Annotated in this window: 36 protein-coding genes, 1 pseudogene and 1 CRISPR repeat array (1 of these 38 running past the window's edge); of the genes and pseudogenes, 31 read left to right on the forward strand and 6 right to left on the reverse strand. The window is 48.3% G+C overall.

All coding sequences use genetic code 11. The features are described 5' to 3' along the window. Positions 1-233: 233 nt before the first annotated feature. The 5 genes from EDM58_RS05530 (at position 234) to EDM58_RS05550 (ending at position 6,439) form a co-directional block, all read left to right on the forward strand. Positions 234-1,211, forward strand: coding sequence for a LacI family DNA-binding transcriptional regulator (locus tag EDM58_RS05530; protein WP_122912476.1), 978 nt, complete (start codon positions 234-236; stop codon positions 1,209-1,211). A 144-nt stretch (positions 1,212-1,355) separates the two neighbouring features. Continuing rightward, positions 1,356-3,083 (forward strand): amidohydrolase family protein, encoded by a 1,728-nt coding sequence (locus tag EDM58_RS05535; protein ID WP_122912477.1) that lies wholly within the window; start codon positions 1,356-1,358, stop codon positions 3,081-3,083. A gap of 143 nt (positions 3,084-3,226) precedes the next feature. Then, the gene (locus tag EDM58_RS05540; protein ID WP_221175402.1) at positions 3,227-3,928 is read left to right on the forward strand and encodes a YczE/YyaS/YitT family protein; all 702 of its coding nucleotides are present in this window, start codon (positions 3,227-3,229) and stop codon (positions 3,926-3,928) included. A gap of 345 nt (positions 3,929-4,273) precedes the next feature. Further along, positions 4,274-5,776, forward strand: a complete 1,503-nt coding sequence (locus tag EDM58_RS05545) for a malate:quinone oxidoreductase (protein ID WP_122912478.1) — start codon at positions 4,274-4,276, stop codon at positions 5,774-5,776. A gap of 156 nt (positions 5,777-5,932) precedes the next feature. After that, positions 5,933-6,439, forward strand: coding sequence for a GNAT family N-acetyltransferase (locus tag EDM58_RS05550; RefSeq protein ID WP_122912549.1), 507 nt, complete (start codon positions 5,933-5,935; stop codon positions 6,437-6,439). 9 nt (positions 6,440-6,448) lie between these two features. Here EDM58_RS05550 and EDM58_RS05555 read toward each other — a convergent pair whose 3' ends face one another. Continuing rightward, complete coding sequence (locus tag EDM58_RS05555) at positions 6,449-7,363, reverse strand: LysR family transcriptional regulator (protein WP_122912479.1); 915 nt, start codon at positions 7,361-7,363, stop codon at positions 6,449-6,451. Between the two features lie 189 nt (positions 7,364-7,552). Between EDM58_RS05555 and EDM58_RS05560 the strand changes: the two genes are divergently transcribed. The 16 genes from EDM58_RS05560 (at position 7,553) to cas2 (ending at position 31,444) form a co-directional block, all read left to right on the forward strand. Then, complete coding sequence (locus tag EDM58_RS05560) at positions 7,553-8,539, forward strand: ABC transporter ATP-binding protein (RefSeq protein WP_122912480.1); 987 nt, start codon at positions 7,553-7,555, stop codon at positions 8,537-8,539. Continuing rightward, positions 8,536-9,663 (forward strand): ABC transporter substrate-binding protein, encoded by a 1,128-nt coding sequence (locus EDM58_RS05565; protein WP_122912481.1) that lies wholly within the window; start codon positions 8,536-8,538, stop codon positions 9,661-9,663. Before EDM58_RS05560 ends, EDM58_RS05565 begins: the two co-directional genes overlap by 4 nt. A gap of 15 nt (positions 9,664-9,678) precedes the next feature. After that, entirely contained in the window at positions 9,679-11,346 is a 1,668-nt protein-coding gene (locus tag EDM58_RS05570; protein ID WP_122912482.1) for an ABC transporter permease, read from the forward strand. Between the two features lie 8 nt (positions 11,347-11,354). Continuing rightward, positions 11,355-12,626: an MBL fold metallo-hydrolase gene (locus EDM58_RS05575; protein ID WP_122912483.1), complete on the forward strand. Its 1,272-nt coding sequence runs from the start codon at positions 11,355-11,357 to the stop codon at positions 12,624-12,626. A 344-nt stretch (positions 12,627-12,970) separates the two neighbouring features. Beyond that, positions 12,971-14,194 carry a Fic family protein gene (locus tag EDM58_RS05580; RefSeq protein ID WP_023559124.1) on the forward strand — a complete coding sequence of 408 codons (1,224 nt, stop codon included), beginning with the start codon at positions 12,971-12,973 and terminating at the stop codon, positions 14,192-14,194. A 114-nt stretch (positions 14,195-14,308) separates the two neighbouring features. After that, positions 14,309-15,874: a TIGR02677 family protein gene (locus EDM58_RS05585; protein WP_122912484.1), complete on the forward strand. Its 1,566-nt coding sequence runs from the start codon at positions 14,309-14,311 to the stop codon at positions 15,872-15,874. Further along, positions 15,871-17,094, forward strand: coding sequence for a TIGR02678 family protein (locus EDM58_RS05590; RefSeq protein ID WP_122912485.1), 1,224 nt, complete (start codon positions 15,871-15,873; stop codon positions 17,092-17,094). Before EDM58_RS05585 ends, EDM58_RS05590 begins: the two co-directional genes overlap by 4 nt. After that, positions 17,078-21,343 (forward strand): TIGR02680 family protein, encoded by a 4,266-nt coding sequence (locus EDM58_RS05595; RefSeq protein WP_183187430.1) that lies wholly within the window; start codon positions 17,078-17,080, stop codon positions 21,341-21,343. Before EDM58_RS05590 ends, EDM58_RS05595 begins: the two co-directional genes overlap by 17 nt. Beyond that, complete coding sequence (locus EDM58_RS05600; RefSeq protein ID WP_023559128.1) at positions 21,330-22,718, forward strand: TIGR02679 domain-containing protein; 1,389 nt, start codon at positions 21,330-21,332, stop codon at positions 22,716-22,718. Before EDM58_RS05595 ends, EDM58_RS05600 begins: the two co-directional genes overlap by 14 nt. Positions 22,719-22,889: 171 nt before the next feature. Further along, positions 22,890-25,310, forward strand: a complete 2,421-nt coding sequence (gene cas3, locus EDM58_RS05605; protein WP_122912487.1) for a CRISPR-associated helicase Cas3' — start codon at positions 22,890-22,892, stop codon at positions 25,308-25,310. Positions 25,311-26,000: 690 nt separating this feature from the next. After that, entirely contained in the window at positions 26,001-26,723 is a 723-nt protein-coding gene (gene cas5c / locus EDM58_RS05615; protein WP_023559131.1) for a type I-C CRISPR-associated protein Cas5c, read from the forward strand. Then, positions 26,720-28,591 carry a type I-C CRISPR-associated protein Cas8c/Csd1 gene (gene cas8c, locus EDM58_RS05620; protein ID WP_122912489.1) on the forward strand — a complete coding sequence of 624 codons (1,872 nt, stop codon included), beginning with the start codon at positions 26,720-26,722 and terminating at the stop codon, positions 28,589-28,591. Before cas5c ends, cas8c begins: the two co-directional genes overlap by 4 nt. A gap of 15 nt (positions 28,592-28,606) precedes the next feature. Next, a complete protein-coding gene (gene cas7c / locus EDM58_RS05625; RefSeq protein ID WP_122912490.1) occupies positions 28,607-29,464 on the forward strand; it encodes a type I-C CRISPR-associated protein Cas7/Csd2 in 858 nt (285 codons plus the stop codon). Continuing rightward, positions 29,454-30,113: a CRISPR-associated protein Cas4 gene (cas4, locus tag EDM58_RS05630; RefSeq protein WP_023559134.1), complete on the forward strand. Its 660-nt coding sequence runs from the start codon at positions 29,454-29,456 to the stop codon at positions 30,111-30,113. The genes cas7c and cas4 overlap by 11 nt, the downstream gene beginning before the upstream one ends. Next, positions 30,110-31,141: a type I-C CRISPR-associated endonuclease Cas1c gene (gene cas1c / locus EDM58_RS05635; RefSeq protein WP_122912491.1), complete on the forward strand. Its 1,032-nt coding sequence runs from the start codon at positions 30,110-30,112 to the stop codon at positions 31,139-31,141. The genes cas4 and cas1c overlap by 4 nt, the downstream gene beginning before the upstream one ends. A gap of 12 nt (positions 31,142-31,153) precedes the next feature. After that, on the forward strand, positions 31,154-31,444 hold the full coding sequence (gene cas2, locus EDM58_RS05640; protein ID WP_023559136.1) for a CRISPR-associated endonuclease Cas2: 291 nt from the start codon (positions 31,154-31,156) through the stop codon (positions 31,442-31,444). Between the two features lie 181 nt (positions 31,445-31,625). Continuing rightward, positions 31,626-34,497: a CRISPR direct-repeat array (repeat unit 32 nt; unit sequence GTCGCATCCTACGCGGATGCGTGGATTGAAAT). A 186-nt stretch (positions 34,498-34,683) separates the two neighbouring features. Here cas2 and EDM58_RS05645 read toward each other — a convergent pair. From EDM58_RS05645 to EDM58_RS05655, 3 genes and pseudogenes are all read right to left on the reverse strand, one after another. After that, positions 34,684-37,786: pseudogene (locus EDM58_RS05645) on the reverse strand (hybrid sensor histidine kinase/response regulator). Positions 37,787-37,843: 57 nt separating this feature from the next. Further along, positions 37,844-38,584 carry a LytR/AlgR family response regulator transcription factor gene (locus EDM58_RS05650; protein ID WP_122912492.1) on the reverse strand — a complete coding sequence of 247 codons (741 nt, stop codon included), beginning with the start codon at positions 38,582-38,584 and terminating at the stop codon, positions 37,844-37,846. 16 nt (positions 38,585-38,600) lie between these two features. After that, positions 38,601-40,271 carry a LytS/YhcK type 5TM receptor domain-containing protein gene (locus EDM58_RS05655; RefSeq protein WP_122912493.1) on the reverse strand — a complete coding sequence of 557 codons (1,671 nt, stop codon included), beginning with the start codon at positions 40,269-40,271 and terminating at the stop codon, positions 38,601-38,603. Positions 40,272-40,530: 259 nt separating this feature from the next. On the opposite strand from EDM58_RS05655, the gene EDM58_RS05660 reads away from it, so the two are divergent. From EDM58_RS05660 to EDM58_RS05695, 8 genes are all read left to right on the forward strand, one after another. Next, on the forward strand, positions 40,531-41,844 hold the full coding sequence (locus EDM58_RS05660) for an MFS transporter (protein WP_122912494.1): 1,314 nt from the start codon (positions 40,531-40,533) through the stop codon (positions 41,842-41,844). Between the two features lie 223 nt (positions 41,845-42,067). Continuing rightward, positions 42,068-43,117, forward strand: coding sequence for an LLM class flavin-dependent oxidoreductase (locus EDM58_RS05665; protein WP_023559139.1), 1,050 nt, complete (start codon positions 42,068-42,070; stop codon positions 43,115-43,117). Positions 43,118-43,297: 180 nt separating this feature from the next. Further along, positions 43,298-43,984, forward strand: coding sequence for a FadR/GntR family transcriptional regulator (locus tag EDM58_RS05670; RefSeq protein ID WP_122912495.1), 687 nt, complete (start codon positions 43,298-43,300; stop codon positions 43,982-43,984). 40 nt (positions 43,985-44,024) lie between these two features. Continuing rightward, complete coding sequence (locus EDM58_RS05675) at positions 44,025-45,257, forward strand: CynX/NimT family MFS transporter (RefSeq protein WP_122912496.1); 1,233 nt, start codon at positions 44,025-44,027, stop codon at positions 45,255-45,257. Between the two features lie 105 nt (positions 45,258-45,362). Beyond that, on the forward strand, positions 45,363-45,866 hold the full coding sequence (locus EDM58_RS05680) for an SRPBCC family protein (protein WP_122912497.1): 504 nt from the start codon (positions 45,363-45,365) through the stop codon (positions 45,864-45,866). A gap of 44 nt (positions 45,867-45,910) precedes the next feature. Further along, positions 45,911-47,605: a methyl-accepting chemotaxis protein gene (locus tag EDM58_RS05685; RefSeq protein WP_023559143.1), complete on the forward strand. Its 1,695-nt coding sequence runs from the start codon at positions 45,911-45,913 to the stop codon at positions 47,603-47,605. Between the two features lie 132 nt (positions 47,606-47,737). After that, complete coding sequence (locus tag EDM58_RS05690) at positions 47,738-48,079, forward strand: zinc ribbon domain-containing protein YjdM (protein ID WP_122912498.1); 342 nt, start codon at positions 47,738-47,740, stop codon at positions 48,077-48,079. 140 nt (positions 48,080-48,219) lie between these two features. Further along, positions 48,220-50,421: a DNA topoisomerase III gene (locus tag EDM58_RS05695; RefSeq protein ID WP_122912499.1), complete on the forward strand. Its 2,202-nt coding sequence runs from the start codon at positions 48,220-48,222 to the stop codon at positions 50,419-50,421. Between the two features lie 60 nt (positions 50,422-50,481). Here the strand turns inward: EDM58_RS05695 and EDM58_RS05700 are convergent, their stop codons facing one another. Further along, positions 50,482-52,404, reverse strand: a complete 1,923-nt coding sequence (locus EDM58_RS05700) for an FUSC family protein (protein WP_122912500.1) — start codon at positions 52,402-52,404, stop codon at positions 50,482-50,484. A 102-nt stretch (positions 52,405-52,506) separates the two neighbouring features. On the opposite strand from EDM58_RS05700, the gene EDM58_RS05705 reads away from it, so the two are divergent. Then, positions 52,507-53,184, forward strand: a complete 678-nt coding sequence (locus EDM58_RS05705; RefSeq protein ID WP_183187431.1) for a YdeI/OmpD-associated family protein — start codon at positions 52,507-52,509, stop codon at positions 53,182-53,184. A 68-nt stretch (positions 53,185-53,252) separates the two neighbouring features. Here the strand turns inward: EDM58_RS05705 and EDM58_RS05710 are convergent, their stop codons facing one another. Further along, positions 53,253-55,001, reverse strand: a complete 1,749-nt coding sequence (locus EDM58_RS05710) for a sulfatase family protein (RefSeq protein WP_122912501.1) — start codon at positions 54,999-55,001, stop codon at positions 53,253-53,255. 259 nt (positions 55,002-55,260) lie between these two features. Between EDM58_RS05710 and EDM58_RS05715 the strand changes: the two genes are divergently transcribed. Next, positions 55,261-57,671, forward strand: the 5' portion of a protein-coding gene (locus EDM58_RS05715; protein WP_122912502.1) for a right-handed parallel beta-helix repeat-containing protein. 229 nt of this gene lie beyond the right edge of the window; 2,411 of the gene's 2,640 nt are visible here — the first part of the coding sequence; its start codon is at positions 55,261-55,263; its stop codon lies beyond the right edge, outside the window.

The following is a 57,671-nucleotide window of genomic DNA, read 5'->3' on the forward strand; positions in this document are numbered from 1 at the left end:
ATTTTTGACTTGCGAAAAACAACCCACCCTGTATTCTGACAGGGCGGGTCCTTTTTTTGTCTCACCAGACTGAAGAACGCTCCGTAAAAAGGTGCATATCGTTTTCTACTGAAGGAGAAGATATGTTTAGAATTTTCTTGCAACTAATTCAATCTGCGTGATATGATATTTTTAGCAAAAAGGTTAAACGATTAACTTATACGTTTAACCTGTCGTTAGCAGGGAGGTTTCAAATGGTTACTTTAAAGGATATCGCCAAACACGCCAATGTCAGCGTTTGTACGGTGTCTCGATATTTAAGCTCCAATATGGCGGTCAAAAAGGATACAGAGGAAAGAATTCGATTTGCCATTAAAGAGCTGGGATATGTACCAAATGTTGTCGCAAAAGCGCTAAAACGCAAGGAAACCTCTAATGTGGCTGTAATCCTGCCAAAGATTAATAATCTCTATTATTCTGAGATCACTTCTGGCATCAGCCAAACCTTGGGGGAACACCATTATAATCTTTATATCTATGAAGTGGACAATCTCCATGCAAATGAAGATGAAATACTTCAGCTCATGCGTGAAAACATGATAGCTGGCATTATCTTCATTGGCTTATTTTCTGACAAGACTTTTAAAGAAAGCATCCACAATGTTATAGAATGGAACATTCCCGTTGTGTATGCCAATCGATATATTCCGTACGACGGCTTTCCTTTGGTGTACCCGGATTTAATCAAGGCAAGCAAACTCGGTACAGAATATCTGTCCTCCAGAGGCAGAACTCGAATGGCTTTCATTCATAAGCATCTGCCTGACTATCTGCTTGATTATTTTATAGAGGGCTTTCGTGAAGCGAGCCAGGATCAACAACAGCCGATGGTTATAGCAATCCAGGATGACATGGATCTGTCAAAAGATTGCATCCCGCATCTTCTTCAAAATGATATAGATGGCGTATTTGTCCTCAATGAATTGAGTGCTGCATATCTGACCAAGGCATTGATCAAAGCCAATATTCGTGTACCTGAGGATATTTCTGTATTGAGTTTGGGAAATTCTCTGATGTCACAGATTTCTACACCGGAGCTTACTTGTGTAGATCTGCAAAACCGTGAATTGGGAATAAGAAGTGCTGAAATTATCCTAAGCCAAATTCGAAAGCAAGAATTTGAACCAGTCAATGTTCTGGAGCCGTTTATCGTTGAACGTAATTCTGCCTGATTTTTAGTCTAACTAGACTAAAAGTCAGGTGACTTTTAAACCTCTAAAAGTTAAACGTTTAACTAAAGTTTTTGGATAATTCCGATAAGTGAAGAGCATAGCTCTCCTTATAAAAAAGTGAAGAAAGAAAGGGAGAAACAGTTCATGAAACAAACAGAAACCAATCATCTCGAAAAAGTCCGTGCTATTTTTGATGTTTTGCATGGCAGAAAAGAAGCGGACCTTCTCATGAAAAACTTGAACATCTTGGATGTACATGGGGAAACCGTCTATCAAGGCTCGCTGTTAATTTACGATAAGCGAATTGTTGCCCTTAATCCAGATGAGTCGATGATCAAAGTGAAGGAGGTATTCGATGGCCAGGGGCTTTATGCCATACCGGGTTTGATTGACGCCCACTTGCATTTTGAATCGCAGTTAGCCCATCCGACAGCGCTGGCTGAGGCCATGGTTCCATGCGGGACAACCACGATCTTTGCGGAGTGCCTCGACCTGTTAAGTGCGGCTGGCGAGGATGGTGTACGAGCTGCTCAACACTTGTTCCGCGATTATGACAAGCTGCCGTACAGATTATATGCTTTTGCCCCAGGCAAAAAAACGGCAGCCTGGGTAACAAAAGAAATATTAGATATGGAGCCGGTAATCGGTTTAGGAGAATTCGAGCATTTTACATACAGCAAGGGGGATGAAGACGACTTCCGCAAAGCCGCTTGGGTAAGAGAGAAAGGTGGCTTTATGAATGGACACTGGGGCCTGACTGCTCTGCCTGATATGGTGCTGAATTATTTGCCCGCAATCGGTGTATCCAATAATCATGATGTCTGGAATGGCGACGATATTGAAAAAAGTATTCGCTACGGTTTCCCCACACAAATAAAGTTTGGTGTAGGCAGCAGTGAAGTGATCAAAACATTGCTTCGTGCAATTGTAGACCGCAAGTTCCCTACAGAAAATTTCATGCTGTGCACGGACAACATCTCGATTGAACGTCTTCTGAAAATGGGGCATATGGATTGGATCATCTCGCTATGCGCTGAGATGGGGATCAATCCGATTAAGGCAATCAAGATGGCTACCTACAATACAGCCAGATCCTATCATATGGATGACCAGATTGGCTCTTTGACACCAGGCCGTTTCGCAGACATCGTGCTGACTGACAGTCTATCAAAAATAAACCCTCTCTATGTCTTTAAAGATGGAGAATTGATTGCCAAAGACAGAAAAATGCTTAAGAACGCGGAAATCGACTACTCAGGCATGTGTACCCAAGGAGTAACCGGTCTAGATGACCTAACTCCGGAGCAACTGGATATTGTACCGTTGGAAATTTCTGAAGACGGCTCAAAAGCGAAAGTCTATTTGTTTGATGTATATGGTCGCGGGCATGCGAAGTTTTACCAGGAAGTCTGGGTGCCGATGCAAGATGGAAAGATCGTTCCGGAATATGAAGGAGAAAAAGTAAGTCGCCTGTCTGTGATTCGCCGTTATGCGGAAGGCAAAAGACATGTGGTGAATGGCTTATTCAAGGGCGTATATGTGGAGAACGGTGCCGTAGCAACCTCCTGGCCTGCTCCAATCCCATACTTTGTAGTAGTTGGACAGGAAAGCGAGGAAATGTGCTACTGCGCAAAAGAGGTTGATCAATACTCAGGCGCCTGCATTGTCACTGATGGCAAAACGAATAAGAGTGTTATGCCTATTGAAATCTACGGCATGATGACCAATATGACAGTGCAAGAATTAACCTCTAGTGCTAGGGCAATTGATGCTGCTTTGGAGGAATTAGGCAACCACAACGAAGGTGAACCAGTAGTAAACAAGCTTTTAAGCCTGTTTATTTCTCTGCACCGTTTCCGTTTTATGGAGTAATCCCCCCGAATATAGGAAAGGTGCTCCAAGTCTTTGCTGGAGCACACTTCCTGAAGTCTATTGCATACAAGTCTCAGCATGATCTACAGATCGGTGGTTTTCTCGGTTGGCCCATACATTTTATTGAGAAAGAGGGACGGTATATGCAACATAGCGGCGAGGCAATGGAACTGCAAAGCAATAGCAGTTTAACCAAGAGGTGGATCATTTATATTATCGGCATTTATATACTTACTCTTGGTATTAGCTTGGCAATCAGGGCTGGAATTGGAATATCGCCCCAGAGCAGTCTTACTCGGACGATGACTGTGATCTATCCCGAATTAACGCAAGGAACCTACTCCTTCTTGTTGGAACTCATCATGTTATTTTTAGCATACCTGGTCCTGCCAAAAGATTTTAAATGGAAGTATTTCGCCGGATTAATCCCGGCCTTAGTGTTAAGCGTGTTTTTGGACCTGAATCTACTGCTTACCAGTTTCATTAAACTGGAATTGTATTATACAAAAGTCATGCTTCTCGTTGTCGCGGATGCCGCTCTAGCCTACGGTTTATTTCTCATGATTCGAGCCAACCTCGTTCTGATCCCGGTTGATTTGTTTGTGAATACGGTGTTTAAAAGAACAAAAAGAAAATGGGGGAATATTAAAACGGTTTTCGATTGCTCCTTGCTTGTGATAGCAGCGTGCATCGGTCTGATTTTCTTGAGTGAGATCATGTTTATTCGTGAAGGCACCATTATTAATGCGATATTGGTTGGTCAATATATTAAATTGTATTCCTACCTATATAAGAAAGCACAGACTCGAAAAATCGGCGGGGATCCGACTATCATCAATCGGTAATGTTACCCTGTAGATGTCGAATTTGGTTACCATACATGGTATTTCGTTCGTCTTCAGCACCAAGTTGTTCCTATGGAACGGCTTGGTGTGCCGTTTTTTCACCCCTTAATTCAATCCCCCTATCATTCCTCTCATTTACCGTCTCTTCAATCGCAAATTACTATCAGTAATCGTTTTAATTAGCAAATAATAGTGATACACTATAGTTGTAATAGTGATACACTATAGTCAAGTTACAATTTATCAAGAAAAGGTGTGTACTACAGGTCGCACCTTGGCTTGTTATGGAGCCAAGCAGGAGCGCCTACATCTTTTCTTCAAATATGAGCGAGGTAGGACGGTAAAATGAGTGACAGACAAACCGAAACAGACGTTATTTTGATTGGTGCCGGAATCATGAGTGCGACTTTGGGTACGCTGCTGAAGGAGTTAGTACCGGACTGGAACATTACAGTCTTTGAGAAACTCGCAACCGCAGGGGAAGAAAGTTCCAACGAATGGAATAATGCGGGTACGGGACATTCAGCACTGTGCGAGCTAAACTACACCGTCGAAAAACCGGACGGATCCGTAGATATTAGCAAAGCTATTAAAATCAATGAAGAGTTTCAGGTTTCAAAGCAATTTTGGTCTTATCTTGTAAACAGCAATCTCATACGTAATCCGCAGGACTTTATCAGACCATTGCCTCATTTGAGTCTCGTGCAAGGTGAAAAGAATGTAACGTTTTTGAAAAATCGTTACAAAGCGCTGTCCAACAATCCTCTGTTTCAAGGGATGGAATTCTCCGATGACCCGAAAAAACTGATGGAATGGATTCCGCTCATCATGAATGGCCGCAACTCGAATGAACCGATCGCGGCAACAAGAATCGAATCCGGAACAGATGTCAACTTCGGTGCTTTGACACGCATGCTGTTTGACCACTTGAAGGAAAAGAACGTCGATGTAAAATACAAGCACAGTGTGGAAGATATCAAACGCACCAGCGACGGCTTGTGGGAATTGAAAGTGTGGAACATGGATACGGGCAACATCGAACGCCATACGGCGAAATTCGTCTTTATCGGCGGCGGTGGAGGAAGCTTGCCTTTGCTGCAAAAGTCCGGTATTCCAGAAGGAAAGCATATCGGAGGATTCCCGGTAAGTGGACTGTTCATGGTATGTACGAATCCGGAAGTGATCGAGCAGCATCATGCGAAAGTATACGGCAAAGCCAAGGTTGGCGCTCCGCCGATGTCTGTTCCGCATCTAGACACTAGATTTATCGACAATAAAAAAACATTGCTCTTTGGACCGTTTGCGGGCTTCTCTCCGAAGTTCTTGAAAACCGGTTCTATGTTTGATTTGCTCGGCTCCGTAAAGCCGGATAATGTCTTTACGATGCTGGCCGCAGGCGCAAAAAACGTTCCATTGACAAAATACCTGATCCAGCAAGTAATGCTTTCGAAAGAGCAACGCATGGAAGAGCTGCGCGAGTTTATCCCGAACGCCAAAAGCGAGGATTGGGATATCGTGGTTGCCGGCCAACGTGTGCAGGTAATCAAAGATACGGAGGCAGGCGGCAAAGGGACGCTTCAATTCGGTACGGAAGTCATTAGCGCTGCAGATGGCTCGATCGCTGCATTGCTTGGCGCTTCCCCGGGTGCTTCTACAGCCGTTTCCGTCATGCTTGAGTTGATCAAAAAATGTTTCCCAGAGCAAATCCAAGAGTGGGAACCGAAAATCAAAGAAATGATTCCTTCTTATGGCGTGTCTTTATTGAAAAGCCCAGAGCTTATCGAGGAAATTCATACGTCAACTGGGCGGGCGCTTGGTCTATCCAGTCCAGAATTGGCCCTCGTCTAGCAGGTACAACAAATGAGCGGTCTTCGTCCCGAATTACAGGGGCGAAGGCCGTTTTGTTTTCAACGAAAGGTTTCTTATTCCAAGATGAAGAATATCATTTCAAACACGATTTCTAGGACTGGATCATGGTGATAAGAAAGGGTGATGAACATGGAAATGGAAAATGTAATAAAGATAGAACAAGTAGAGAAAATGGATGCCCACCTAGAGGAGTTCTCAGAATTACTCAAACAGGTGGTTGATAGTGGTGCATCCATGGGGTTTTTGAGGCCATTGGATCTGTCCGTGTCGAAAAGCTTCTGGGAGAACGTACTTGCTCCAAACGTTATTTTATTCGCGGCGAAAATAAACCATCGTATCGTTGGCACAGCACAGCTGCACCTATGCGCCAAAGAGAATGGGAAGCATAGAGCTGAAGTCGCGAAAGTAATGACACATCCTTCTTATCAGAAAAAAGGAATTGGCAGAGCGCTCATGCAGGTGGTAGAGCAAAGAGCCAAGCAAGAGGGCAGGTCGTTGCTGATACTTGATACTAGAGAAGGAGACCCTTCCAATCATCTCTATACTTCATTGGGCTTCATTCGAGCAGGGCGGATTCCCGGCTACGTAAAATCGGAAAAAGGCGAATTAGAAGCAACCATTTTGTATTACAAAGAACTATAAGATCCGCGTTCAACAGTTCCTATCTCCATCGTCACGGTTCCCCATATTCTCCCGCGCCATTTGCAAAAACTGCTGCAACCCTTTGGACAGCCATCTTTCCCTGTGATAGCAGGCATAAATAAAGCGTTCTGGTTCCGGTGGAGGAAGAGGTGCACAAGCAAGTATGTGATTGTTCACTTCTTCTGTTACGGCTTGTCTGGACAGGAACGAGATGCTGTTGCCGAGCATTAACGCCCGTTTGATCGACTCCAGCGAATCCAGCTCCATACAGGTTCGCAGCTTGATCTTGTGGGCAGCAGCCCATTGTGTAGTCATTTGGCTAGTCGTGGAATGCGTGCCGTGAAAAATGAACGGTTCTTGCGCAAGATCGAGAGCATCGATGCTGCTCATAGCGGCAAATCGATGAGCAGCCGAGAACACGATCACCAGCTCATCTTCGCCCATCAGGTGGATGTGGAGCTTGGGCTCATCGAACGGCTGAGAAGAAATAAAGCCGAGATCAATTTGGTGCTCCAGGAGCAATTGTTGAATGACAGGAGCGGGTTTGATCATCAGCTTGACGGACATGCCGGGATACTCCCGACTGAATTGGCTGATCACTTGGGGCAGCAGATACGTTCCTGGAACATAGCTGGCTCCGATGGTGATCGTTCCTCGCTCCACATCTCGGAATTCCAATAGCACCCGCTCCGTTTCTTTCGACAGAGCTGTAATTTTGGACGCATAATGCAAGAGGGCGTTGCCAGCCTCGGTCAGTAATATCACGCCTCCGCGCTGCTCAAACAAGCGAACCCCATAGTACTCCTCCAAACTCTTCATATGAAACGTCACCGTAGGTTGTTTGATCCCCATCACTTCAGCGACAGAAGATACCTTTTTATATTTGGACAAGTGCATGACAATTTCCAGCTTCGTAATATTCACTTCGCGCTCCCCCTCGTATGAACCCTTCTGGCATTTCCGGACGTTTTGCACCCCTATTATAGAGAAAATCTATACGAACCAATAGATCATAATAGAAAATTTAACGATGACGATACGAAAGGTTAACACTAGCAAAAAACAACTGCCGTACACTCAAAGTAGATTCGTAAAACAGGAAGGAAAACGGCAATGGATCTAATCGTAAAGCAACTAACCAAGTCCTTTGGAGCCGTACAAGCGCTCCAGCCACTTGATCTGCATATTCGATCCGGGGAGTTTACGACATTGCTCGGTCCGTCGGGCTGCGGCAAGACCACGCTGCTGCGGATGATTGCCGGCTTGGAAACGCCCGATAGCGGTGAAATCTGGCTCGACGACGAGTGCGTGTTTTCCTCAGAGAAAGGGGTGTTCAAGCCTGTCCATAAACGAAAGCTCGGGATGGTTTTTCAGGACTTCGCTCTTTGGCCGCATCTGACGGTGTACGAGAATGTCGCCTTTGGTTTAAAAGCGACGAAGCAAACCAACGGGATGAAAGAGCGAGTCATGGACGCGATTGGAGCCGTTCGTCTGAGTGGCTTGGAACAACGCTACCCTAGCCAGCTTTCAGGTGGTCAGCAGCAGCGGGTCGCTTTTGCCAGAGCGATTGCAGTCGAGCCAAAGCTGATATTGTTCGATGAACCGTTGAGTGCGCTGGACGCGCTTTTACGAGATGAGATGCGGGCGGAGCTGTTGCACCTGGTGCAGTCGAGAGGACTTACTGCGATCTACGTGACCCATGATCAGCTGGAGGCGATGTCGATGTCTGACCAGATCTTGGTCATGCAGGGAGGCAAGGTGCTGCAAAAAGGAGCACCGGAGGAGATCTACCACCGCCCGACAGAGCCATTCGTAGCGAAGTTCGTGGGAAAATCAAACTGGATTGACCCGGACAAGCAAATGATCCGACCGGAAAAGCTGCGTTGGAGGGGGCGTCCTGGAGATTTGACCTGGTCTGCTGTCGTGAAACGGGTGAGCTACCTGGGAGATCGGTATGAGATCATGCTGGAGCTGGAGGATGGGACCGTATGGGCAGCCTATCATGATCATCGCTTACAGGCAGGGGACCGTGTCCTCGTATACGCATCACCGCATGACATTCATTCGATTCATCCAATAAAGGAGGAAATATACGTATGAAAGCGTCAAAAATGGTCGGCCGTGCAGGGAAAGCAGCATTTCTGACAATGACAATGAGTCTGGCATTTCTCGTAACAGCTTGTGGGAGCAATTCCGCAGCGGGTACACCGAGCAGCAACCAAACTGCAAGTACGACGGCTCCGACACAGACTGCAAGTACAGAATCAGCTCCGACACAGACTGCAAGTACAGAATCAGCTCCGACACCGAAATCAGATAAGCTGACTGTCTATGTGGCGGGTCCGGGCAAGATGGCTGCCCAGATCAAAGAAGGCTTTGAAGCGAAATCAGGCATCAAAATCGAGCAATTCGATGGAACCACAGGCAAAATCCTGGCACGCCTGGAAGCGGAGAAAAGCAATCCAGTTGCAGACGTCGTAATACTGGCGTCTTGGCCGTCGGGACTGTCTTTGAAGGAACAGGGCTTGACCCAAAGCTACGCGGATGCCCAGCATGCTGACAAGCTTTATGACACCTGGGTCGATCAGGATAAACACCTGTTTGGCTACAGTGCATCTGCTCTGGGAATCACCTACAATACCAAGCTGGTAAGCAATCCGCCCGCTGATTGGGCAGATTTGACCAAACCGGAATGGAAGGGTGCTGTCAACATCCCCGATCCGTCCTTGTCCGGCTCTGCATTGGATTTTATCTCCGGGTATCTGAATGAGAATGGAGATGGCGGATGGACGCTGTTCAAATCGTTGAAAGCGAACGATGTAGCGTTGGCGGGTGCCAATAAAGAAGCGCTTGATCCTGTCATTACCGGTGCAAAAAGCGTCGTGATGGCTGGTGTGGATTACATGGCTTATGAGGCGATGGCCAAAGGCGAGCATATCGATATTACATACCCGGCGAGCGGCACGGTGATCAATCCGCGCCCGGCGATGATTATGAAGGATGCGAAAAATCTGGAGAACGCGAAGCTGTTTATGGACTACCTGCTTTCAGATGAAGCGCAAAAAATCGTAGCGGACAGCTACCTGTTGCCTGGACGTACCGATATTCCCGCACATGAAAGCCGTACGCAAGTGAAGGAAATCAAAGAGTTGAAATATGACTGGAACTGGATGACGGAAAAGGGTCCTGCGATCACTTCTGAGTTTTTGGGAATTTTTAAATAAAACAACGAGGTTATGATGAAGCCTTCAACTTCTGCAAGAATAAACAGGTCGTGGGGTGTGGCGCTGGCGCTTGTGCTGATGACATTGCTTGTCGTCACGCCCCTTCTTTTCATTTTGCATACGAGCGTCACTCCGAATGATCAGTGGAACGTGCTGGCACCGCTGCAGGTCATTATGGATGCTGAATTGAGCGTGGTGCTGACGAATTCCATCATTCTTGGCTTTTGGGTTGTGGCAGGGGCCTCCATTTTGGCTTTGCCGATGTCGTTCCTGACCGCCAAGACAAGTCTGGCCAGGCATAAATGGCTGGATGTCGTGCTGATCATTCCGTTTATGACACCGCCTTACATCGGATCGATGGGCTGGATGCTCTTTATGCAGCGGCGCGGATTTTTGGAGCAGATGGCGCCTTTTACCGAAGAGCTGACACCCTATTTCTTCTCTTTATTCGGAATGGTTGCGATTATGAGTCTGCATCTGTTCCCGTTTCTCTATCTGATTCTGCGCAATGCGTTGCGTCGGATCGGGGCAGGCTACGAGGAAGCCGGGGCTGTCTATGGGGGCGGGTTCGTGTACCGCTTCCGCAGAATTTTCGTGCCGCTGCTGCTTGGCAGCTATGCGATGGGGGCTTTGCTGGTTTTTGTGAAGACGATTGCGGAGTTCGGTACGCCAGCTACTTTTGGCCGCAAGATCGGGTACCATGTGCTGACCAGTGAAATTCACAGATTTACGTCCAGCTGGCCGATCGATTTTAGCAAAGCGACCGCGCTCGCTTCCGTCTTGTTGGCTACCTGTCTCATCTTTTGGTATGGGCAAAATCTGATCTCCCGCCGTTATGACTATCAAACGCTGGGGGGCAAAGGCTCCAAGGTAAAGCTGATTCATCTGAAAGGGTGGGGGCGCTTTACGGCCTGGGGCTACATCGTTTTTTTGTTAGCCACCGCTATTGGAATCCCGTACTTTTCGATCCTTGTCGCCTCCCTGCAAAAGCTGCGCGGGGACGGGCTGAGATGGGGGAACTTCACGCTGGAGCATTATCAAAGGCTGCTGACGTGGGGATCTCCGGGCATGGAAGCACTCCTGAACAGTCTGGGTCTGGCCTTGATTACGGCTACCATCGCGGTTGTGATCGGCACGTTCCTTGCCATGCAGATCAAGCATGCCAGCAGGGTGTCGGAGCGTGTAACCGATGTGTTTAGTCTGTTGCCCAACACAGTGCCAGGAATTGTAACCGTAGTCGGGCTGATATTGTTATGGAACGCTCCGTGGATGCCGATCAAAATTTACAATACGTACGGGATGGTCGTCCTCACCTATGTTGTGCTTTTCCTGCCATATACGGTCCAATACGTAAAATCCGGCTATCAGCAGATCGATGCATCGTTGACCAATGCGGGACGAGTGTTTGGCGGAACGCCCTGGTATACCTTTCGCAGAGTCGTACTGCCTTTGCTTGTTCCGGGCATGATGGCGGGCTGGATGATGACGTTTACGATCTCGATCCGGGAGCTGGTCGCATCGTTGATGATTTTGCCTCCTTCGATGAAGGTATCGGCCACCTATATTTATGCACAGTTTGAGCAAGGAGAGGTTTCGCTTGGGATGGCGATGGCTGTCATTTCTGTTGGATTGACAACCATTGTGCTGGCTGTAATGAACTACCGAGGCGCTGACAGGACGTGATGTGATTGATGCAAGTAGAGGTATGGGGCGGTGCAGGCGAGCATGGCCGCTCCTGTTATTACGTCCAGTTTGGACAACGATCGGTCCTGCTGGATTGCGGGGTAAAAAAGGGACAGGAAGACATGTATCCCCTGCTGGATGCAGCCAAAGTCCGCACGCTGACGACCGTTTTTTTGTCCCATGCGCATGAAGACCACTCCATGGCGATACCGCTATTGTATCGTCATGGGTATAACGGGGTCGTTTGGACCACGCGCTCGACAGCGCATATGTTGGAAAGCTATTATGCAAGCTGGCAAAGGTACGTGAGCGATGCCGGGAAAGAGATGCCCTATACAGCGGAACATATCGAGCAAGTGCGGTATCGTTTTTTGGAAGACGTGTCCGCACCGGGACAATGGTTTTCGGTGGAGCCTGGAATCGAGGCCTGCTGGGGCCCAAGTGGACATTTGGCTGGCTCCGTCTGGTTTCTGCTCAAAGCAGAGGGGCATACGCTTTTCTATTCGGGTGATTACAGTCCGGACTCAAGGCTGCTTTCAGCAAATTTGCCTGCCCCAGAGTATGTGAAGGATCTCTCACTCGCGATTATAGATGCAGCCTATGCGGATGATGAGACAGAACAGGAGATCCTGATCGAAACATTGGTTGAGACATGCAGACAGGTGTTGAATCGAGGAGGTCATGTTTGGCTACCAGTGCCGATGTGTGGCAGAGGTCATGAAATGATCGAAATTCTGGCCGAGGCGTTCCCCGACACTCAGATGCTATGTGATGAGCAGCTGGAGAAGGGCTTTCAGGCATTATGCGGGGACGAGTTTTGGTTTCAAGCGGACAAATGGCACGCATACAAGCAGATGTGGAGCAACCGCGTCCAGGTATTGAACGAGGAACAGGTGATGCGAAGAAGCACTTTGCCCGAGAGAACGATCTTCCTGTCAGCGGACCCGATGCTGCAATCGAGAGCTTCGGGGATTGTGCTGGAAGCCTGCCGAGCCCGCCAGGAAAACGCAATCCTTTTGACGGGACATGTCTATCCGGGGACGCGTGCTGCCCAATTGTTAGCCGAAGAAAAACCAGGTTTTGAAGTGACCCGATGCCGATACAAAATTCACCAGGGTCTTCCAGATGTGAGACGAATGCTTGATCAACTAAGGCCGAAATCAACCTTGCTCGTGCATGCTCCCAAAGTCAAGACGGATCGGTTGCAAACGAAGCTGATCGCTTCGGGCTATGACGGCATTTTCTCTTGTGTGCCGGGGGATACGATCATCATGGGATAGAGCAGTCAAAAATGACTGCTCTTTAAATTTTTTTGCCTTGAAAATTCCTGACTTCCATAATGAGATTGAATAATGTGGAATTTCCAAGTCTAGAATAGTAACACCTGTAAACAAGGGGGTGTTACCATTATATGTATGTAAAATGTCCGTCCTGCAACAGAGAAGTAAAGATCAAAAAAAATGGCAATGGGAGATGTGTATGTGGGGCAAATATTAAGGTGATCAATTGAATGATACCCAAATCCTATTTGTAAAAAAGTGCGATATTTTACACATAAGTATGGACATTAACACCCTCTATGTGTAAATATCTTTATATAATAGGTCAAGGGGTGTGCAGGAAAATGAGATATCTTTATAAAATCTATCATGAAATACCCGTTACAGATTTCCACGAAATACACCAAAAGAGATTCAAATTTGATACAACGATTCGTTTAGGTCTGTCGATAAAGCCGATGAAACAGCCGCATTCATATGAATTATATTACGTTCCTACAAATAAAATGTTAGAGATGGTAAGCAAAATCCATCTCATTTCCAATTCCTTTTTGCAGACATTTCAGATACTTCCTACGGTTGCACAGAAACAATTCATTAATGAGTGTCTGGTCGAAGAATTATATAATACGAATCAATTAGAAGGAATTAGAAGCACGAGAGAGGAGATTGCCAGAAGCGCAAAAGAGGTCAAACTAAATAAGAAAACAAAAACTAGATTTGCGAGTATGATTAAGTCCTATTTACGTCTGCTAAATAATGATATCGAGTTGCCGGAGTCCGCGAAAGATATTAGAGCGATCTATGACGAGATTACCAATGGAGAAATCGAACAACAGGAGTTACCAGATGGAGAAGTTTTTCGAAAGGAAATCACCTATATTTTAAAAAAATCAGGTACTGGCAAGGTCATTCATCAGGGGATAACCCCAGAAAAGGAAATCATCCATAAGACCGAACAGTTACTGAGGTTTATGAATGATAATGACGAAATCCCTGCTCTTATAAGGGTCGCTATTGGACATTATTATTTTGGGTATATTCACCCTTTCTATGATGGGAATGGACGAACTTCAAGGTTTATCAGCAGTATATATTTATCAAAGGTGTTGGGAAATATCGCCTCTCTATCATTGTCCAGAGGATCAAATAAATATAAAAATAAGTATCTAGATATTTTCGAGATTACCAATAGCATCAAGAGCAGAGGAGAAATGAATTGTTTTATTGAGACTTTTTTAAGGATTATCATAGATACTCTGGTCCAAATGAACGCGGAGTTAAAAGAAAAAAGCGAGTTGTTGAGTATCGCTGCACAAAAAATAGATGTTGAACCCAAGTTGGCAAATAAGGAAGAACTTCATAAAGATATTATGTTGATATTAGCGCAAAACCATTTCTTTGATTCAAGTATGGGACTTACAATTAAGGAGTTGGCGGCCATTGTCAGCAAATCAGAAGCAACGATTAGGAAGATTGTAAGGGACTTAATTGCTATGTCTCTCATCGAGCAAAAAGGTGAACGACCGGCATATTACTGTATGAAACAAGAGTATTTTGAAATCTAGCATGCTTACATAGACAGTCACAAACGGCTGTCTTTCTTTGCATAATAGTGAGAGAAATAAAGGACGAACATGATGATAAACTTTTAGAAACTAGCGGATAAGAGGTGATCTTTCATGGAGAAAACAAGATCGATTCGTACCTATAAAGCCGTCACAGAAGCCAAGTACCTGTCCGTAGAAAACGCACACCGTTATCGGGCCATCTTGCGCTATTTCTATGAAGAACAACAGAGACTGCGTTACTGGTTAAGACCGGAAGAAATCCTTCAAGCGGTCAAAGAAAGAATAGAGCCCAGCGATGCTTCTTCTTACAACGAAGATTTACTACAGCTGGATTTGCAACAATTGCATGATTGGGGCAATTTGCAACGGAAGCAGTCCGGAAAGGTGAATAAAATCGAGGATTTTAAGAAAAAGCGGTATCGTTATCAGGCGACCCCTTACACGATCAAGTTTGAGCGTTTGATTGAGGATTTGGAGGAGATGGGGGATGCGTACGGCGGCTCCCTGGAGGTCACCCAATTTGAAAAGCTGGTAGAAACGCTTCGCTGGCTGACAAGACTGGCCCGTGTCTCTTTCCATCGACCAGGTGAGCGCCCAAGGTACGAGATGGAAGATTGGAGCAACGAAAAGCTTTATGATTGGTGGACGGAATTGTATGAGCAGTTTCGTAAGGTGACCAACAATGCAAGAGATTATATGGCGAGCCTAGACAGCGTACAGGTAGAAGATGCGATGATGACCGAACAATTCCTCCTGTACAAGGACAAGGTGACAGACTATTTGAGGCGGTTCATGATGGGGCTGCAGCGCAGTTCATATCAGATTGAAGGGCTGCTGGTACAGGTAGACCGCAGACTGTTGCAAGATCTCTTGCACCGGGTAGCAAGCTACGAGGTTTCGATCCCTCGCTTCGAACAGACGGCTTGGACTAAGGAAGACTATACAGCACGTTTTTTTGAGCAGTGGGAAGGGATTTGGCACTGGTTCTTGGGAGACGGAAGCGGTCGGGGCAGTGATCTAGAAGATCTGCAGCGCGAAACAAACGAGGCGATACGCAGAATAGCGCGCTATGCGCAGCGAATGGGAGAGCGGCAATCCAGTATGCGAAGCCGCAGAGCGGACTATCTGTATCTCGCCAAATGGTTTGCATCCCATGAAGAAGTGGAGCCGGCCCATTGTTTGTCCGCAGCCGTATTCGGGATCACGGAGATGCACCATTTCTGGGTGGAAGGACCGAAGTCAACGGAGGACATTTACTGCGAAATTTGGGACATGTCAGCATCTGACTATGACGTGAAGCCGCGCATCAATGGTTATCGGGAGAGGACAAGACCGAGCAAGATTGATACAAAAGATGAGCAGAAAGAAGCCATGCTCGCCGCCTACTTGCAACAGAAAGCACAGCGGCAGAGCAGATTGAACGAATTATTTGCCGCAGATCGGGTAAGTTTGCGGGATTTGCCAATCGTGGAGCCCTTTGTGCGGCAAACCTTGCTCGGATGGATCGGAAAAAGCATGGCGTCACCAGCACGAGAAGGAAAAACAGATGACGGCAGAAGATTTAGGCTGACGGAGACGGGGACTGGGGAGCGAATCAGACTGCAGTGTACCGATGGTGTATTGGAATTGCCGGATTTCGTGTTGTACTTTCTGGATGAAAGCAAGGTGAAGAGATGAGTGAACAGCAGGCTACTGATACCAGGTATACATCCCGATTTGATGATTTGGCAAGACAAGCGGCCTGGGAACTGCTAAGAAGGCTATGGATCCCGAGAAGCGATATTCTTGTTTACCAGGCAGTTCGCGACCGTGAGATGGTGCTGCGTTCCTTTTTCAATGAAAAACTGGGCTTTCGCCTTTTAATCCACTACGAATTTGTCAAGCTGGAGAAGTTTGTAAGCAGAGGAATCCGCCCGTGGATGGGGTTGCCTGGCTTGCTGGAAGTGCGCGACTACGTGTTTTTTTGCTTGTTGATGGCGTTTTTAGAGACGAAGAGCGTAGATGATCAATTCCTGCTCTCAGACATATGTGAGGAGGTCAAAGTATCCTATCCGGGGCAAGTTGTTGTCGACTGGACAAGCTACGAACAACGTAAATCGCTGGTTCGGGTCTTGCAGCTCGCTCGGGAATGGGAGCTACTCGTAGTCGTAGACGGTGACGATTTAGGGTTTACAGCTTCAGAGCAAGCGGATGTGCTTTATGAAGCCACCCCGTTGGTCAAATACTTTTTGCGAGCGTATCCGCGCGATCTGATGCAGTTTGAGACAGCTGAGGATTTCATGCGGATAGTGGAGTCAGAAAACGAAACGCTGGCCCGCAGGCACCGCGTGTACAGGCAACTTCTGCTTACCCCGGGAGTTCGGGAGGAAGAGCTGGACGACGGAGATTGGACGTATCTGCGAAATCAGCGAAACGTGATTGCCCGTGACTTTGATGAGACAGTATCCATGTCGTTGGAACTCTACGGACATGATGCCATGCTGGTGCACTATGGAAGAAGCCAAAGCTTAACCTTGTATCCAGATGCGAGAGCGATTAGCGATGTCGTCTACTTTTTTGCCAGAGCAGTACGCGGTCAAATCGATATGGGAGAACTGCAGCGTCAAAAGGACGGCTGTCTTCTGCTCACGCCCGTCGATTTCGGGAACCTTCTCGTTCAATGTCGTACCGACTTTGGGGATGGTTGGGGGAAAGCGTTGCGGGACCTGTCTGACAAACAGCTGGCCAAACTCTTACTGGAAGAGATGGAGGCGTGGGGATTGGTGCAGCGTCATGAACAGGAGGAACTCATTCGGGTCATGCCGCGACTGGGTAGAATCATGGCCCGTTACCCGAAGGATTACGAGAAAAAGTTGAAAAATGAAGGCGGTGGTGGAACAGATGGAGACACAGAATAAGATCAATAGATGGCAGTTGTCCAGAGCGGGTCTGGTCAATTTCTGGTACTACGGCGATGAAAGCTTTGATTTTGCGGACGGGAAACTGTTGCTTCGCGGAACGAACGGTTCCGGAAAATCGGTTACGATGCAAAGCTTGCTTCCTGTCGTACTGGATGGGAAGAAAAGCCCGGATCGGCTGGATCCCTTTGGCTCCAAGGCGCGGCGCATGGAAGATTACCTTTTGGGAGAAAAAGAGGTCACTGGTCGGGATGAACGCACCGGTTATCTTTATCTGGAATTTTGCAAACCGTACACCGCGCAATTTCTGACCATAGGCATCGGCCTGCGGGCAAAACGCAACGCACAAATGGACTTCTGGGGATTTTCCATCCAGGACAACCGAAGGATCGGGAAGGATTTCTATCTGTACCGGAATGTGTATAATGCCGAGACGCAGGAGCAGGAGCGAATCCCTTTAGCGAAGAGAGAATTAGAGCGCGAGATCAGTCAGGGAGGCAGAGTGGTGTTTTCCCAGAGCGATTACGCGGAGATGGTGAACAAGTTGCTGTTCGGATTCTCTTCGGCAGACAGCTATGAAGATTTGATCAAATTGCTGATTCAACTGCGCAGTCCCAAATTGTCCAAGGATTTCAAACCGACAGTCATCTACAACATCCTGGAAAATTCTCTGCCTGGCTTGTCTGATGAAGAGCTGAGGCCGTTGTCAGATGCGATTGAGTCCATGGATCGCACCAAGCTCCAGCTGGAACAATTGGAGCGAGATCACAAGTCATTGGCGCGGATTGCCAAGGACTACACCGAGTATAACCGCTTTATCTGGTTTGACAAGGCGAAGGGACTGGCAGATACTGTACAGGCTGCACGTTCCGCACAAAGGAAAGCCCAGGAGTATCGCCAGCTTCTCGTGCGTGAAGAAGAAGAACTGACCAGGCTGCAATCCGAACAAGAAGCACTTGCGTTGGAGCAGTTGACTCTGACAGCGGAACACGATCGTCTGAAAGAGAATGATTTTGCCAAAGCTGAAGCGGAACGGGTCGAAGTGGATGGCCAGCTGAAGAGGGAAGAATCACGGCTGACTGCCAAAAGGAAAGAGTCCGATGTCAAGCGGGAAAAGGTCAGCCAGCTCCACCGGACAATAGATGACATCCAGCTGAAAATGAAGCAGGCCGATGCCGATATGGCTGATTTGCTGGAGAGTATGGAGGATGCTGTCGGGGAGAACGAATTTCCGGTACATGAAGTAGCTCGCGGCGAGTTTGAACGGGCGCAAGCGGGCTACTCGATGGAACTTTGGCAAAAAGAGTCCCGGCAGTATCGCGATCAGCTGCAGCAAACGCTGGATCAGGCTGTCAAAACGGCAGAAGCGGAACGAAATCGTCTGGAAGCGGAACGCGCGCTGGGAGACGCCCAAAAAATGGTGGATGAGTTGCAGCGTGAACAAGATAAGTGGGAACGTGTCGTAGAAGAAGAAAAGGATGGGCTCATTGCCAACTTACATCAGTGGCAAGGTGAGGCGCAGGAGTTAAAGCTGTCTGTTGAGGCTGTTAGAGAAACCATTCGGCGCATTACCAAGTTTGAAGCTTCGGATCGTTACGAAATAGTCAGGGAACCGCTGAACCAATCCTATCAGCTTTTCCGGCAAAAGATTCGGGATCAGCTCGCGGATCTGGGAAGGAAAGTCGAGGATACAAAGCTGGACCGTCAAAAGGCAGAGGCTGAACTCCACATCTGGCTGGCGAAAAAAGAGCCTGAACCGCCGCGTCATGAACAGACAGAGGTGGCGAGAACGTGGCTGACAAACCAAGGCATCCCCTATGTGCCTTTGTACGAAGCGGTCGAATACCGTCCGGAGGTGCCTGAAGAAACGAGGGCCGCGATTGAGTCCGCCTTGAAGGAAGCGGGGCTCCTGGATGCGCTGATCATTCCGCATACCTATCTGGATCGTCTTGATGTGTGGGCGGATCAGATCAAAGACAGGGTGATTGTACCTGAGCCGCAACTGTTTGCCCACACCATCAGCGAATGGTTGACGCCTTCTCCAGTGGAGGGGCTGGGTGTAGGCAAAGAAGATATCGAAGCAGTCCTGCAGACTGTAATGACAGAAAAAGCAGGCGGGTCATCCGTAGCTGCTTATGTCACTGCGAGCGGGACTTATGGTATGAGTGTATTGAGCGGTAATGCTCCTGTTATCGAAAAATCAGTGTTTGTAGGAAGGGAGGCACGGCGCAGATATCGCGACGAACAGCTGGCATTCTGGAGGAAAAAGATAGAAGAATTTGATCTGGAGCTGGAACGTCTGGGAAAAGATGTGCAAGGAATGGAGAACCGCTTGGACCTCCTTGGGCAGGAATATCAGCAGTTCCCGTCGGGCCATGACCTTCTATCGGCTTTGCAGGCTGTCGAACAGATCCGGCAGCGTCTGGTGATCTGGCAAGAAGAAGTGCAGAACCGCAATCGAAAAGTTCGTGCTGCCGTGGAAACGCTGTACCGGGAGCGGGAAAAGCTGAAGCAAGGCGCAGACGGATTGACCATTCCGCTGGACGAAGATATACTTCGTCAGGCACTTCGCTCCATGCAGGATTATCTGGAAGACCTGCGTCAATTGGAGACGGCTTACCGCGAGAAACTGAATTTGACTGATCGGCTTCGTGTCACGGAAGGGCTGCATGAAGATGCGATCTATGACTGGGATCGGCTGCGCGGCGAAGAAAATGAACTGCAAATGGGTGTAGAACAGCTGAACCAGCGCCTTCAGTCGATCGATCGGATGCTAGCTTCTCAGGGAGCAGAGGAGATTCGTGCAAGAATTCGTTACTGCAAGGAAAGGTTGAGAGAACTTCCTGAATTGATGACAGCCACGGCTGGAGCGATAGGAAACGCCAGGGCGAAATGTGAGCAATACAAGGAGAATCAAGTGGAGGCCGACAAAATGGCCGAGGTTCGTCAACAATTGCAGACGGCCTGGTGGAAAGTATTTTCCGATGAATACGCCTTAGGCCTTTGGCGTTACCTGGATTTATTCCAGGAGGAAGCTGCCGCAGAAGGCGTGCAGCACCAGCTCGATGATTTCGCGATTCGCGTGGTAAAAAAGCTTCAGCCGGCGATGGCGGAACGGGAGAGGGAGTATTATAACAATCAACTGCAGAGAACGTTTGAAAATGAACGACAGATTCATTTGCTGGAGTATCAGCCGACACTTGATTACGTGCATGAATACAAGGGAGAAGCGGCTGGGGAGCAACATGCCGAAGTATACCAGTTGACACATCTCTGGAAAGAGCTGAAGACCAGATCAAGACGGAGAACGATTTTGCTGGAGTACGAAGGCAAGCGATGCCATCCCTATGATTTGCAGGAAAAACTGGAACACGAGATTCAGATGCATCGCCTGTATCTGACAGCAGAGGATCGCAAAATTTTCGAGGAAGTGATCCTGCAAAGCGTTGGACGTGTGATTAAACATCGCATCCATCGGGCGGAAAAATGGGTCGAGCGGATGAATGAATTGATGTCCCAGCGTAATAGTTCGAGCGGACTTACCTTCTCATTGAAGTGGCTTCCTCGGGCAGCGGAAAATGAGTTGCAAATGGATACCGCCGATTTGGTGGAATTCCTACGCAAGGACCCTGCCTTGATGAGGGAGCAGGATATCGAGCGCATCACCAACCATTTCCGCTCCCATATCGACAGGGCCAAGCGGGATATCAGCGGGGCCGCAGAGGGCAGCGGAGAAACCCTGCATCAGATTATGAAAAGAATCCTGGACTACCGTCATTGGTTTACGTTTAAACTTTTCCACAAACGCGAAGGAGAGCCGAACAAAGAGCTCACAGACCGCCTTTTCTTTACCTTTAGTGGTGGCGAGAAAGCGATGGCAATGTATATACCGCTCCTGTCTGCAGCGTACTCTCGATACTTGGAAGCAGATTCGCTTGCACCGCGGATCATCTCTCTCGATGAGGCCTTTGCGGGAGTGGATGAGAATAACATCCGGGACATGTTTGAGCTTGTGGAACAATTGGGTTTCAACTACATCATGAATTCACAGGCTTTGTGGGGAGATTACGACACGGTCTCTCGCCTGGCCATCTGTGAATTGATTCGTCCCAAAAATGCGGACGTCGTCGCAGTCGCCCGATATTTGTGGGAGGGCGGCACGTTGCATGTGATGAACGAAGAATGGACGGATTGGGGAGATTCCGTGGTTGCAGTCAGCCTGGAGGAAGATACTGATGACGAAGAATGAGGACCGGCAGCTTCGTCATCAGGCAGACAGCTATTTTCGCTCCCGATCGCAAGGCTATGACCGCCTGTTCAAGGGATTGCTTCGGAAGTATCGCAGTCTCGGTCATTTTGGCGGGAAGCTGACGTTGCCCCGACTGTCACTGGAAGAAGCGGATGTTTTGACAGGTCTGCTGAACAAGCGTTTTGATCCGGGATCAGACGGAATCATACGGGTCTCAGATGTGGAAAGCGGATTTGCGAAAACAAAATATGCGCAGCTTGACTTGCTTTCCATCCTAGAGGGATATTTCGGGGAACCGATTGTCAGCAAAAAAGAGGAGCAGCTTTTGCAGGAACGTGAGTGGGACCTGTTTTGGGCAGACTTGCTGGAGACCGTCGCAGAAGAGCCTTGTTCAAAGGCGCAAGGCTGGATACAGGCGCTAGCCAAACATCAGGGCACGGGCGCTCTGGCAGTCAGCCAGTGGTGGAGTGCATCTGCGGAAGAACTTCGGGAAGCTTTGCTGACAGTCGTACGAGCTGTCCGCCATCTTGATCGGATGGCGGACGGCGAATATATCCGTCTGGCTGTGTTGGCGACACAAGTGACGGGTAATCCGCACGGTTTCGATATGCAAACACAGTTAGGAAAATTGCTGCTTTATGCAATTTGTTATATATTGGAAAAGGTTGGCCCATCCAATGCGGAAGAAATGACGCAAATTTTGTACGAATGTCAGATTCTCAGAGATGATCTGTCTTCACAGGTCGCTATTAGCGGAATTGTGGGGCAAAACACGAGGGGGCGTGGGTATCTCGGAAGCGAAAAGGAGGTCTACGGCCTGCCACTTCGCACGGTAGTCAAATATGCAGGATTTGAACCGTATTTGATGGAGGGTGGGGTGAAGCGGGTTTGGATTGTAGAAAATCCCGCTGTGTTCTCCTCGATTTTGGATCGTTGGGAGCATGATTATCCGGAAGAGGCTCTGCCGCCATTGGTCTGTTCCTCGGGCCAGTTTTCCCTGGCGGTGCTCGCCTTGTGTGACCGCCTGGCAGCAGCTGGATGCCAGATGTTCTACTCTGGCGATTATGACCCCGAGGGTTTTCAAATGGCTATACGCTTGTGGCGCCGTTATGGAGACGAACATGTGGCGTTCTGGCGATACCAGGAAGAGGATTATACATCGAAGGTGCAAGAAATCCCGATCGAAGAGAGAAGATGGAATCAGCTGCGGAAGCTTGTCGAGGACGAAGGGAGCAGGGACTTGCCTGCCGATCTGGTAAAAACCATGCAAACGGCACTGCGGGAGTATAAACCAGTATATCAGGAGGCGTTGCTGGATAATCTCTACCTGGACATCAAGACGGCGTTGGTGACGAGAATAGTTGAGAGAGCGTAGGTTTTTGGACCTAGCTCTCTATTTATTTTTGCGGTATACACGATTTTCCAGAAATGATATATGATTAGAAGTGACATCATGCGACAAAAAACAAGGGTTTCTGGCAATGGATTCATACGAGACTAACGTCACAAGCTGAACATGTACTTCACGAGGATTGGAGGGGTAAATATGGTATTCATCGCACATATTCGTGAAAGTGATAAGCAAATTCAAAGCGTGGAAGAGCATTTGCTCGGGGTCAAGGCATTGGCAGAAACGATTGGGGACAAGATTGGAGTCAAGCATATAGCGGGTCTGGCAGGCATGCTTCATGATATGGGCAAATTTACGCATCAGTTTAAAAACTACATCATTGAAGCTGTACAAAATCCGGAAAATCCGCCGAAACGGGGAAGTGTTGATCATTCTACTTCGGGCGGACGGTTATTGTACCAGAAGTATCATACGGGAGTTCCGTCCAGAGGAGGGTGGATTTTGGCGGAGGTGGTAGGAAACGCCGTTATTTCCCATCACTCTTATCTCCATGATTTTCTCAACTCTGATCAGGAGTCCCCTTACCTTCGTCGTGTAGAGGAGCGGGAATTACCAGAATATGAGCGGTCGATGGAGAATTTTTTTACTTATGTCATTTGTGAAGAAAAATTTCAGCAGTATGTATCACGAGCAGTAGAAGAACTGGAGGAATTTCTAAGCAAACCCTTTGCCGCAAATGGCGAGAGCAAGCTGATGCTCCTGACCAAGTATATTTTTAGTGCCTTGATTGATGCAGATCGGACGAATACCAGATTATTTGAAGAAAACAGAAGTGAAGAACCGGAGCAGTGCCGCAAAGATTTATTTGAAACCTACTATAAAAAGCTGATGGACAAGATACGTGCCTTTCAAGAAGAGTCAGATGCCGACACACCAATCAATATACTAAGAAGAAAAATGTCAGATGAGTGTGACAAATTTGCTGAAAAACCTTCAGGCATTTATACGCTTTCAATCCCTACCGGCGGGGGAAAGACGTTGGCAAGTCTGCGTTACGCCCTCAAGCATGCCAGCCGAGAAGGGAAGAAACACGTCATTTATGTTGTCCCGTTTACAACCATCATTGAGCAAAACGCCGCAGAAGTGCGCAACATCTTGAAGGACGATGGAAACATTCTCGAGCATCACTCCAATGTGATTGATGATGAGCAGGATGACGATGAAGATCAGTCCGGGATGATCAATACCCGCCAAAAGTTAAAGCTGGCTAAGGATAACTGGGATTCTCCAATTATTTTCACAACCATGGTGCAGTTTTTGAATGTGTTCTATGCCAGAGGAAGCAGGAATATTCGTAGGCTTCATAATCTGTGTGAATCGGTGATTATTTTTGATGAGGTGCAAAAGGTTCCTGTCTCATGTGTATCGTTATTTAACCATGCGCTTAATTTCCTGAAAACATACGGTCGTTCCAGTCTGATTCTTTGCACAGCGACTCAGCCAGCTTTGTCTCGAGTGAAACATCAGTTAGATATCAATCCGGATGCGGAAATTATTCAAGACCTGAGTCAGGTCATAGATGCGTTTAAAAGGGTGGAAATTGTAGACAAGGCAACGGATGAGCTGTTTGATAATGAAAAACTGACTCAATTTATTCGTGAAAAGCTGGATGAGGTCCAAAGTATACTGGTTGTTTTGAATACGAAAACAGTTGTCAAAAATTTATATTGCGAATGGGAATCGAGTGAAGTGCCGCTCTACCATCTGAGCACTTCCATGTGCGCTTCCCATCGGAATGCCATTTTGAAAAAGGTACGGAATCATCTGAAACATGGAGAGAAAGTGATTTGCTTCAGCACGCAATTGATTGAAGCGGGGGTAGATGTCAGTTTTGATTGCGTGATTCGCTCCTTGGCTGGACTTGATTCGATTGCGCAGGCTGCCGGTCGATGCAACCGGCACGGGAAGAGAGAAATTCAACAAGTGTATGTGATTGATCACGTCGAGGAGAATCTGGATCATTTACCGGAAATCAAGGTAGGAAAAAAAATCTCCAAGAAAATCCTTATTGATCTGAAAGCCAATCCGAAGCATCATGGCGGTAATCTTTTGTCTGTTCGGGCTATGGATCGCTATTTTCAGGAGTTTTATGGAGACCTGGATAAGAGTTTAAACTATTTCATCCCGAAATTGAAAAAAGAGATGATTGAGTTGTTGATGTCGGACAAGACTATTAACTCATACTATTTGGCTTACAAGGACCGTTGGAAGAAACACCTCCCTTTGTATATTGCGAACAGTTACAGAACCGCTGCAGATTATTTTCAAGTGATTGACGATCATACCACAGCAGTGATTGTTCCTTACGAGGAGGGGAAAGAGATAATCGCCCAGTTAAATGGCAGTGGAACAATCGAGAATCTTTCTGGCTTATTGAGAAAAGCTCAGCAATACACGATCAATTTATTGCGTTATGAACGAGACCAATTGGCACAGAATGGCGGACTGGTACCGTTGCTGGGTGGGAAGGTTTGGGCATTGGCGGAGACGGCTTATAATAAAGAGTTTGGGGTTGATTTGGAGAACAATAGCGAATTAGAGGATTTATTAATTTGAGGATGATGAGAACCTATCCTCATTCTAGATAGGTTCTCCCGAATTATATACTATATTTTTCAATCCACGCCTTTGGCGACAATTTATTATACCATGCGCAATCAGAAATTTATAACAAGTTCATATAATATATAATTCAAGAAATTTTGTTGAATTACTATTTGTTTGCGCATACAATGTAAATAATGGAAATGTAAGGTTTGGTGGTGGTTGCTATGAAAGTCTAAACATTATGGAATGGGTACAGGTCAGAATAATAAGGGGGAAATATAGTGCAACAGAAATGTTTTTCTATCAAATTTAAGCAACTCTTAACCAAAGAGCCAAAAGGAATTGGAAACAAAAATAGGGTGACAAGATCGTATAGTATTGAGGTTAAATTTACAAACGCTCGCTATAGGGAAGAAGGACAAGACGTCATGTCAAGATACAGGGTTGTATCACAGGGGAATCAAGAATGATAAAGCTTTTAGAAGCCAGAGAAAAAAGAATCAACTGCGAATGATTAATATCAGTAATGGTAGGGTACACCGAGCCTTTCCTTAAACCACGTGGACAAGCAGGAAGAGAAAAGTTTGGGGTCAAGCTCATATATTGACACAAAACTTTTCTCTTCCTCCCCTACCCAATTGTTTATAGAAATCAATCGGGGATCAGGGAGAAACTCTAACATTATGAGGAGGTGTGACCATGCGAAACGCTATCGAGTTTATGGTCTACGGTGACTATGCGTTGTTTACCGACCCGTTAACAAAGCTCGGAGGAGAGAAACTCTCCTATCAAGTCCCAACCTATCAAGCTCTAAAGGGTATTGTGGAATCGATTTATTGGAAGCCGACGCTGATCATGGTCGTAGATGCAGTACGTGTCATGAAGCCGATCCGAATGGAATCAAAGGGGATTCGTCCGTTGGAATATGGTGGAGGCAATACACTGGCCAACTATACATATCTGAGAGATGTCTGCTATCAGGTCCGCGCGCATTTTGAATTCAACATGAACCGTCCGGATTTGGCCTATGATCGCAACGAGAATAAGCACCACAACATCCTGAAGCGCTCTCTGCGGGCAGGTGGAAGAAGAGACATCTTTCTCGGGGCGAGGGAATGTCAAGCATATGTCGAGCCATGCGTGTTTGGAGAAGGGGATGGTTTTTACGACAATTACGGCGGCGATCTTCATCTTGGCAACATGATCCACGGCATCAATTATCCGGATGAAACAGGCCGGAACCAATTGGAGGTTCGCTTGTGGAGTCCTGTAATGAAGGATGGCTATATTGAATTTATCAGACCAGAACAATGCACACAGGTAAGGACGATTATGGACATGACACCTAAGCGGTTTGACGACGCTAATGTCAGTTCCGCAGAAGAACTGTATGCACAGCTTGCAGTGGGGGGAAATCCATGAGTTGGCTGCTAAATCTGTACGAAACATACGAGTCTAACTTGGACCGGGTAGGCGAGACCGAGAAGAAACATAACGAACAAGAGTATACCTTGCTGCCGATCTCTCATACCACACAAAACGCCCACATCGAAGTGGAAATAACAGAGGATGGGGAGTATCACTCTGGCTCAGTCGTTGACAAAAGCGATGCCAATACGTTGATTCCGTGCACCGAAGACTCAGCAAGTCGTTCGGGTTCCAAAATTGCGCCTTATCCTTTACATGACAAGCTAAGCTATGTGGCGGGAGATTTCGTCGCCTTTGGAGGGGAAATCAAGAAGGAAGAACCATTTTCCTACTACATCAAACAACTGGAAGAATGGGCAAATTCCCCTTACACTGTCCCCAAGTTGAAGAGTATCTATCGTTACTTGAGCAAAGGCAGGCTTATCGAGGACTTGGTAAATGACGGAGTGTTGTTTGTGGATGAACATAATAAGCTTTTGGAAAAATGGGACAAGACTGGCACCAAGCCACAGATCTTTTCCGCCGTCGCTGGTGACCAAACAAGTGCCTTTGTCAGGTTCAATGTTCGTTCCGCTGATGTGATACTGCAAAAGGTGTGGAAGGATCCGGAGATGTATGATTCGTTTATTCGTTATTACAACGAGCAGTTAGCAGACGAGGATCTTTGCTATGTAACAGGAAAAATTCTCCCGGCAACCGACAAGCATGCAAACAAAATTAGAAATCCGGCGGACAAAGCGAAATTGATATCAGCTAATGATTCAAGTGGATTTACGTTCCGCGGAAGGTTTCAGGAAAGTCGGGACGCAGCCCGTATCAGCTATGAGGTATCCCAGAAAGCCCATAATGCATTGAAATGGCTCATCCATCATCAGGGGAAGGTTATTGATCAGAGAGTCTTTCTCGTCTGGAGCAATGAAGGCAAGGAGGTACCAGGAGTCACAGATGATTTTTTGTCCATTGATCCGACGCCTGTTGTTGCCCCAAGGAGAGCATCATTTACCAATGAGGAGATCGCCAAGGAAGTCTCCAAAGCTTTGGATGGGTACAGAAACCAGCTTTCGCCTTCTTCCAGGGTGAATATTATGGTTCTGGATTCAGCGACCACCGGCCGAATGGCTGTACTGTATTACCGCAATATGGATCAGGAGCACTACTTTAGTAAGCTGATCCAGTGGCACTCCACTTGCGTGTGGTTGCATCGATACCAAAAGGATGAGAATGGGAATATCGTGCAATTTTATGGGGCGCCCGCAACGAAAGACATCGCTTTTGCAGCCTATGGACCAAACGCCAGCGACAAGATTGTCAAAGGGTTAATGGAGCGCATGCTTCCTTGCATTATAGATGGACGAGACATTCCACGAGATATTACTGAAAGTGCCCAACGCCGAGCATCCAATCCAGTATCGATGGAGAAATGGGAATGGGAAAAGACAATGAGTATTACATGCGCTCTGATTAATAAAAAGGAGGGAATAAGTGTGGCATTGGATGAAAGCAATACTGAACGAGACTATTTATTTGGGAGATTGTTGGCGGTGGCGGATGTTTTAGAAAGACGTGCCCTTGGTAAAGAGGAACTTCGAGCCACCAATGCAATTCGTTATATGAATGCGTTCTCCCGGCATCCAGAGAGGACCTGGAAGACCATCCAATCCTGCTTACAGCCGTATCAATTAAGGCTTGGCAAGAAGGCATCCGACCTCAATAAAATTATTGATGATATAGGTTCACGAATTCCGGTGGACCAATTTAACAACAAACCACTATCAGGTTTGTATCTGTTAGGTTTTTATAGTCAGAGACATGCAATTTACAATAATAAGGGCAATGGCGACACAGAAGATACACCAAAATAGAAGGGGAAGATCAAAATGAATACACTCGATCATAAAATTGACTTTGCTGTTGTGTTATCTGTGACTAAGGCGAACCCGAACGGAGACCCGTTAAATGGCAATCGACCAAGGCAAAACTTTGACGGTTACGGGGAAATTTCCGATGTTGCCTTGAAGCGGAAAATTCGAAATCGTCTTCAAGATCTCGGAGAATCTATTTTTGTGCAATCCAATGATCGCAAATCGGATTCCTATGGAAGCTTGAGAGAGCGTGCTGATTCGAATGTGGAATTGGAAAAGATCTTGAAATCAAAAACGGTATCGAATGACGAATTTGCCCGCATTGCCTGCCAGGAATGGCTGGATGTCCGTAGCTTTGGCCAAGTCTTTGCATTTAAAGGGGATAAGGGGGGCGTATCTGTCGGAATTAGAGGTCCCGTATCCATTCATCCTGCAACCAGCTTAGACCCCATCGATATTTCAAGCATTCAAATTACAAAAAGTGTAAACACAGAGCCAGGCGTTTCTAGAGGTTCAGATACCATGGGGATGAAGCATCGTGTCGATTTTGGTGTTTATATGTTTTACGGGAGCATCAATACGCAACTTGCTGAGAAAACCGGGTTTACCAACGAAGATGCGAAGAAGTTGCAACATGCTCTTGTCACGTTGTTTGAAAATGATGCGTCTTCTGCAAGACCTGAGGGAAGCATGGAGGTCCATAAGGTGTATTGGTGGGAACACAGCTCCAAGCTAGGTCAATATTCTTCTGCGAAGGTACATCGTTCAGTAAAGGTTGAAAGACTTGTGGATCAACCCAAATCAATCGAGGATTATAAGTTTACTGTTCAACCCTTGGAGGGTTTAGAGGTGGAGCAGATTCATGGAATATAATGAGGATGAGCATTACTTACTCTTGTCAGGCATCCAGCATTTTCAATTTTGCAAACGGCAGTGGGCGTTTATTCACATCGAACAACAATGGGAAGAAAACGTAAGAACCGTTGAAGGAGAACATCTTCACAGGAATGTCGATCAACCGTTTACGAAAGAAAAACGTGGCGACAAGGTCATCGTTCGTGCAATGCCCGTCAAGTCCGAAAATCTAAAGATAACAGGAGTATGTGATGTCGTCGAGTTTATCAGGAACGACAATGGTGTTGAAATTAGCGGTGTGGAGGGGAGGTATCTCGCTTATCCGGTTGAATATAAGCGTGGAAAGCCGAAAACGGGCGATGAAGATGTTTTGCAATTAGCTGCTCAAGCGATCTGCCTGGAGGAAATGCTGTTGTGTGATATCGACAAGGGATACCTTTTCTACAATGAGATTAAACACAGGGTAGAGGTTCCGCTAACTGAAACGATCAAACAAAAAGTGAGCTTGGTCGTGGCTGAAATGCAAGAATTCTATAGTGGTAGGCATACTCCAAAAGTCAAGACGGGGGCATTTTGCCGAAGCTGTTCTCTTCAAAATATTTGTCTACCGGAACTCATGAATAAACGGACTGTAAAAAGTTACGTTGAAGGGAAAATCAAAGAATGAAAAGGCTGCTCAACACCCTCTATATCACACAATCAGATGTTTATTTATCCTTAGACGGAGATAATATTGTCCTTTTGAAGGAGCAAGAAAAGCTGGCCAGATTGCCGCTTCATAACCTGGAATCTATCGTCTCCTTTGGATACACAGGTGCTAGTCCGGCACTAATGGGGTATTGTGCGGAGCGAAATATTTCATTGGCATTCTTCACCGCCAGCGGAAGATACCTCGCCAGGGTCATCGGGGAAAGCAAAGGCAATGTTGTCCTGCGGAAACGACAGTATATGGCCTCGGAGGATCTGGTCCTTTCGGCAAAGATTGCACGGAATTTTATTGTGGGTAAGATTTATAACCATAAATGGATGATCGAAAGAATGACACGGGACTACGCTTTACGTATTGATGTCCCACAATTCAAAACGGTATCGCAACAGCTGTCAGCTTTACTTTTAGATGTGAGGGAATGTGAAGATCTTGAGAGATTGCGGGGGCTGGAAGGACAAGCGGCTATTAGTTACAACAGGGTATTCGACTCTATGATCCTACAGCAGAAGGAGGACTTTTATTTTCACTCGCGCTCCCGCAGACCGCCGATGGATAACGTAAATGCGATGCTGTCATTTGCCTATTCCCTCTTGGCGCACGATGTCTCCTCTGCACTGGAAGGGGTAGGGTTGGATGCGTATGTCGGTTTTTTGCACAGAGATCGGCCGGGACGAGCCTCTTTAGCGCTGGATGTGATGGAAGAGTTACGTGGGGTATTTGCTGATAGGTTTGTGCTGTCATTGATAAACAAGAAGATTATGAGCAAGGAGGACTTTTTCGAAAAAGGGAACGGTGCTGTTATTATGAAAGATGAGGGAAGGAAGAGATTCCTGACCGCATGGCAAAATAAAAAACAGGAAAAAATTACGCATCCTTATCTTGGAGAGAAGATCTCCTGGGGGCTAGTCCCGCATGCGCAGGCTTTATTGTTAGCCCGATATTTACGTAATGATCTAGATGAGTACCCACCCTTCTTGTGGAAGTAGGTGAATGAAGAAGTGCTAGTATTGATTACGTATGATGTAAGCACGACGAGAGGTGAAGGACAAAGAAGGCTTCGCAGAGTGGCCAAGATATGCCAAAACTATGGGCAACGTGTCCAAAACTCCGTATTTGAGTGTGTTGTTGACTCCACTCAGTTTGCTATTTTAAAGCTAAAGCTTCTCGAGGTAATTGATCAACAGCAGGATAGCCTCAGGTTTTATCAGTTGGGCAATAATTATAAGAACAAGGTTGAACATGTGGGAGCGAAAGAGTCTATAGATTTGGAAGGTCCATTAGTTTTGTAGTGCGAACCAGAGGTGCGAATGTATAGCGTACATGATTTCGCTGGGACATTCGCACCTGGAAAACGCGCTTAATTGTTCTCTTTTTTATAGTTTTTTACATATATATCCAAATTTTGTCTGATTTAAGTGCGCTTTGATTACAAATATGGAACTTTAGGTGTGTTTTGTTTAAAAAATCGCTGTCGCATCCTACGCGGATGCGTGGATTGAAATCAGCAACTGAGAAAGCCTGACACGGAAATCCTCCAGTCGCATCCTACGCGGATGCGTGGATTGAAATTTGAACATGAATCTTACCACCGAGCTGTCCGAATGTCGCATCCTACGCGGATGCGTGGATTGAAATTCGCGAGCATCTTCGTAATCTCCTGGAACGTAGGCGTCGCATCCTACGCGGATGCGTGGATTGAAATCCTCTACGATGTCGACGCGGGCGTACCGGGTGCGGTCGCATCCTACGCGGATGCGTGGATTGAAATTACGAAGTCGACAACGGCAAAGTCCGTCTCAAGGTCGCATCCTACGCGGATGCGTGGATTGAAATCCGCTCCCGAGATAACCTTATACGCCATATCCTGCGTCGCATCCTACGCGGATGCGTGGATTGAAATGAGCCGTACGAGCCCGTTTACCCGACGATTGCATGGTCGCATCCTACGCGGATGCGTGGATTGAAATGTCTTCGACCAAGAGGCGGACGCATCCGAACAGGACCGTCGCATCCTACGCGGATGCGTGGATTGAAATCGGCAATCCACGACGTATCCGGTTTTGGCGTTGACGTCGCATCCTACGCGGATGCGTGGATTGAAATGGGCAAATTCGCATTGGCGAGCATGACGGTGGCAGTCGCATCCTACGCGGATGCGTGGATTGAAATGACCGACATTACGGAAACGGCGGCCGACTCCTACGTCGCATCCTACGCGGATGCGTGGATTGAAATCCTTGAATGTAATGGTCAGGTAGTTGTCTGCTCGGTCGCATCCTACGCGGATGCGTGGATTGAAATACGGGGTCAGCCAGACCATCATGAACTACGAAAGTCGCATCCTACGCGGATGCGTGGATTGAAATGTCCAAGCTGATCAACTCAGATGCATCCCGGCGGCGTCGCATCCTACGCGGATGCGTGGATTGAAATTTAACTCTGAATTTTCGTCCGTTTACCTCGACAGTCGCATCCTACGCGGATGCGTGGATTGAAATCCGTAAGGTGTGGATGCTTTCCATTTCGGATCGGGTCGCATCCTACGCGGATGCGTGGATTGAAATCTTACTGCCGCCTTCGGGTTACACATCTGGAAAGTCGCATCCTACGCGGATGCGTGGATTGAAATTCAGTACGCTTCCAAGCGGGAGCGCCTTCTGCCGGTCGCATCCTACGCGGATGCGTGGATTGAAATAGTAATCCGGCTTGCTGTCAGTACGCGCTTTTGGGTCGCATCCTACGCGGATGCGTGGATTGAAATTTGAAAGCAGTTATGAAGCTGGTACGGGCAAGTCGTCGCATCCTACGCGGATGCGTGGATTGAAATTTCGGAACTATTGATGAATTCGAACAGAAAGTAGTCGCATCCTACGCGGATGCGTGGATTGAAATATCCAGTGAGTACTCCAATGCCCGTTCGATCTGTTGTCGCATCCTACGCGGATGCGTGGATTGAAATTCCTATTTTGGTGAAACTTTGTCCAATTTATCCGTCGCATCCTACGCGGATGCGTGGATTGAAATGGCAAGCTCCGTCAAGTGGATCCAGTCCCTTGGGTCGCATCCTACGCGGATGCGTGGATTGAAATATCTTCGCTTGTTATCCCGGTCGCGTCCGGTGAGTCGCATCCTACGCGGATGCGTGGATTGAAATCAAAAGCGTGGCAAGACGTGGCAATACACCATCAGGTCGCATCCTACGCGGATGCGTGGATTGAAATACCAAGGATCAATTCTTAGCATCCAAGCAATTTACGTCGCATCCTACGCGGATGCGTGGATTGAAATATTGGTGATTCCAAGGCTGCGTAAGGCGTATATCGTCGCATCCTACGCGGATGCGTGGATTGAAATCTCAAGCTCTCGATTGATCCTGGAAATTACGGTGTCGCATCCTACGCGGATGCGTGGATTGAAATTGCTGTATCGCTTGAATGAGGGTACAAAGGCAAGTCGCATCCTACGCGGATGCGTGGATTGAAATAAGCGATAGCAGCCAAGGCAATCACCCTACAAGGCGTCGCATCCTACGCGGATGCGTGGATTGAAATAAAATTAAAGCTATGACTAACGATGAATTCGAAGTCGCATCCTACGCGGATGCGTGGATTGAAATAAAACGGCGGCGGATTTCGAGAGTTCCATGTCGCGGTCGCATCCTACGCGGATGCGTGGATTGAAATCCAAAACGGAGGAGGCCCGCCAGAACCGGCCATGTCGCATCCTACGCGGATGCGTGGATTGAAATAATTGGCGCCGGCAGTAGGACATGGGGCTAATGTGTCGCATCCTACGCGGATGCGTGGATTGAAATGCGATGGGAAAAGAAAAAGGAGACTACTCCGCAGTCGCATCCTACGCGGATGCGTGGATTGAAATAAAACTGAAGAAGAAATCTCGACCATCGAAAATTGTCGCATCCTACGCGGATGCGTGGATTGAAATGCTCTATTTTCCCTTGGCGCATCAGTCATTTGTTGTCGCATCCTACGCGGATGCGTGGATTGAAATCTTCCTACGAGTCCGGCAAGCCTGACGCATCCATCGTCGCATCCTACGCGGATGCGTGGATTGAAATCGGGAGTCGTTGACATCACCAACACGATGCTAAGTCGCATCCTACGCGGATGCGTGGATTGAAATAAGATGACGCCGAATTTACGGTATTGGACATTAAGTCGCATCCTACGCGGATGCGTGGATTGAAATACGCTCCACATTTACTACCTGTAGATCCAAGCAAAGTCGCATCCTACGCGGATGCGTGGATTGAAATCTGCGAGCCGATGACTTTTCTCAAGGAGATCTTCGTCGCATCCTACGCGGGTGCATGGATTTAAATTATATTACCGTGAAAGCTGAAAAGACATGCGGGACGTCGCGTTCTACGTCGAGGTAAATGCCGGCACGAACGGGAAGGGTCCTGGGACGTCGTTCAGTAGCAGGATCAAAGACAAAACGTTTTTCCCCGATTCTGAACCCGTTCCTACACGAAAAGGGTGAGGCCATATGCCCCACCCTCAACGCTTTATCGATCCGGTATTACAAACGACACGGTTGTCCCTTCATTCGGCTTGCTGCGTATCGACAGCCCTTGCCCGTACATTTGCGTCAACCTGCGATTTGTATTGGAAAGACCGATTCCGCCCTTTTTATCCCAGGGTGGGCTCAACAATTGCATTCTCTTGTTCCATCCCTTTGCCATCATCGATGACTTCCACAAGCGTGGAGCAATCCTGCCGGACGATGCGGATATGAACCGTGCCGCCTCTCGATTGCTTGAGGAGACCGTGTCGGACTGCATTTTCCACCAGTGGTTGGATTGTCAGCGGGGGGAGCAGCAAGTCGATGTCGGAATCAATCTCCCATACGACAGACAAGCGATCCTCAAACCGTTCTTTTTCCACATACAGATAGGTTTCGATCAGTTCCAGTTCATGGGATAGCTCTACCAGTTCCTTCGTATTCAGAAAATCAAAGCTGATCCGCAAATAGGAAGCAAACGCATCGCCCAGCTCACGCATTTTTTTCGTATCGATATCGCTTAATGCCAGTATGGAATTCAGCGTATTGAAAAGAAAATGAGGATGAATTTGAGCCTGCAAATAAGCAGCTTCCATCCGTAAGCGTTCAGTGATGGATTGCTTCAGCGTGATTAACGCTCGTATGCGGTACTTGAGCTCCAAAGCATCTACAGGCTTGGTGACATAGTCGTTGGTGCCCGACAAGAAACCCGTATAGATATCAGCAGGCTGGCTGCGCGCAGTCAACAGCAATATGGGGAGCTCCGACAAGGAGTAATGCTCCCTTACCTTTTGCGTCAATTCGTATCCGGACATCTGCGGCATCATGACATCAGCAATCAATAGATCCCATTGCTGTGTCGGGAGAAGCTCCAATGCCTCTTGAGCAGATTGAGCGATCGTAACGCTATACGGCTCGGTAGAGAGGATTCCAACCAGCACATTCAGGTTGACGGGGTCGTCGTCGACAGCTAGGATCGATACTTTTTCGCCGTTGAGAGGATGCGGATCGGGTTCTGCGGATGGCACAAAGCCATACGGGTTGTCCGAGAAAATCAATCCAGCTTCCGCTTCATCCGTCTTTTGGTTCTGATGCATCGAATACTGCGGCAAGCTCGAAATCGCCGAGCCGGCTAACGGCAGATCGAAACGGAACACGGAGCCTTTTCCTGGTTCCGATTGGACCGTCAATGCACCGCCATGCAATTCGACCAACTGCTTGCATATGCTCAACCCCAGCCCAATTCCTCTGCCGTCGCTGATCCCGTAAGAGCCCTGCTCATAGGGCAGGAACGCTCGCGCCTGTGTTTGCTCATCCATGCCGACCCCGGTGTCGGAAACATGGATGACGGCACGCCCTTCCCGGATCTCGGCAAAGACAAGGATCAATCCTTTTTCCGTGTATTTAAGGGCGTTATGCAGCAGGTTGTACAGAATCTGTACGAGCCTTTTCTCGTCGGCCATCACAGGAGGCATCGTCTCGGCAATATCCATCCTCATCTGGACCGGCTTTCCTTCGGTCATAAAGCGAAGCATGCCGATTACGCCCGGTACGATCGATTGAATCTGCAGGGGCTGCTTCTCCAGCACGATTCGCTGTTCCTGGAGCCTTGCCACATCGAGCAGATCGCCAAGCATATGAGACATGCGAAGGCTGATCGTGATTAGCAGCTCCATATCCTTGACGCTTCGCTCACTCATCGTTTCTTTTTCTTTGGTTACGACACTCTCCGCGATGTTCATGATGCCATGGAGTGGTGTTCGCAGTTCATGCGAGGTATTGGCGAGAAATTGGTCTTTCAGCTTGTCAGCTTTCTTTAACTGCTCATTCAACTTGGCATTTTCCTTTGCATTGCGGAAGAACTTTTTGAACCAGTATGCAGAAAACCCGACAATGGAAGCCATAATATCCAGCGGGTAATAGACGAATATCATCTCTTGATACGAATTCCATAAGCTCCAGAAAAGGCTGGATAAAATACTCGCCGCGGACAAAAGCAAGAAGACGACGTCGTGATCCGCCTGCTTTTGGAAGATCATTGATCCAATGACGTAGAGAAACCAGGCAAAGGATATGAAGCAGAAAAAGCCAAAGATTCCAAACGCGACGGTCGCATGTACCGGTTGAGTGGTTACAACCAATAAAAAAACGGAGTAAACAAAAAGAGCCACCGTGTAGATCCGCATCCATTTGTTCCAGGCTGGAGCCGATGAGAACCTCCTGAACAGAAGCAGAATCAGAAAGATCTGCCACAGGAAGGAAAGCAGCCTGATCTTCAGCGCCCATGCATAATTGATCGGCAGCCATAGCAGAAGCAGGTAGTCATGGTGGGTTACAATATACACTCCAGCCAACAGCGTCAACAGGCTGACGATGAACAAAGCCCGTTCGCGAGGGCTAAAGAGGTACAGGATCAAAGCATACTAACCATGAAGCAGCAGCACCATAAACGTAACGAGTTGGAATCCGATGGAATACCAGCGAACGTAGTCAATGGCCGCCTGGGAGCCAAAGCGAATGGAGTCCAGAATACCGCCGTTGTAGGGGTCTTCAAAGTTCGCGACTCGGATGAGCAATTCAATTTCTTTTGTGCCCTCCACAGAGTAAGTAGCCGTGTAAGAGACATACTTTGGCGTGTACGCATTCGCGTTTTCGGCGGGGGTTCCCATATTGCTCTCGGCGATCCCGTTTATTTCCACCCTGGATGAGGCTTGTATTCCTTTGAACCAGAATCCGGCAGGCTCCTCCAGAGGGTCTACAAGAATGCGCAGCCGATAGGTGCCGTACCCCAATGAGGAACCCGCCTCCTTCGAAAGTGCCTCGCTCCAGTCCCCCGGAACTTGAACCGTGCGAACATCGTTAGCTTCCAATGACACATCCTGATGGGAGATGAGCTTTCCAGGATAAAACTGCCATTCGCCATCCAAAGGGACAGTCGAGGTTCGATCCATTTTCCAGCCGCGCAGATCAAGAACGCCATTGACCGCAGGGGTAAATGCAGCCGAAGAAAAATTCTCGGCCCAGACCCATCGCAAGCCAAGGAGGAGACCGAAAAAAAGCAGGATAATAATGATGTGTTTGAGTGTGGTCAACTGTTTGCTTCTCATATAGAGTGATTTCAACATCATTAGACAGTAACCTCTATAATTCTTTTCCATTGGAAATTATAAGTTCATCATACTGCGGAATGCTTTCATCTTCCCTCTACTTACCGGAATTTCTGTCTGCTTGCCATCGTTCATCTTGATTAGATACGTATTATGGAACCAAGGGATCATTTCTTTTATCTGTTTTAAATTGATTACATAGTTTCGATGACAGCGAAAAAACGAGCCCGTTTTATTCAAAATAGCTTCCAATTCATGGAGGGAAAGATCGCATTTTTCGATCGTACCATGAGTGGCAATATATAATTCTCTTTCCTTTACAAATGCAAAGAAAATTTGGCTTACCTGGATCGGTATAATCTTGTTGTCTTTTCGGACGCATACATATTCCTCCAAAGCGGGAGGAGGTTGGTGATCAGTGGCTTTCTTTTTTGTTTGAAGAGACTTCACTTTCTTGATTGCCTCGTCCAGCTTGGATTCAAGAATCGGTTTGGTCAGGTAAAAGACAGCTGGGGTATGAAAGGCTTCCAATGCATGTTCATGAAAGGCAGTTGAAAAAATGATCAGAGGCGGATGGGACAGTTGATTCAACTTTTTCGCAAACTCCAGACCATTCATCCCAGGCATTTGAATATCTAAAAAAAGCAAGTCGGGCTCTAGCTCGATAATCTGGGGAAGAGCCTCAACGGGATTGTAGTGGATCGAAACAACTTGGATATCGATATACTTTTTTAACATGTATTCCAATTCTGAACATATTGCTGGTTCATCATCGATAATCATGGTTTTCAAGAACAAGTGGGTTCACATCCTTTCAGGGTCCGTGGAGGGGGGCTTCGAATGTCACGAGGGTTCCCTTGCCTGACTTGCTTTCCAGATGAAGACCATACTCATTCCCATACACGGATTGCAGTCTCTGATGTACATTCGAAAGTCCGATTCCTTGAGACTGGCGATTCAGGACTTCAGCCAAACGCTCCTCGGACATGCCAATTCCATTGTCTTCAATGCTGATTTTCACGTTATGGCTGGAACGCGCCACTCGGATCGTCAGCAAGCAGTCACTGATTTTGGGGGATAGCCCGTGATGAATGGCGTTTTCAATAATCGGCTGTAAAGTCAGGATAGGCAATTTCACATGCAGCAAAGATTCATCAATCTCCATCAGAACAGTCAATCTGTTTGCGAATCTGACCTTCTCGATTTCCAAATAAGACTTGATGCCGTCCAGTTCTTCCTGCAGGCTGTGAAAATTCCCCTTGTTCCTCAGGTTTCGCCTGAAGATGTCGCTTAAATTGCCAAGCAAGCTCCTGGCTTGTTCGGGGTCGGTTCGGCAATAGGACATAATGGTGCTCAATGTGTTGAAAAGAAAATGCGGGTTAATTTGTGCTTGCAAGGCATTTAATTCTGCCTGTTGCCTCATTTTCGTATGATGCTCGATTTCAGCAAGCTCGATTTGAACCGAAAGCAGATTGGCCAAGCCGTCTGCCAATTTGAGATGAGTCTGGGACATTCTGAAGGACGAGCTTCGATAATAAAACTGCAAGCTTCCGATAATTTTATTTCGATGATACAAGGGCGCCCCGATCACTGACTGAAAAGGTAGATTTCGAGGAAATACAAGCTCCTTGTCTTGGTAAATCACATTTTGCTGTTGAAAAACGGCTTTCGCAACTTGTGCAGCAAGCGCTTCTCCTTGAAAAGGCTGTTCCAATTCTATTCCTTTCACGCATAGCAATTTCTCGCAATTCGTGATGGCAACGGCATCTACCGAGGTGATCTCACAAATGATATCAGCCGTTTTCTCAGCCGAGTCTTTATTTAAGCCTGTACGAAGGTGAGGCAGCGTACGACTGGCGATGGTAAGGGCGAGATTTGCGACAAGAGCGCCGGATTGGTCTTGCATCATTTTGAGATTCTGAAAAATAAGAGTGAAAATCGACAGCCCCAAAATGGTAATGATGGTCGTCGGTATGGCTATTTGCATTTCCAGTTCAAGGGCAGCTTCAAAAGGTTTGGCTACGAGAAATACCATGATCTTTTGGATTAATTCGGCTGTAATGCCCAAGAGAAGGATGTATTTCCATTTCATTTTTGAAAGATCATGCTTGGTCCCGACGATCCCGCCTAATAAACCGACCAATACGGTGGATGCCGCACATGCGAAAGCGGTGAAGCCGCCGATCTGATAGCGATGAATACCTCCGATGATCCCGGCAAGCGTTCCAACCACCGGGCCCCCGATCAGCCCGCCGACAAGAGACCCGACAATCCGTGTATTGGCGATTGCATCATTGATCCGAATGCCGTTTTCTGTACCGATGACCGACATGAAACCGAAAAGGGTCGAGAGAATCATGATGCGTTTCCAATTGTTTTTTCCATAAATGATGTTGCGAAAATAATTCAATTGCCCGATCAGCAGGGAAATCATGGCGATAACCGATATATTTCCGAAAAGTTGTACTAACATGTTGAAATTCATGGCATCCTCCTAACAGTAAGGGTAATCCCTGAGAACGAATAAATCAATGCAACTCAAATTCCAATACAGGCATTTCGGTTGCTGTTTTTGAACACTCAGCAGGAAGTAATAGATGCGTATCCGCACACCTCGTAAAATCAAAAGCATTGATAAAGCGATCTTGTGACGGGATGAAATGAAATCCCTTACAAAGTTTTGGACAAGCTTCTGAAGGAACGAATGATCGACCTTCTACAGGAATTCAAAAGGAGGATGAACTATGAGTCAGTCCAATGATCGAGCACAGACACGACGCATCACGGCAAACATCTTTAAAGGTTCGGTTGGAAACCTGATCGAATGGTATGATTGGTACGTATATGCAGCATTTGCCGTGTATTTTTCGTCTGAATTCTTTCCCGCGGGAGACCCGACGAGTCAACTGCTGAATACAGCAGCAGTCTTCGCTGTCGGTTTCCTGATGCGTCCGATCGGGAGTTTGCTGCTCGGACGTTACGCCGATCGCCACGGCCGTCGCGCTGCCTTGACACTTTCTATCACCATCATGGCAGGTGGTTCTTTGATCATCGCCTGTACACCAGGGTATGAGACGATTGGAATCATGGCTCCGATCATCCTGGTTGTTGCGCGACTGCTTCAAGGGCTGTCACTCGGGGGAGAATACGGCACCTCTGCGACCTACCTGTCCGAGATGGCCAGCAGCGGCCGCCGCGGCTTCTACTCCAGCTTCCAGTACGTGACACTGGTTGGAGGGCAACTGACAGCACTTGGCGTTCAGATCGTTCTTCAACAAGTACTCACTGATGCAGATATGAAGACATGGGGATGGCGCATTCCTTTTGTGATCGGTGCATTAGGTGCCCTGGCAGTATTGTGGCTGCGCCGTTCGATGGATGAATCCGAGCAATTTTCAAAAATGGGATCTGAAAGCCGGTCTAACGCCGGAACAATCCGCGCATTAATGAAGCATCCCAAGGCAGTGCTGACCGTAGTGGGTCTGACGCTCGGCGGAACTGTTGCTTTCTATACGTACACAACCTATATGCAGAAGTTCATGGTGAATACAGTGGGCCTCCCCAAGGGAGTTGTGAGCTGGATCAACTTTGTCGCCCTCTTGGTGTTCGTTGTCCTTCAACCGCTTGCCGGTGCGCTTTCTGACCGGATTGGACGGCGCCCGCTGCTGATGTTTTTTGGTGTCTTCGGAACGTTGCTGACTGTGCCGCTGTTCTTGTTCATGGAGAATACACAGAGCCCGATCGGCGCATTCTTGCTCATGATGGTCGGTCTCATCATTGTCACGGGCTACACTTCGATTAATGCAATCGTGAAGGCCGAGCTCTTCCCGACAGAAATCCGCGCGCTTGGCGTTGGTTTCCCTTACGGAGTCACAGTGGCCGTGTTCGGTGGTACGGCAGAGTTTATCGCGTTATGGTGCAAGAGCATTGGCGTCGAATCTATGTTCTACTACTATGTCGCTGCTTGTATCGCCGTGAGTCTCATCGTGTACTGGCGCATGGGTGAGTCTTCGAAGGACTCTTACATCGAAGCAGAGCTTGACCAGAGCAAACGATAGCATCCTTTATGAAAAACAGATCCGTAAGGCGATCCAACCTTGGCAGTCTGCCAGGGAAGGGTCGCCTGTTTTTTGTGTGAATGCTGGGATCGAAACGAGTTCCTTGCGATAAAAACTTGAAATCGGCAGGAAAAAGTCTCAAAATAGAGATATTGCTTTTTGATATAAATGATTTTGCCGTAACGGGGATGATAATAAGACAGTTGAGAAGGGGGATTCGTCAGTGGAAATAGGAATTAGTACGTTTGTAGAGACTACACCGGATGTCAAAACGGGTGAGGTGATCAGTCATGCCCAGCGTTTGCGCGAGGTGGTCGAGGAAATCGTATTGGCTGATCAGGTAGGATTGGATGTCTTCGGGGTAGGTGAGCATCATCGCAAGGATTATGCGGCATCTTCTCCTGCGGTTGTGCTTGCTGCCGCCGCCCCGCAGACCAAACGGATCCGGCTGACAAGCGCGGTTACCGTGTTGTCCTCCGCTGACCCGGTGCGCGTATTCCAGGATTTTGCTACACTGGACGCCCTATCGAATGGACGAGCCGAGATCATGGCGGGCAGAGGTTCCTTTATCGAGTCCTTCCCCCTGTTTGGGTATGATCTGCAGGATTACGACGAATTGTTCGATGAGAAGCTGGAGCTATTGTTGAAGATACGCGAATCGGAAAAGGTAACCTGGAGAGGAGGGCACCGGCCAGCGATTCACAACCTGGGGGTATACCCCAGACCGGTGCAAAACCCGCTGCCTGTTTGGATTGGCAGCGGTGGAACGCCTCAGTCTGCCATACGAGCGGGAGTGCTTGGGCTGCCGCTCGTTCTCGCCATTATTGGCGGCCGTCCAACTCAGTTCGCACCGATCGTAGAGCTGTATAAAAGAGCCGCGGCACAGGCAGGTCATGATCCTTCCAAGCTGATGGTCGCCTCGCATTCGCACGGTTATGTCGCAGAGGATACCCTGAAGGCAGCGGACGAGTTTTTCCCTTCCACGCAGCAAGCCATGAACGTGCTGGGACGGGAGCGTGGCTGGGGGCATTACGATCGATCCAGCTTTGATGCCGCTCGCAGCTTTGAAGGAGCGCTGTATGTAGGCGACCCGGAAACAGTAGCCGACAAGATCATCCACCTGCGAAAAAAGGTGGGCATCACACGTTTCATGCTTCATGTCCCCGTTGGCTCGATGCCCCATGATCTGGTCATGAAGGCGATTCATTTGCTGGGGACAGAAGTGGCGCCGCGGGTGCGCGAGGAAGTCTCCAAGTGGGAAGCGACACTCTGACCGAAGAAGGCAAGGACAAAAGCAATGCCCCGGAAGAAGAGCCTTTGTTGCGAAGCGCCTCTCTTTCGGGGCATTTTTGCGAAAGTGTTTGAAGTGTCGACGAGCATTGACAGATTTGTTTTTTGTTCCTTATACTAGCCATACAGTTAAACATCCGATGTTTGGGGGTGTTCCGTTCCCGTGCTGCAAAAAACAAATCGAACAACGCTGGTCGAACAAGTTGCCCTTCAAATTCAAGCCTTGATTGAATCGGGCAAGTGGCCAGTCGGATCTCGGATTCCGGCTGAGCCTGAGCTGGTTGCTGAACTTGGCGTCAGTCGAAATACCGTTCGCGAGGCTGTACGAGCCCTGGTCCACGCCGGGCTGCTGGTTCCCAAACAAGGAGATGGAACGTATGTAAGCTCCGCCAGTATTCTGGGCGTGGTTCTCCAACGGCGTATAAGAAAGTCAAGTCTGATGGAAACCATGGAAGTGCGGTATGCCCTCGAGCAGGAAGCAGCTCGATTGGCTGCCATCCGTCGAACACAAGAAGATGTAGATGCGATGCTGCACTATATGGATATTTGCAATAAAGCCGCCGAAGCGAAAGATATCAAGACGTATGTAGAGGCAGACATTGCTTTGCACCAGGCCATTGTAGGTGCGACGCAAAACAGCCTGTTCATCGAATTGTACGAGCATATGACAGAGGCTTTGCAAGAATCGGTCAATCATCTCACGGAAATGAAGAGCCACTCGGATTGCCACCAGCAAGCGCATCGAGATCTGGTAAAAGCCATTGTCCAACAAGATCCCGTGAAAGCCACAGAGGCTGTTCAGCGCTATATGGATTACTTTCGAGAAGAGCAGAAAGAGCAATGTGAGTAGGAAAGGAAGAGACACAAGGTCATAATACGAGGAGCCGATCATGAGTACACCGAATCCCATAGAAAGAAATCAACCGTCTTCCCAATCCAGCGCCACCTTTACGCCTTGGGCACTTATACTCGGTATTGTTTTTATCGCGGCCATTCTTCGGGCTCCCCTTACTTCTGTAGGTCCGCTCGTCGGGTCGATTCGGGATCAATTGCATATCTCGAATACCGTAGCCGGAATGATCACTGCTTTGCCGTTATTTTGCTTCGCGTTGTTTTCTCCCTTTGCACCGAAGCTGGCGCGGCGATACAAGGTAGAACCGGTTCTGCTTGTTTCAATTGTCCTGCTCTGCGTGGGAATTCTCCTGCGTTCGCTTTCGGGAACAGCCACTTTGTTTATCGGTACTGCGCTGATTGGATTGGCTATCGCTACCGGAAACGTTTTGTTGCCGAGTCTGATTAAAAGGGAGTTTCCCGAGCGAATCGGCATGATGACCGGAATCTACTCCATGTCGATGAATCTGTGTGGAGCCGTTGCTTCCGGAATCAGCATTCCGATAGCAGTAGATCTGGGCCTGGGCTGGCAGGGCGCGCTCGGGATCTGGGGTGTTTTGAGCCTGATTGCCATCTTTACCTGGCTGCCGCAGATAAAAGGCCGCCGTCAGCAAATTGCCGCAAGCAATCAACAAATCTCAAACGAAAAAATTAACTTGTGGCGTTCGCCGCTTGCCTGGCAAGTAACCATGTTTATGGGGCTGCAATCTTTGATCTTTTATGTCCTGATCACTTGGCTGCCCGAAATCCTCCTGCAACAGGGGATCGACAAAAGCCACTCGGGCTGGATGCTCTCGATGATGCAGCTATCCTTGCTGCCGTTTACCTTCCTCGTACCTGTCATTGCGGGGAGAATGCAGAGTCAACGACCGCTCGTGTATGTTACGACCCTTTTGCTGCTAGGCGGGACATTTGGTCTTCTTTTTGGCAGCATTGAATGGATTTTGTTGTGGATCATGATGCTGGGGATAGGAGCGGGTTTTGCTTTTAGCCTGGCGATGATGTTTTTTACCTTGCGTACACGTACGGCACAACAAGCGGCGGAATTGTCGGGTATGGCTCAATCAGTCGGCTATCTTCTGGCAGCCATCGGCCCGACCCTTTTCGGTTATCTGCATGATGTGACCGATAGCTGGACGCCTCCGCTTCTGATCCTCCTTGCTGCCTCTATCCTGATTTTCATTTTTGGGTTTGGTTCAGCAGGCAATCGATTTGTGGATTCCCGAAAATAAACACCGGACTCGATCAGCCAGCTTGGCATACATGCCAGGTTTGCTGATTTGCCTTGTTTGGATAAGCAAGGGAGGTGGAAGAATAACTGGTAGAGGAGGGGTACAATGTTGGCAGATCTGCAAAAAGGCGAATACGGCTATATAGCCCGTATGGAACGCCATCTCAAACACCCTGTAGAACAGGTGTGGTCCACGTTGACGGAAAACGATAAGCTGGCGCAATGGTTTCCTGAGTTGCGAGTGAAAGATCTGCGGGAAGGGGGGACCATGATATTCGACATGCAGAATGGTACGTTCGAGGAAATGGTGATCAGCGACTGCAAAGAGCTGGCAGTTTTGGAATATGAATGGGGCGAGGATCGCGTGCGCTTTGAATTGGCGCCAGATTCAGCTGCCGAATGCCGGTTGATTTTCCTTGAGAGGATCAAGAATATCACGGACCATACCCCCAAAGACCTCGCTGGCTGGCATGTATGTCTGGATGTCATCGAAGCGCAACTGGATGGGAGGACGCTGGAATCCCGTAAGCAAGAGTGGGAAAAGTGGTACGAATCCTATAAAAAGCTTACGAGAGAGATTCTTGAAAGCGGGTCGCATGGTCCTTCTTGAAGGAATTGGCATCATATTACTATTGACTTGAAGAGGTGTATTTCATGAAGTTGACGATTGGCAAAAAGCTGGTAGGGTCTTTTTTAGGGATTGCCCTGCTGTTGGTACTGACAGGCCTGATCTCGAGTTATTATCTGCAGGAAATTAACCACTCCGGTACAGATTTGATCGGCAGACGGGCATTGATATTGTCGAATGTGCAAAAGATTCAAGCAGAGGTGGCTAAGGAAAGCAACAGTCTGAGCGGGTATATACTGACACGGGATCGAGATTTTTTAGATGATATAAAGGTCTCGAACGAAAATGTGACCCGATTAACGACCGAAACGATTTCTATAGCGAAATTGGGTGGATTTGGCGAGCAATTACAACGTCTGGAAGGGTTGAACCAGGAATTTAAAGAGAAATATGAGCATGTGCTGGGGATGGTTCAGAGCAATCAATCTTTTGATGCGATCAGATACTATTTTAGGAGCGAGGTTTTGGCGCTGGGAATCGAGATGGACGAGATTGCAGAAGGCCTCGCCAATGAACAGCTTGCATCAATGACGGAAGAGAGCCAAAAGAATTCCGAGTTGACGCAAAATGCGATAACGAATGTCGCAGTTCTCAGCATCTTCGCTGTTGTTTTGTCGGTGTTGATCGGCATATTCAGCTCGCGAATGATCTCCAAACCTATCGTGGCGATCGCAGCAGCAGCAGAACGAATTGCGCAGGGTGATTTAACAACAGAGAATCTTCAGATCAAGAATCGGGACGAGGTCGGCGTTCTTGCCAGTTCATTTAATCAAATGAAGGAAAATTTGCGCACCTTGGTTGTAGAAATCCATGCCAGTGCAGAGCACGTAGCGGCTTCCTCTGAAGAATTGATGGCAAGTGCGGAGCAATCCAGTCAAGCGACGGAAATGATCACGCAAACCATCCAGGAAGTTACCGCGAGTGCCACCATGCAATCCAAAAATGTATATGAAAGCGTCTCGGCTATCAATGAGATGTCGTCCGGTATCCAGCAAATTGCCTCCAGCGCCCAAGTGACATCTGAATTGTCGGTGGAAACGTCCCACAAGGCATTGGAAGGAAATCAGGCGATCATCACCACCGTGCAGCAAATGGATGCTCTTCACCAGACGATGGATCATTTAGCAAAGGCCGTCATGGAAATGGAAGGTCATTCGCAGGAAATCGGACATATCGTGGAAGTGATTTCAGAGATCGCAGCACAAACGAACCTTTTGGCTCTTAATGCAGCGATCGAGGCAGCCAGGGCTGGTGAGCAGGGACGCGGGTTTGCTGTGGTTGCGGATGAAGTTCGTAAACTGGCTGAACAATCTGCTCAGTCAACTGGACAAATTGCAAACCTGGTCGGAACCATTAAAAACCATACACGTACCGTGGTAGAGTCAATGGAGGTAGGAGTCAAGGAAGTCGATGAGGGTATCCGAGTCGTCCACACAGCAGGAGCATTGTTTGAGGAAATCAAACAAAACATCGACAAGGTCTCGAACCAGGTACAGGAAATATCTGCAGCGTCGGAACAGATGTCTTCCAGTACCACGCAAGTCGTGCATTCGATTGAAGAGATTTCACAGGGCTCCAAAACCGTTGCCTCCGAATCAGAAAATGCATCTGCTTCTGCCGAAGAACAGTTGGCATCGATAGAGGAGATTACCTCTTCCACTGCTTCTTTGTCCAAAATGGCGGAAGAACTGCAAAGTCTGGTGGGTAGATTCAAAGTGTAGGGTTATTGGATGATGTGAATAACTAACCGATGGTTACGATTGCGTTTCAGGGAAGAGGGCAGAAGTGGGCATGTTTTGGTATAATGGAAGATCGTTGAAGCAATACAAATAACCTTAGGAGAATAAAATACCATGACTACTTTTCCGAATTGCCCAAAATGCAATTCCGCCTATACCTATGAAGACGGCAATCATCTGGTCTGCCCTGAATGTGCCCATGAATGGATGGCAGGCTCCGAAATGGCGAGCAGCGAAGATGAGAGGGTTGTAAAGGATGCGCACGGCAACATCCTGCAAGACGGAGATAGTGTAACGGTTATCAAGGATCTGAAAGTGAAGGGCAGCTCCTCCGTCCTGAAGATCGGAACGAGAGTGAAAAATATTCGTCTCGTGGATGGCGACCATAATATCGATTGCAAAATTGATGGCTTTGGCGCGATGCAGCTAAAATCTGAATTTGTGAAGAAGATATAGGAAGGAACCATATCGATTGTTGACTGATCCCCTGGGTAAAAGGGGGTCTTTTGTTTTCGAACAATTAACAGCCCCCCTCGGATTGTTTTTTGGTTAGAATGGAAGGATGATAAGCGAGTTGGTTGGAAAGGGTGTCATAGATGAGCAAAACACTAGTACTGGCTGAGAAGCCCTCCGTTGGTCGGGACATCGCCAGGGTCTTGCAGTGTTCCAAAAAAGGAAACGGTTATTTTGAGGGAAACCAATATATCGTCACATGGGCTTTGGGACATCTCGTCACATTGGCTGATCCGGAAGTATACGGACAGCAGTACAGTTCATGGAGAATCGAGGATTTGCCGATCATGCCGTCCCCGTTGCGGCTGGTGATCATCAAGGAAAGCAATAAGCAGTTTCATGCAGTGAAACAACAAATGAAGCGAAACGACGTAAAAGAGATCGTCATTGCGACCGATGCAGGCCGCGAGGGAGAGCTTGTCGCTCGCTGGATCATCGAGATGGCGCACGTGAACAAGCCGATCAAGCGTCTGTGGATTTCTTCCGTGACCGATAAAGCGATCCGCGACGGGTTTCGCAATCTGAAGGACGGCAAGGCGTACGACAATCTGTATGCTTCCGCCGCAGCTCGTGCAGAGGCAGACTGGCTGGTCGGAATTAATGCTACACGGGCTTTGACCTGCAAGCATAACGCGCAGCTTTCCTGCGGCCGTGTCCAGACTCCGACACTGGCGATTGTCGCCAAAAGAGAGGAAGAGATCCGTCAATTTACCCCGAAGCCGTATTACGGATTGACCGCAGTGGCACAGGGACCGATTCAGCTTCAATGGCAGGACCCGGAGACGAAGGACGTCAAATCCTTTTCCAAGGAGAAAATGGATCGACTGCTGGCGTCGCTCAAACAAGAGCAGAGCGCAGAGGTGATCGAGGTCACCAAAGCACACAAGAAAACCTTCGCCCCGCAGCTGTATGACCTGACCGAGCTGCAGCGGGACGCCAACCGGATCTTCGGCTTTTCGGCAAAAGAGACCTTGTCGATCATGCAAGGGCTCTACGAGCATCACAAGGTTGTGACATACCCGCGGACGGACTCGCGGTATCTCTCGGCAGACATCGTAGATACCCTGCCAGATCGGGTCAAGGCTGTGCAGATGAAGCCATATGCGCCGCTCGCCGCCAAGGTGCTGCGCGCGCCGATCAAAGCCAACAAATCCTTCGTGGACGACAGCAAGGTATCGGATCACCATGCGATCATCCCGACCGAGCAATCCGTTCTGCTCAGTGATTTGAGCGATAGGGAGCGCAAAATTTTCGATCTCGTGGTAAAACGCTTTTTGGCGGTTTTGTTCCCTGCCTTCGAATACGAGCAAACCACGATCCAGGCGAAAATAGGCAGTGAGCGGTTTATCGCCAGGGGGAAAATCGTTCTTGCCCAAGGCTGGCGGGAAGTCTATGACTACGACGTCGAGGACGAGGACAGCAAAAGCGGCGTATCGGAGCAGACTTTGCCGAAAATCGAAAAAGGAGACCGCCTGCGCCTCCAGTCTGTATCGCAGACCAAGGGCGAGACGAAGCCGCCGGAGCCTTTCACAGAAGCCACGCTGTTGAGCGCGATGGAAAATCCCGCGAGATACATGGCGAACGAGAGTAAAGAATTGATCAAAACGATTGGTGAGACAGGCGGACTGGGTACTGTAGCGACTCGCGCCGACGTCATCGAGAAGCTTTTTAACAGCTTCCTCTTTGAAAAGCGCGGAAAGCACATCTTCGTTACAGCAAAAGGAAAGCAGCTTCTGGAGCTTGTCCCCGATGACTTGCAATCGCCAACGCTGACCGCCCAGTGGGAGCAGAAGCTCGGCGCCATCGCCAAAGGGAGCCTGAACAAGCAAGCGTTTATCAGCGACATCAAAACCTACGCGAAAACGGTCGTGCAGCAGATCAAAAACAGTGAAAAGACCTTTCGCCATGACAATCTGACCAGAAGCAAGTGCCCGGAATGCGGCAAGCATTTGCTGGAGGTAAACGGAAAGCGGGGCAAAATGCTGGTATGCCAGGACCGGGAGTGTGGCTACCGCAAAAACATTGCCAAGCAGACGAATGCCAGATGTCCAAAATGCCACAAAAGGCTGGAGCTGCAAGGTCAGGGTGAGGGCCAAACCTTCGTTTGCGTTTGTGGACATAGAGAGAAGCTGACCACCTTCCAGGAGCGAAGAGAGAAGGAAAAAGGGAGCAAAATATCCAAAAAAGAGGTTGCAAAATTCCTGAAGTCCCAGGAGAAGGATGTGGACGAAGGGATCAACACGGCGTTGAAGGATGCGTTGTCGAAGTTAAAATTTGATGAATAGAATGGGCAAGATTCAATTGAGCAGCCACTCCAACATGCGGAGTGGCTTTTTGCTTGCCGATTAGGAGATGCGAACCTTGCCGATAGCCTGAAGAGCTTCCTGCAGATCCTCAAGCTCTTTGGTGATTTTTGAAAATCCTGCGATCTCGGGGATGTGCTTTTTGGCTGGGGCTCGCTCTTGTTCGGCGGCTTTTGCCATTGTTTCAAACACAAGCAGGAATTGGGACATGATTTCATCCGAAAGCATCGGCCGGTTCGGGTATTTCATGCTGGATTCAAGCAGATACGCCAGCTGTTCAATGGAGAACATGGCTGGCCACAGACGTTCCAGTGCATGTTTGTTGCTGGGGATCTCCCCCAAAGCTGTGGTGTAGACGATTTTTAAATTGGTTACATTGGTTTGCAGCTTGCTTCGCTCCATCGATCCATGATGTCCTGCCTCTCGCTCGGAAAACAGGGCGAACAGCAGGTGTTGTTCACTTCGAATTGTTTTTGCCATGAAATGGGGAAGCCAGTTGGAAGCTTGTCGCGAGCCTACCAGCAAGGTTCCGATCAGGCCGATCGTGACGCCTGTCACGACGTCGATGATCCTCGCTGTGGCAAAATAGCCAAAGCTGTGCAGAGGAGAGGTGCTTTCTGCCATCAGCAGGGAATTGGATGTGATAAATAGCGCCGCGATCCCGTAGTTAAAGACAATCGCAAGCTCTGTAAGTGCGGTAAACAGGAGGATAGCGATGACGATCACGATCCCCTCAGGCTTCACCCAAAGGATCAGGGTAGCAATGATGACCCCTATGATCGTACCGATTGAACGCTGAATCGCACGGTGAAAGGTAGCCACGATCGTAGAACCTGACATCACAGCCGCACAGGATAAAGGAACCCAATAAGAGTGATGAAAATGAAAGGAATTGGCTATGAAAGCAGCTACGGAGAGGACTACCCCATATTTGACAGCGGTAAAGAATACAATGGAGTTTTTATCAAAGGCTCCCATTACAGTCGTCCAGGGAGATGGCTTGGAAAGGGGGATTGCACGATCGATCCGGGAAATAGGCTCCTTTACCAAGTCATGAGCATGATCGACCAAGGAAATCAACCGCTCGATGCCTTTGTCCGCCGGTTTGGGCCAGCGGGCTTTGCTCGCGTGGCGGCATTTTTTCGGATCAATCGAAGTGGCGATCAGTCGGACCGCAGCCCCGATTTCCGGCGGAAGCCGATCGCTGCTCTCCTCCCCATGCTCAAGAACTTCCAAGAATATCGTATTGGCCTGCTCATGTAAAAGCAGCAGCCTTTTATAATGATCGGAGCTGCGCCAGGATAGATGCCCGGCGAGAAGCGCATCATCGGCTGTTTTCAGCGCGGACATCAGTTTTTGCCTCGCTTCGTGAAATTGTTTTGTCCCAACTGCATCCAAAAAACCGGCAAGCAAGGTGTAGGCTTTCTGTACAGCGATGGTTTCAGGACCATGGGGATTGAAAAACCAACCCATCATGCCTAGAAGCCAGGCTAACGCGCCTCCTAAAAAAACAAGCCCTGCACGCAAGGGAGCGAGCGACGGGTCGATTGGCATTCCAGTAGACATCAAAAATCCCAAAACAAAAAATATCGCAGAGGGTCCCGGGATTTTGAAAGCGCCGAAGATGAATACCGCAATCATTCCAATCAAACCAACAGCAATTGCTGCCGCAAACGGGAGGGGAGCAAGCAAAGTCCCCAAGCCAACGGAGAAGGACATTCCCAGAAGGCAAAAGAAAAGCTTTTTGGCTCTATGGGCATACGGCACATTGAACGTGTAGAGGTAGGTGAAGCTTCCGATTCCCGCAATCAATCCATACGGCAAATTTCCGAGCAGCAATCCCACCAGGACTGGCAATCCAGCGCATACTCCCGCACTGATGGCTTTTTCCCAAGGGAGAGGGCTTTTCTTGATGGCAAACGCCTGCATGACTGTCGTGCTGAACATTCCGTTCTTTTTTTGCATTTCCTGGTCGCCTTTCTAGCTCGTCGAGTTCGAGGTAAAATAGTAACGTTACTATTCCTCTTTTTCCAATTCCCAATACTTGGGGTGAAAGGAGCAAGCCCAGTGAACTCTTCGAAAGGCATCATTGAGAAATTAAGCCTTGCCAAGTACCCAACCAAAGCCATCCTTCATATCCCGGAAGATATCCATGAATTTGCGGGAATGGACTTTGATACAACCTTGCAAAAAGAGCAATACGATTTGATTTTCATCTTTGTCTTTCATTTGGAGGACCTCAAGAAGCATGTGCAGGAAGTGATTGAGAAGCAATACCTGGCCGATAAAGGGTACCTCTACTTCGCTTACCCGAAAAAGAACAATCCTCAGTATACGGAGTACATCGACCGGGACAGCATCTTTCCGGCCATGTCAGTGGATGACGAGGGGTTCGTGGAAGGAAGCCGCATCAAGTTTGCCAGAATGGTGAGTTTTAATGAAGTGTTTACCGTGATCGGATTAAAGGCAGAGCCAGCCAAAGCCAAAAAAGCGGCAAACCCGCCAAAAAGCCAGTCTGTGAATGATTACATTGAGCATGTCGAGGACATCAAGAAATATTTGAGCGATAAAAAAGAATTGTTGAGGATCTACAACGAACTGACCTTTGGCTATCAAAAAGACTGGGCGCGTTATGTCTACAGTGCGAAAAAAGCAGAGACCCAGGAAAAACGTTTGGCAGAGATGGAGACAGTCTTGGCGGAAGGCTATAAAACGATCGAGCTGTATAAAAGAGCGAAAAGGTAAAGACACAGCATACGCTAAGAAAACCACTCCCAGAAAAGGAGTGGTTTTTTGTTGGCACAAAGTAAAAGTCATTCCTCCAGACCTGCTTGCACCGGATACAGTCGCTTTAGCTTCCGCTGTTCCTCCAGCAGATGCATCATCCAGTCCAGAACTTCAAAAGTATCGGTTGTAGCGTAAGCGGGATGGGCGAGGTTGCGGGTTTCCAGTGGATCATCGGTGATATTGTACAGCTCGAATTCGTCTGGTACGGGCTGTGTTCGATCCTGCGCCACCCAACAGATCTCCTCCTCGCTCCGGCCACCTTTCATCGGGACGAATGCTTCATCCTGCACACCTGGCTGGCTCCAGAATTGGGGGTTGTCAAAGTAGCGGGAGAACTTCCACAGTTCCTGTCTGCCCTCTCGGTGCAGGGCTGCGATGACGGTTTCGACATGGTTGGGCTGGATGACTGCGGGATACGGCTGTCCCAGAGGGTTGATTTGATGCTGGCCGCGAGTCACATCGTCATCGCTCATAAAATAAATGGGTTCTTCGGCTATGTCCGCCGCGTCGTTGCCCAGAATGACAGGCGCCAGATCACGCCCCACGAAAGGATGGACCTCGGTAAAGGTGCTCTGTAATTGATTCTGGAGCGAGGGGATATCTGCTTGGGCAAGTCCGAGCATGGTGGGCAACAGGTCCACATGGCTGGTCAGGGTGAGGACGTCATGATGCCGGGAAAAGAGTCGAGGGTTATGGATGATCAATGGCACATGGAGCATTTCTTCGTAGGCACAGTACCATTTTTGGTGGAGGCCTCCATGTGCCCCGAGCAGATCGCCGTGGTCAGAGGTAAACAAGACGATTGTATTTTCATAAAAGGAAGAGCGAATCAGGGCTTGCAGCACCTTCCATATTTCCTGATCGGCGTTTTTTTGCAATTGATAGTAAAGCTTGCGATAAAACGCCTGATCGAAAATCGGCTGCAGGGCCCGCGGATAAATATCGCGATAGCTGGCTTGGCAGCGAGGTTTGATATGCAAGGATTCGTCAAAAGTTGGCGGAGGAGGGACATCGGGCATCGGCTCCACCTCGAAGCGAAATACAGGGAGATGTGCCGTAATCGCGCCATACAGAACGATATCATGAGGATTTACAAAAGATGCAACGACAAGCCAGGGCAATGCATCGGGGTCCTGGTATTTCTGCCTATCGAGCGCTTCGATCAGCTCCACGACTTCAGCAGCGAAGACGACATCCCGCCCGCTTAGGCCAATGGCTGCGGAGGAACCGGAATTGCGCGGGTTTTTTCCATGCGGTTCCGGGCCGACCCATCCGGAAAATCCGTAGCCCTCCAATCGATTCGCTCGCAGATACAACTCCACCTTTTCTCTGTCCGGTACGCCGGTGACAGGATCGTAGCTCGGTACGCTGGCATGTGTACCGGGTACGATCACATCTTCATAGGAGAAATGCCATTTGCCTTTATAGTAGGTCTGGTATCCGGCAGCTCGAAAATAGTCGCCCATCGTAGGAACGGTGTTCCGATCCAGCCAAAACATATCGGAGTCGAACGGACCTTTTGCAACTCCAGTCGTCTGAGTAACACCGTGCAAGGAAGGATATTGTCCTGTGAAAAGGGTGGCGCGACTTGGGCAGCAGGCTGCGCTCCCGATATAGTGCCGATGGAATTCCAACCCGTGAGAGCGCAAAAGCTGCAGGGCCTTACGATTTTTTTTGTTCCACTCGCGTACTTCCAAGCTTTCATAGACAGGAGGGTACCGTTCCTCGTCTACGAGAATCACGAGAAAATTAGGCTGCACATCAGGTTTCGACATGATCACACATCCCAGGGAAGATTTTTACATTAGGCTATGTGACGGAGTAGTGTATTTTTCCAAAAAGTCAAAAGCAAAGGCATATCCAGCGCGCTGCCTTTCAGATTTTATTCAGAACCGGACAGTAGAATCAGGTGCTGTTGGGTGAAATCCCACAGCTTTACCCTCTTTGTTCCTTGAAAAATTTCGCCTATGGTTTCAGCGGAGTTTACAATACAATATATGGTAGAAAGTCGGGGGCTGTCAGGGAGGCATCGGTATGGAGAAGTGGCAAGGTAAACATAGGCATCAATTCATCGTCCCCACTGTAAAAATGGGTTTTCTTCTCTTGATGGCTCTTATGATCGTGACGACGTATTCGGAAATACACGCTTCTGCGCGCTTTCATGCTCCGGGAAACGTGTACTATGTCGCGCTGGACGGGGAAGACAGCAATCCCGGTACCCTGGAAGCACCGTGGCGGACGATCCAAAAGGCGGCGGACACGATCACCGCTGGCGAAACAGTGTTGGTAAGGGAAGGCATCTACGAGGAATTCGTAACCATTACATCCTCTGGATCGGAATCCGAGGGTTACTTAATATTCCAGGCCTATCCGGGGGAACGTCCAGTCATAGACGGCTCCAGACTGAATATTGGCAGTGGTCAAAGCGCTCTTGTACAGATCAATAGTGCGAATTATATCGTGTTTGACGGATTCGAGGTACGCAATCTCTTTTCTTCAAGCGAATCCGAGTATCCCGGGGGCATTCGGGTTCAAAATGGCGGGTCAAATATCCACCTTCTGAACAACGATGTGCACCACATCGAAAATCGCTCCCGCAGTGGAAATGCCCACGGCATTCATATCTACGGAAATTCATTCATACCCCTCAAGAATATCCGTATAAGCGGCAATCGTGTGCATCATCTGACACTGGGTTCAAGCGAATCGCTGACGTTAAGCGGCAACATCGACGGCTTCATAGTCGACGGGAATGTGATCCATGACAACAATAACATCGGCATTGATATCGCCGGATTTTATGGCGCCTGTTCAAGTCCGTGCAGGGATCAGGCCAGGAATGGCATCGTTTCGGGCAATACCGTCTATCACATTGATTCTTCCATCAATCCGGCTTATGGCAGCAATTCCAACAGCGCTGGCGGTATCTATGCCGATGGGGCGACCAATGTGATCATTGAGCGCAATCATATTTATCGAAGCGATTTCGGGATCGAGCTGGCAAGTGAAAACAAGAGAAAGTCTACCAGCAATATTGTCGTGAGGAATAATTATATACATCATAATGACGGTGCGGGAATTATCATGGGCGGCTCGCAAAAGAGCAATGGCGGCGCTGAAGATAATCTGATCCTCAATAATACGCTGGTCGAAAATGACCAATTGAAGCAAGGCTACGGAGAGATCACCTTTCAGGAGAACACCAGCAATAATGTCGTGGCGAACAATCTGATATACGCTCTCCCCGGCCGGGCACTGATTCACAAGTCCAGCTCAACCGGCTCAGGCAATGAGATTGATTTCAACCTCTATTATCGCCCAGACGGCGAGGACGGAAGGTCATGGAAGTGGGATGGCCACTCTTATAAAACCTGGGATTCCTACAAGGAGATGACGGGTTTGGATGGCCACTCGATATTTGCAGACCCGCAATTTGCCGATCTCAGTCGGGATATATTGCTGTCAAGCAGCTCGCCAGCAATAAATCGGGGGACAGAGGCGTATATGAAAGAAGCGGTACTCGATTTTTACGGTACTGCCAGAAGCAGAGGCACTGCCGTCGACATCGGCGCGACGCAATTCAGCGGAGCATTGCTCGCAGATGCCGAGGTGCAGCCGGTGGAAGACGAACCTGCTCTGATCGAGCTGCCTTCCGAGCCAGAGCCAAGCGTGGAGCCCTCCGAGGGCGGAATACTCGTAGACGGGGATTTTTCCGACTGGACAAGACTGCCTGTGTTGAGCGAGGGCAAATCTCGCGTGCGCCAAATCAAGTCCGTGATCGCCGACGACGAGCTGCATGTGCTGGTAACCGGGAGTCTGCTTGGCGACAAAGGGCAGCTTTATCTGAACACCGACCAGGATGCGGATACGGGTTTTCAAGCTCCTTTTTGGAATGGCAGCGGAGCCGATTATCTTTTGGAGAATGGAACCCTGTACCAATATAGCGGAGAAGGGGATACCGACTGGAGCTGGACCAAGGTTCGCTCTTATAAAAGGGATGGAAAGTTCGTCGCGACATCGACCGTCGTAGAGGTCTCTTTGCCGCTGGAGGATCTCGGCATCAAGTCAGGAGATCCGGTCTATATCGGTTATGTATGGAAGGATTCTCATGCGGACAAGCTTCCTCAGGAAAGCAGCATGATCGAGGTAAACGATGGCATTGTGCCATCTCAGCCGAGCGATTCGATCAAAGAGGAGACCGCTGCAACAGTGGAGCCCGGGAAGAATTGGGACAACGTGGAGGCGTTGAGTACGAGTGATTCTACTCCACGGGTCTTGAAGGTTACCCATGATCGAAAATTCCTCTACATTCTGGTAGAGGGCAGCGAGCTGCTGACAAAGACGCAAATTTATCTCAATACGGACAACCAAAGCGACAGCGGCTATAAAGCCTCGAACTGGACGGCTGGAGGCGCGGAATATTTGTTGGAGTACGGCATTCTTTA

The sequence above is a fragment of the Brevibacillus panacihumi genome, assembly GCF_003710985.1.
Classification (GTDB): Bacteria; Bacillota; Bacilli; order Brevibacillales; family Brevibacillaceae; genus Brevibacillus; species Brevibacillus panacihumi.

Excerpts from the sequence above, each read along its gene's own strand:
- EDM58_RS05535 (WP_122912477.1), top strand. The coding sequence starts at position 1,356 with ATGAAACAAACAGAAACCAATCATCTCGAAAAAGTCCGTGCTATTTTT.
- EDM58_RS05575 (WP_122912483.1), top strand. The coding sequence starts at position 11,355 with ATGCAAGTAGAGGTATGGGGCGGTGCAGGCGAGCATGGCCGCTCCTGT.
- EDM58_RS05530 (WP_122912476.1), top strand. The coding sequence starts at position 234 with ATGGTTACTTTAAAGGATATCGCCAAACACGCCAATGTCAGCGTTTGT.
- EDM58_RS05545 (WP_122912478.1), top strand. The coding sequence starts at position 4,274 with ATGAGTGACAGACAAACCGAAACAGACGTTATTTTGATTGGTGCCGGA.
- cas5c (WP_023559131.1), top strand. The coding sequence starts at position 26,001 with ATGCGAAACGCTATCGAGTTTATGGTCTACGGTGACTATGCGTTGTTT.
- EDM58_RS05570 (WP_122912482.1), top strand. The coding sequence starts at position 9,679 with ATGAAGCCTTCAACTTCTGCAAGAATAAACAGGTCGTGGGGTGTGGCG.
- EDM58_RS05590 (WP_122912485.1), top strand. The coding sequence starts at position 15,871 with ATGAGTGAACAGCAGGCTACTGATACCAGGTATACATCCCGATTTGAT.
- EDM58_RS05540 (WP_221175402.1), top strand. The coding sequence starts at position 3,227 with ATGCAACATAGCGGCGAGGCAATGGAACTGCAAAGCAATAGCAGTTTA.
- cas1c (WP_122912491.1), top strand. The coding sequence starts at position 30,110 with ATGAAAAGGCTGCTCAACACCCTCTATATCACACAATCAGATGTTTAT.
- cas8c (WP_122912489.1), top strand. The coding sequence starts at position 26,720 with ATGAGTTGGCTGCTAAATCTGTACGAAACATACGAGTCTAACTTGGAC.
- EDM58_RS05700 (WP_122912500.1), bottom strand. The coding sequence starts at position 52,404 with ATGCAAAAAAAGAACGGAATGTTCAGCACGACAGTCATGCAGGCGTTT.
- EDM58_RS05585 (WP_122912484.1), top strand. The coding sequence starts at position 14,309 with ATGGAGAAAACAAGATCGATTCGTACCTATAAAGCCGTCACAGAAGCC.
- cas3 (WP_122912487.1), top strand. The coding sequence starts at position 22,890 with ATGGTATTCATCGCACATATTCGTGAAAGTGATAAGCAAATTCAAAGC.
- EDM58_RS05560 (WP_122912480.1), top strand. The coding sequence starts at position 7,553 with ATGGATCTAATCGTAAAGCAACTAACCAAGTCCTTTGGAGCCGTACAA.
- EDM58_RS05550 (WP_122912549.1), top strand. The coding sequence starts at position 5,933 with ATGGAAAATGTAATAAAGATAGAACAAGTAGAGAAAATGGATGCCCAC.
- EDM58_RS05680 (WP_122912497.1), top strand. The coding sequence starts at position 45,363 with ATGTTGGCAGATCTGCAAAAAGGCGAATACGGCTATATAGCCCGTATG.
- EDM58_RS05710 (WP_122912501.1), bottom strand. The coding sequence starts at position 55,001 with ATGTCGAAACCTGATGTGCAGCCTAATTTTCTCGTGATTCTCGTAGAC.
- EDM58_RS05580 (WP_023559124.1), top strand. The coding sequence starts at position 12,971 with ATGAGATATCTTTATAAAATCTATCATGAAATACCCGTTACAGATTTC.
- EDM58_RS05675 (WP_122912496.1), top strand. The coding sequence starts at position 44,025 with ATGAGTACACCGAATCCCATAGAAAGAAATCAACCGTCTTCCCAATCC.
- EDM58_RS05655 (WP_122912493.1), bottom strand. The coding sequence starts at position 40,271 with ATGAATTTCAACATGTTAGTACAACTTTTCGGAAATATATCGGTTATC.
- EDM58_RS05660 (WP_122912494.1), top strand. The coding sequence starts at position 40,531 with ATGAGTCAGTCCAATGATCGAGCACAGACACGACGCATCACGGCAAAC.
- cas4 (WP_023559134.1), top strand. The coding sequence starts at position 29,454 with ATGGAATATAATGAGGATGAGCATTACTTACTCTTGTCAGGCATCCAG.
- EDM58_RS05690 (WP_122912498.1), top strand. The coding sequence starts at position 47,738 with ATGACTACTTTTCCGAATTGCCCAAAATGCAATTCCGCCTATACCTAT.
- EDM58_RS05595 (WP_183187430.1), top strand. The coding sequence starts at position 17,078 with ATGGAGACACAGAATAAGATCAATAGATGGCAGTTGTCCAGAGCGGGT.
- EDM58_RS05695 (WP_122912499.1), top strand. The coding sequence starts at position 48,220 with ATGAGCAAAACACTAGTACTGGCTGAGAAGCCCTCCGTTGGTCGGGAC.
- EDM58_RS05565 (WP_122912481.1), top strand. The coding sequence starts at position 8,536 with ATGAAAGCGTCAAAAATGGTCGGCCGTGCAGGGAAAGCAGCATTTCTG.
- EDM58_RS05685 (WP_023559143.1), top strand. The coding sequence starts at position 45,911 with ATGAAGTTGACGATTGGCAAAAAGCTGGTAGGGTCTTTTTTAGGGATT.
- EDM58_RS05600 (WP_023559128.1), top strand. The coding sequence starts at position 21,330 with ATGACGAAGAATGAGGACCGGCAGCTTCGTCATCAGGCAGACAGCTAT.
- cas7c (WP_122912490.1), top strand. The coding sequence starts at position 28,607 with ATGAATACACTCGATCATAAAATTGACTTTGCTGTTGTGTTATCTGTG.